General features: G+C 64.6%; 51 protein-coding genes, 1 tRNA gene and 2 pseudogenes (2 of these 54 running past the window's edge). 36 read left to right on the forward strand and 18 right to left on the reverse strand.

What is annotated here, in order from left to right:
- The 13 genes from BLW02_RS01095 to BLW02_RS01155 all read left to right on the forward strand — a co-directional run.
- A protein-coding gene (locus BLW02_RS01095) for an acetate and sugar kinases/Hsc70/actin family protein (protein ID WP_202900055.1) crosses the window boundary here: on the forward strand, positions 1–123 show its 3' end. Its footprint begins 447 nt before the window's first position; the window shows 123 of its 570 coding nt (coding positions 448–570); its start codon lies beyond the left edge, outside the window; the stop codon is at positions 121–123.
- 94 nt (positions 124–217) lie between these two features.
- Complete coding sequence (locus BLW02_RS01100; RefSeq protein WP_092696613.1) at positions 218–988, forward strand: c-type cytochrome; 771 nt, start codon at positions 218–220, stop codon at positions 986–988.
- A 12-nt stretch (positions 989–1,000) separates the two neighbouring features.
- The gene (locus BLW02_RS01105) at positions 1,001–2,278 is read left to right on the forward strand and encodes a cytochrome c (RefSeq protein ID WP_092696614.1); all 1,278 of its coding nucleotides are present in this window, start codon (positions 1,001–1,003) and stop codon (positions 2,276–2,278) included.
- A gap of 14 nt (positions 2,279–2,292) precedes the next feature.
- Positions 2,293–2,679, forward strand: coding sequence for a thioredoxin family protein (locus tag BLW02_RS01110; protein WP_092696615.1), 387 nt, complete (start codon positions 2,293–2,295; stop codon positions 2,677–2,679).
- A 195-nt stretch (positions 2,680–2,874) separates the two neighbouring features.
- Positions 2,875–6,234, forward strand: a complete 3,360-nt coding sequence (locus BLW02_RS01115) for a DEAD/DEAH box helicase (RefSeq protein ID WP_092696740.1) — start codon at positions 2,875–2,877, stop codon at positions 6,232–6,234.
- A gap of 362 nt (positions 6,235–6,596) precedes the next feature.
- Entirely contained in the window at positions 6,597–7,190 is a 594-nt protein-coding gene (rimP, locus tag BLW02_RS01120) for a ribosome maturation factor RimP (RefSeq protein ID WP_092696616.1), read from the forward strand.
- Between the two features lie 77 nt (positions 7,191–7,267).
- Positions 7,268–8,752 (forward strand): transcription termination factor NusA, encoded by a 1,485-nt coding sequence (nusA, locus tag BLW02_RS01125; RefSeq protein ID WP_092696617.1) that lies wholly within the window; start codon positions 7,268–7,270, stop codon positions 8,750–8,752.
- Between the two features lie 23 nt (positions 8,753–8,775).
- Positions 8,776–11,643 (forward strand): translation initiation factor IF-2, encoded by a 2,868-nt coding sequence (infB, locus tag BLW02_RS01130; RefSeq protein ID WP_092696618.1) that lies wholly within the window; start codon positions 8,776–8,778, stop codon positions 11,641–11,643.
- Between the two features lie 15 nt (positions 11,644–11,658).
- On the forward strand, positions 11,659–12,030 hold the full coding sequence (rbfA, locus tag BLW02_RS01135) for a 30S ribosome-binding factor RbfA (protein WP_092696619.1): 372 nt from the start codon (positions 11,659–11,661) through the stop codon (positions 12,028–12,030).
- Positions 12,031–12,032: 2 nt separating this feature from the next.
- Complete coding sequence (gene truB, locus BLW02_RS01140) at positions 12,033–13,034, forward strand: tRNA pseudouridine(55) synthase TruB (protein WP_092696620.1); 1,002 nt, start codon at positions 12,033–12,035, stop codon at positions 13,032–13,034.
- Positions 13,031–14,854: a translational GTPase TypA gene (gene typA, locus BLW02_RS01145; RefSeq protein ID WP_092696621.1), complete on the forward strand. Its 1,824-nt coding sequence runs from the start codon at positions 13,031–13,033 to the stop codon at positions 14,852–14,854. The genes truB and typA overlap by 4 nt, the downstream gene beginning before the upstream one ends.
- 107 nt (positions 14,855–14,961) lie before the next feature.
- Positions 14,962–15,834: a DMT family transporter gene (locus BLW02_RS01150; RefSeq protein WP_092696741.1), complete on the forward strand. Its 873-nt coding sequence runs from the start codon at positions 14,962–14,964 to the stop codon at positions 15,832–15,834.
- Complete coding sequence (locus tag BLW02_RS01155) at positions 15,831–16,934, forward strand: enoyl-CoA hydratase/isomerase family protein (protein WP_092696622.1); 1,104 nt, start codon at positions 15,831–15,833, stop codon at positions 16,932–16,934. Before BLW02_RS01150 ends, BLW02_RS01155 begins: the two co-directional genes overlap by 4 nt.
- Positions 16,935–16,981: 47 nt before the next feature.
- On the opposite strand, the gene BLW02_RS01160 is transcribed toward BLW02_RS01155, so the two are convergent.
- The 4 genes from BLW02_RS01160 to smpB form a co-directional block, all read right to left on the reverse strand.
- Entirely contained in the window at positions 16,982–17,806 is an 825-nt protein-coding gene (locus tag BLW02_RS01160; RefSeq protein ID WP_092696623.1) for an anti-sigma factor family protein, read from the reverse strand.
- A gap of 14 nt (positions 17,807–17,820) precedes the next feature.
- Positions 17,821–18,333, reverse strand: a complete 513-nt coding sequence (locus tag BLW02_RS01165; RefSeq protein WP_092696624.1) for a sigma-70 family RNA polymerase sigma factor — start codon at positions 18,331–18,333, stop codon at positions 17,821–17,823.
- Between the two features lie 29 nt (positions 18,334–18,362).
- Positions 18,363–18,728 (reverse strand): COG4315 family predicted lipoprotein, encoded by a 366-nt coding sequence (locus BLW02_RS01170; protein ID WP_092696625.1) that lies wholly within the window; start codon positions 18,726–18,728, stop codon positions 18,363–18,365.
- A 99-nt stretch (positions 18,729–18,827) separates the two neighbouring features.
- Positions 18,828–19,301 carry an SsrA-binding protein SmpB gene (gene smpB, locus BLW02_RS01175; RefSeq protein WP_026437053.1) on the reverse strand — a complete coding sequence of 158 codons (474 nt, stop codon included), beginning with the start codon at positions 19,299–19,301 and terminating at the stop codon, positions 18,828–18,830.
- Positions 19,302–19,434: 133 nt separating this feature from the next.
- Here smpB and BLW02_RS01180 point away from each other — a divergent pair, with 133 nt between their 5' ends.
- Together BLW02_RS01180 and BLW02_RS01185 are read left to right on the forward strand one after the other, a co-directional pair.
- Positions 19,435–19,875 carry a type II toxin-antitoxin system RatA family toxin gene (locus BLW02_RS01180; RefSeq protein ID WP_092696626.1) on the forward strand — a complete coding sequence of 147 codons (441 nt, stop codon included), beginning with the start codon at positions 19,435–19,437 and terminating at the stop codon, positions 19,873–19,875.
- The gene (locus BLW02_RS01185) at positions 19,868–20,215 is read left to right on the forward strand and encodes an RnfH family protein (RefSeq protein WP_092696627.1); all 348 of its coding nucleotides are present in this window, start codon (positions 19,868–19,870) and stop codon (positions 20,213–20,215) included. The genes BLW02_RS01180 and BLW02_RS01185 overlap by 8 nt, the downstream gene beginning before the upstream one ends.
- 31 nt (positions 20,216–20,246) lie before the next feature.
- Here the strand turns inward: BLW02_RS01185 and BLW02_RS01190 are convergent, their stop codons facing one another.
- A complete protein-coding gene (locus BLW02_RS01190; protein ID WP_092696628.1) occupies positions 20,247–20,762 on the reverse strand; it encodes a DUF4124 domain-containing protein in 516 nt (171 codons plus the stop codon).
- Positions 20,763–20,869: 107 nt separating this feature from the next.
- Between BLW02_RS01190 and guaB the strand changes: the two genes are divergently transcribed.
- The 4 genes from guaB to BLW02_RS01210 all read left to right on the forward strand — a co-directional run bounded on the left by guaB (position 20,870) and on the right by BLW02_RS01210 (position 26,084).
- Complete coding sequence (gene guaB / locus BLW02_RS01195; protein ID WP_092696629.1) at positions 20,870–22,339, forward strand: IMP dehydrogenase; 1,470 nt, start codon at positions 20,870–20,872, stop codon at positions 22,337–22,339.
- Between the two features lie 71 nt (positions 22,340–22,410).
- On the forward strand, positions 22,411–24,051 hold the full coding sequence (gene guaA / locus BLW02_RS01200; protein WP_092696630.1) for a glutamine-hydrolyzing GMP synthase: 1,641 nt from the start codon (positions 22,411–22,413) through the stop codon (positions 24,049–24,051).
- Between the two features lie 129 nt (positions 24,052–24,180).
- Positions 24,181–24,798: a 2'-5' RNA ligase family protein gene (locus BLW02_RS01205; protein ID WP_092696631.1), complete on the forward strand. Its 618-nt coding sequence runs from the start codon at positions 24,181–24,183 to the stop codon at positions 24,796–24,798.
- Between the two features lie 215 nt (positions 24,799–25,013).
- A complete protein-coding gene (locus BLW02_RS01210) occupies positions 25,014–26,084 on the forward strand; it encodes a DUF6352 family protein (RefSeq protein WP_092696632.1) in 1,071 nt (356 codons plus the stop codon).
- 102 nt (positions 26,085–26,186) lie between these two features.
- On the opposite strand, the gene putA is transcribed toward BLW02_RS01210, so the two are convergent.
- Complete coding sequence (putA, locus tag BLW02_RS01215; protein ID WP_092696633.1) at positions 26,187–29,945, reverse strand: trifunctional transcriptional regulator/proline dehydrogenase/L-glutamate gamma-semialdehyde dehydrogenase; 3,759 nt, start codon at positions 29,943–29,945, stop codon at positions 26,187–26,189.
- A gap of 120 nt (positions 29,946–30,065) precedes the next feature.
- Between putA and BLW02_RS01220 the strand changes: the two genes are divergently transcribed.
- The 3 genes from BLW02_RS01220 (at position 30,066) to rlmD (ending at position 32,452) form a co-directional block, all read left to right on the forward strand.
- A complete protein-coding gene (locus BLW02_RS01220; RefSeq protein WP_092696634.1) occupies positions 30,066–30,545 on the forward strand; it encodes an Lrp/AsnC ligand binding domain-containing protein in 480 nt (159 codons plus the stop codon).
- A 90-nt stretch (positions 30,546–30,635) separates the two neighbouring features.
- Positions 30,636–30,929, forward strand: a complete 294-nt coding sequence (locus BLW02_RS01225) for a hypothetical protein (protein ID WP_092696742.1) — start codon at positions 30,636–30,638, stop codon at positions 30,927–30,929.
- Between the two features lie 59 nt (positions 30,930–30,988).
- Positions 30,989–32,452, forward strand: coding sequence for a 23S rRNA (uracil(1939)-C(5))-methyltransferase RlmD (rlmD, locus tag BLW02_RS01230; RefSeq protein WP_092696635.1), 1,464 nt, complete (start codon positions 30,989–30,991; stop codon positions 32,450–32,452).
- 296 nt (positions 32,453–32,748) lie between these two features.
- Here rlmD and BLW02_RS01235 read toward each other — a convergent pair whose 3' ends face one another.
- On the reverse strand, positions 32,749–33,444 hold the full coding sequence (locus BLW02_RS01235; protein ID WP_092696636.1) for a Bax inhibitor-1/YccA family protein: 696 nt from the start codon (positions 33,442–33,444) through the stop codon (positions 32,749–32,751).
- Positions 33,445–33,661: 217 nt separating this feature from the next.
- Here BLW02_RS01235 and BLW02_RS01240 point away from each other — a divergent pair, with 217 nt between their 5' ends.
- Positions 33,662–34,069, forward strand: coding sequence for a GlcG/HbpS family heme-binding protein (locus BLW02_RS01240; protein WP_026436152.1), 408 nt, complete (start codon positions 33,662–33,664; stop codon positions 34,067–34,069).
- Positions 34,070–34,360: 291 nt separating this feature from the next.
- Here BLW02_RS01240 and hemP read toward each other — a convergent pair whose 3' ends face one another.
- From hemP to BLW02_RS01275, 8 genes and pseudogenes are all read right to left on the reverse strand, one after another.
- Entirely contained in the window at positions 34,361–34,576 is a 216-nt protein-coding gene (hemP, locus tag BLW02_RS01245) for a hemin uptake protein HemP (protein ID WP_092696637.1), read from the reverse strand.
- Positions 34,577–34,779: 203 nt separating this feature from the next.
- Positions 34,780–35,190 carry an ExbD/TolR family protein gene (locus BLW02_RS01250; RefSeq protein ID WP_092696638.1) on the reverse strand — a complete coding sequence of 137 codons (411 nt, stop codon included), beginning with the start codon at positions 35,188–35,190 and terminating at the stop codon, positions 34,780–34,782.
- Positions 35,191–35,193: 3 nt separating this feature from the next.
- Entirely contained in the window at positions 35,194–35,910 is a 717-nt protein-coding gene (locus BLW02_RS01255) for a MotA/TolQ/ExbB proton channel family protein (protein WP_092696639.1), read from the reverse strand.
- Positions 35,911–35,935: 25 nt separating this feature from the next.
- Positions 35,936–36,622: an energy transducer TonB gene (locus BLW02_RS01260; protein WP_092696640.1), complete on the reverse strand. Its 687-nt coding sequence runs from the start codon at positions 36,620–36,622 to the stop codon at positions 35,936–35,938.
- Between the two features lie 100 nt (positions 36,623–36,722).
- On the reverse strand, positions 36,723–36,995 hold the full coding sequence (locus BLW02_RS01265; RefSeq protein ID WP_092696641.1) for a (2Fe-2S)-binding protein: 273 nt from the start codon (positions 36,993–36,995) through the stop codon (positions 36,723–36,725).
- A 111-nt stretch (positions 36,996–37,106) separates the two neighbouring features.
- A pseudogene (locus BLW02_RS01270) lies at positions 37,107–38,203 on the reverse strand (alpha-hydroxy acid oxidase).
- Positions 38,186–38,302, reverse strand: a pseudogene (locus BLW02_RS20135) (Fe2+-dependent dioxygenase); the annotation flags it as partial. The pseudogenes BLW02_RS20135 and BLW02_RS01270, both read right to left, overlap by 18 nt.
- Before the next feature lie 164 nt (positions 38,303–38,466).
- Entirely contained in the window at positions 38,467–38,799 is a 333-nt protein-coding gene (locus BLW02_RS01275; RefSeq protein ID WP_086912608.1) for an SWIB/MDM2 domain-containing protein, read from the reverse strand.
- Positions 38,800–39,084: 285 nt separating this feature from the next.
- On the opposite strand from BLW02_RS01275, the gene rraA reads away from it, so the two are divergent.
- Positions 39,085–39,597, forward strand: coding sequence for a ribonuclease E activity regulator RraA (gene rraA / locus BLW02_RS01280; RefSeq protein WP_092696642.1), 513 nt, complete (start codon positions 39,085–39,087; stop codon positions 39,595–39,597).
- Here rraA and BLW02_RS01285 read toward each other — a convergent pair.
- On the reverse strand, positions 39,583–40,545 hold the full coding sequence (locus tag BLW02_RS01285) for a DMT family transporter (protein ID WP_092696643.1): 963 nt from the start codon (positions 40,543–40,545) through the stop codon (positions 39,583–39,585). The genes rraA and BLW02_RS01285 overlap by 15 nt on opposite strands.
- Positions 40,546–41,028: 483 nt before the next feature.
- Between BLW02_RS01285 and aceA the strand changes: the two genes are divergently transcribed.
- From aceA to BLW02_RS01340, 11 genes are all read left to right on the forward strand, one after another.
- Complete coding sequence (gene aceA, locus BLW02_RS01290) at positions 41,029–42,360, forward strand: isocitrate lyase (RefSeq protein ID WP_092696644.1); 1,332 nt, start codon at positions 41,029–41,031, stop codon at positions 42,358–42,360.
- A 280-nt stretch (positions 42,361–42,640) separates the two neighbouring features.
- On the forward strand, positions 42,641–44,560 hold the full coding sequence (gene thrS / locus BLW02_RS01295; RefSeq protein WP_092696645.1) for a threonine--tRNA ligase: 1,920 nt from the start codon (positions 42,641–42,643) through the stop codon (positions 44,558–44,560).
- Between the two features lie 80 nt (positions 44,561–44,640).
- On the forward strand, positions 44,641–45,246 hold the full coding sequence (gene infC / locus BLW02_RS01300) for a translation initiation factor IF-3 (RefSeq protein ID WP_092696646.1): 606 nt from the start codon (positions 44,641–44,643) through the stop codon (positions 45,244–45,246).
- A 172-nt stretch (positions 45,247–45,418) separates the two neighbouring features.
- On the forward strand, positions 45,419–45,622 hold the full coding sequence (rpmI, locus tag BLW02_RS01305) for a 50S ribosomal protein L35 (RefSeq protein ID WP_055402683.1): 204 nt from the start codon (positions 45,419–45,421) through the stop codon (positions 45,620–45,622).
- Positions 45,623–45,647: 25 nt separating this feature from the next.
- Complete coding sequence (gene rplT, locus BLW02_RS01310) at positions 45,648–46,007, forward strand: 50S ribosomal protein L20 (RefSeq protein WP_005795139.1); 360 nt, start codon at positions 45,648–45,650, stop codon at positions 46,005–46,007.
- A 198-nt stretch (positions 46,008–46,205) separates the two neighbouring features.
- Positions 46,206–47,258 carry a phenylalanine--tRNA ligase subunit alpha gene (gene pheS / locus BLW02_RS01315; RefSeq protein ID WP_092696647.1) on the forward strand — a complete coding sequence of 351 codons (1,053 nt, stop codon included), beginning with the start codon at positions 46,206–46,208 and terminating at the stop codon, positions 47,256–47,258.
- Positions 47,259–47,382: 124 nt separating this feature from the next.
- On the forward strand, positions 47,383–49,830 hold the full coding sequence (gene pheT, locus BLW02_RS01320) for a phenylalanine--tRNA ligase subunit beta (RefSeq protein WP_092696648.1): 2,448 nt from the start codon (positions 47,383–47,385) through the stop codon (positions 49,828–49,830).
- 21 nt (positions 49,831–49,851) lie between these two features.
- Entirely contained in the window at positions 49,852–50,184 is a 333-nt protein-coding gene (locus BLW02_RS01325) for an integration host factor subunit alpha (RefSeq protein ID WP_034712216.1), read from the forward strand.
- Between the two features lie 92 nt (positions 50,185–50,276).
- A complete protein-coding gene (locus BLW02_RS01330; protein WP_092696649.1) occupies positions 50,277–50,708 on the forward strand; it encodes a MerR family transcriptional regulator in 432 nt (143 codons plus the stop codon).
- A 27-nt stretch (positions 50,709–50,735) separates the two neighbouring features.
- Positions 50,736–50,812, forward strand: a tRNA-Pro gene (locus tag BLW02_RS01335).
- 105 nt (positions 50,813–50,917) lie between these two features.
- Positions 50,918–51,235 carry a single-stranded DNA-binding protein gene (locus tag BLW02_RS01340; protein WP_092696650.1) on the forward strand — a complete coding sequence of 106 codons (318 nt, stop codon included), beginning with the start codon at positions 50,918–50,920 and terminating at the stop codon, positions 51,233–51,235.
- Between the two features lie 161 nt (positions 51,236–51,396).
- Here the strand turns inward: BLW02_RS01340 and BLW02_RS01345 are convergent, their stop codons facing one another.
- Together BLW02_RS01345 and map are read right to left on the reverse strand one after the other, a co-directional pair.
- Complete coding sequence (locus tag BLW02_RS01345) at positions 51,397–53,988, reverse strand: [protein-PII] uridylyltransferase (protein WP_092696651.1); 2,592 nt, start codon at positions 53,986–53,988, stop codon at positions 51,397–51,399.
- Between the two features lie 72 nt (positions 53,989–54,060).
- A complete protein-coding gene (gene map / locus BLW02_RS01350) occupies positions 54,061–54,876 on the reverse strand; it encodes a type I methionyl aminopeptidase (RefSeq protein WP_092696652.1) in 816 nt (271 codons plus the stop codon).
- 202 nt (positions 54,877–55,078) lie between these two features.
- On the opposite strand from map, the gene purL reads away from it, so the two are divergent.
- Positions 55,079–56,855, forward strand: partial view of a phosphoribosylformylglycinamidine synthase gene (purL, locus tag BLW02_RS01355; protein WP_092696653.1) — the start only. 2,231 nt of this gene lie beyond the right edge of the window; only the first 1,777 of its 4,008 coding nucleotides appear in the window; it begins with the start codon at positions 55,079–55,081; the stop codon falls past the right edge of the window.

A 56,855-nucleotide genomic window follows, 5' to 3' on the forward strand; every position in this document is an offset into this window, starting at 1 on the left:
GCCGAAGGGCGCCCGGCCGTGCGCGAGGGTTTGCCGCAAGGCACCGATTTCGCCGCTGCGCTGCTGATCCTGCGCGAGTTCATGCACCACCTGCGGTTTGGGGCGATCACCGTGGTGGCGTGACGACGGCACGGGGTCTTTCGATCCATGGGGTCTGGTGGCCGGGGTAGAGTCGCACGTCCGTATGTGTTCCTTTTGTTTCCGCCAGAGCCTGCCCATGATGAATTGCCCGCGCCGCCCCCTGCGCACCCTGTTGTCGCTACTGTGGGGGGCCACCCTGGGCGCATGTGCCCTCGTTGCCGCGCCAGCCGGCGCTGCGCCCGAAATCCCCGCCACAGATGCCAGCGCCATGGCGCCCCGCGTGCTGGCCTGCACCACCTGCCATGGCAAGCAAGGCCGCGCCACGCAAGACGGCTACTTTCCGCGCATCGCGGGCAAGCCGGAGGGCTACCTCTACAACCAGCTGGTCAATTTCCGGGACGGGCGGCGCAGCTACCCGCAGATGACTTACCTCATCGAGCACCTCACGGACGGCTATCTGCGCGAGATCGCCACCCACTTCGCCGCGCTGGAGGTGCCCTATGCGCCGCCCCCCGCGCCCCAGGCTGCGCCGCAGGTGCTGGAGCGCGGGCGCCTGCTGGTGCAGCAGGGCGATGCGGCGCGCCAGTTGCCTGCCTGCGTGCAGTGCCACGGCCCGGCGCTGACGGGGCTCAGCCCGTCGATTCCCGGCTTGCTGGGCCTGCCGCGTGACTACCTCAACAGCCAGCTCGGGGCCTGGCAGACCGGCCAGCGCCGCGCGCAGGCCCCCGATTGCATGGCGGCCATTGCCCGCCAGCTTTCACCGGAAGAGGTGAGTGCCGTATCGGCCTGGCTGGCGGCCCAGCCGGTGCCCGGCGGCGGCAAGCCGGCCGAGCGGCTGACAGGGGCCATGCCCGTGCGCTGCGGCGGGGTGGATGGTGTGCCGGTGGCTGGCGCGGCGGCGCGCTGAAGGGGGCATGGCATGAAACGCATCCTCTGGACCATCTCTTCCACCATGGCCGCCCTGGGCCTGGGTGCCGCCGCACTGGTGGCGCTGAATTTGCGTGGCGAAGAACCGTTGACCACCAACGAAACCGTGCAAAGCACGCCGGAGCTGGTAAAGCGCGGCGCATACCTGGCCCGCGCCGGCAACTGCATGGCCTGCCACACCGTGCAGGGTGGCGCACCCTATGCGGGCGGGCGCGGCATCGATACGCCGTTTGGCGTCATCCACACGTCCAACCTCACGCCCGATAAGGCTACGGGCATCGGCAATTGGTCGGCCGCCGAGTTCTGGCGCGCGCTGCACAACGGCCGCTCCAGGGACGGGCGCCTGCTGTACCCGGCGTTTCCCTATACCAGCTACACGCAGGTGACGCGCGAGGATTCCGACGCCATCTACGCCTATCTGCAAAGCCTGCCTGCCGTGGCGCAGGCCAACCGGCCGCATGCGCTGCGCTTTCCGTACAACACGCAGGCCGCGCTGGGTGTGTGGCGCGCCCTGTTCTTCGTGCCCGGTGCGCCACCGGCTGAATCCACGCAAACGGCTGAGTACAACCGGGGCGCCTACCTGGTCAATGGCCTGGGCCATTGCGCTGCCTGCCACACGCCGCGCAATGCGCTGGGCGCCAGCAGCCAGGCGCAGGCCTTCAGCGGGGGGCTGATTCCGGTGCAGAACTGGTATGCCCCGGCCCTCAATGCCGCCGCCGAGGCGGGCGTGGCGCAGTGGCCGGTGGCGGACGTGGTGGCGCTGCTGAAAACCGGTGTGGCGCCGCAAGGCTCGGTCACCGGGCCCATGGCCGAGGTGGTGTTTCGCAGCACCCAGTACCTGAGCGATGCCGATGCCCAGGCGATCGCCGTGTACCTGCGGGCGCTGCCGCAGCAGGCCCCCGCTGCCCCGGCGGTGGTAAAGCCCTCGGCCGCCACGCTGGCGCGCGGGGGCAAGGTGTATGAGCAGCACTGCGCGCAATGCCATGGCGACAGCGGCGAGGGTCAGCCGGGGGCATTCCCGGCGCTGGCGGGCAACCGTGCCGTGGTGCTGCAAGACCCCACCAATCTGGTCCGCGTGGTGTTGCAGGGCGGCTATCTGCCGGCCACGGCGGGCAACCCGCGCCCGCATGGCATGCCGCCCTTCATGCAGGTGCTGGGCGACGAGGATGTGGCGGCCGTGAGCACCTTCGTGCGCAATGCCTGGGGCAACCAGGCCGGCGCAGTGGGTACCATCGGCGTCTACCGTGCCCGGGAGCGGCGCGGGTCTTGAAGGAGAACCCCCCGATGCACAGCCCGGCCGCGTTGCCCGAATCCCCCCCCGTGGCCCCTGGCAGCGGCTGGTGGGCGGTGTGCCTGTGCGCCAACTGGTGCGGCACCTGCCGCGACTACCGGCCCCTGTTCGACGAACTGGCCAGGGCGCACCCGCAAATGCGCTTTGAGTGGGTGGACATCGAGGACGAGGCCGACCTGGCCGGGGATCTGGATGTGGAGACCTTTCCCACCTTGCTGATCGCCGATGGCGCGACGGCGCGCTTCCTGGGCCCGCTGCTGCCGCAGGCCCCCGTGCTGGCGCGCCTGCTGGCCAGCCTGCAGGCCGCCACACCTGGGGGCGGGGCAGGCGCTGAAGCGCAGGCAGTGTTCGAGCGTGTGCGCGCAGCGCGCAGCGCCTAGTTGCCTGGATCTGGGGCAACCGGGGCTCTTGCGGGCCCACCAGTGCGGATCGTTTATTCCTGTTTTGATAGCTGTCAGCGCCTATTTTTAAAGCGCTAGAGGCAGTTTTCGTTTGATTTTCCTATGGCACACCCACTGTGGTTCCACCTTCCATCGCTGCAGGCCCAGTGCGACAAGGGCGCCTGGTCGCGCGGCATGGATCTCCATTGCCGGGCGGGCGTGGTCCGCATCGACAGCGAACCCGATGGGGAGGGCCGCTGGCGGATCGAGGGCGAGGTGCAGGGCAGCCTGTCCATGCCTTATCAGGTGTCGGCAGAGCTGGCCATTGCGCCCAATGGGCAGGTCACGCAGTGGTCGGGCGACTGCACTTGCCCCGTGGGCGTGGATTGCAAGCATGCCATCGCGTTGACTCTGCGGGCCGCGCAGGACAACCCGGCGCAAGGTCAGATTTCAGTCCCCGCCGTCGATGCCCTGAAAGCGCTGCAGGAGCGCAAGCAGGCCTCGGCGCGCGCCGAGGCCGACGCGCGGCTGGTGCGCTGGCTGCAGGACTGGGACCGTGCTGCAGGCGAACCTGATTCGTCCATCCCGGGCGCACGGCCGGATCGGCCCGAAAACTACCTGTACCTGGCCTCCATCGTGGGGCTGCCGTGCGCGGCCTCGAAGGCCCTGCCGCAGATGCAGCTGGAGGCGGTGGTGTCCTACCCCAAGCTCACCGGCGGCTGGGCCAAGCCCCGACAAATCCGCACCCAGCCCGGCCCCGGGCAGGCGGTCTATGACCGCGCCAGCGACGCCGATCGCCAGGTGCTGCAACTGCTGCGCGCCATGCCGCGCGGCATGGCTTACTACTCGGCCTACAGCGCAGCGCCGGTGGCGGTGCTGGAAGGAACTGTGGGCGTGCTGGCGCTGCAGCAGGCGGCCAGCACCGGCCGCCTGTTTGCCGATGCAGGGGGCTCCACCGTGGGTGCCCCGCTGCGCTGGGGTGACCCTTTGCCCATCACCTGGGCATGGCGCGAGGTCACGCCTGCCGCCGGGGGCGAAAGTTCCTGGGCCCTGGGCGCCAGCCTGCCAGGCGCTTCGGCCATGCTGTGCAGCAACAGCCCCCCGCTGTACCTCGACGCCGCTCTCGGTGTGTGTGGCACGGTGCAGGCCGATGGCCTGAGCGCAGCCCAGCTGGCCCTGCTGCTCAAGGCACCGGCGCTGGACGCCGCAGCGCTGCAAAAGCACCGGGCCGAGCTTGCCAGCCGCCTGGGCGGTGTGCTGCCGTTGCCGCCGGTGCTGGGCCCGCTCACCCGCGTGCAGGGCATTGCGCCCGTGGCGCGCCTGCACCTGGCGCCCGTGCCGGCGGGTGAAGTGCCAGACCTGGGCCTCATCACCGCCCGGCTGCGCTTCGACTACCAGGGCCATGTGGGCTGGTGGGCCGGGCAGGCGCTGGACATGCTGGTGACAGCGGAGGACGGCGGCCAGGTGCTGCTGCAGCGCGATCCCAGGGCCGAGCTCGGCGCCATCGAGCGGCTGATGGCGCTGGGCTTGCTGGCCACCGACGACGGCCTGTTCGGCATCCCCGGCGAACGCCCGCAGCACGACTGGATGCACTGGGCCGACAACGGTTTCGGGGTGCTGCGAGACGCGGGCTTCGCCGTCACATTGGATGCGGCGCTGACCGGCTGGATCACGCATGCCGACACGCTGGATGTGGCGCTGCAGCCCGACGGCGGGGAGGAGGCCACCTCGCCCTGGTTTGCGCTGTCGCTGGGCATGGAGATCGATGGTGTGCGCCACAACATCCTGCCGTGGCTGCCCGACCTGATTGCCGCTGCAGCGGCCCAGCCGCCGGACCCCGCCACCGGCCTGCCCCAGCTGCCGCCGCATGTGTATCTGCCGGCACAGGGGGGGACCGGTTTTGTGCGCCTGCCCACCGATGCGTTGCGGCCCTGGCTGGCTGCGCTGCTCGACCTGGTGGGTGACCGGGCCCATGATTTCAATGGCGACCACCTCCGGCTTGCGCGCATGGACGTCCTGCGCACCAGTGCCGCGCTGGGCGAGGGGGCGGTGTGGGAGGGGGCGGACACCTTGCGCGCCATGGTGGCGCAGCTGCGGGGTGCCATGGCGTTGCCCGAAGTGCCATTGCCCGCCAGCGTGCACGCCACGCTGCGGCCCTACCAGCAGCAGGGCCTGAACTGGCTGCAGTTCCTGCGCGCCCACGGCCTGGCCGGTGTGCTGGCCGACGACATGGGCCTGGGCAAAACCTTGCAGGCCCTGGCGCATATCCAGGTGGAAAAAGAGGCGGGGCGCCTGATGCACCCCGCACTCATCATTGCGCCCGTGAGCCTGCTGGGCAACTGGCAGCGCGAGGCGGCGCGGTTTTGCCCGGACCTGCGCAGCCTGGTGCTGCATGGCGCGGGCCGGCATGGGACGGCCGATGCGGTGGCCGAGCACGATCTGGTCATCGCGCCGTATTCGCTGCTGCAGCGCGACCGCGAGCGCTGGCTGGCGCAGCCCTGGCACCTGGTGGTGCTCGACGAGGCGCAGAACATCAAGAATGCCAGCACGCAGGCCGCGCAGGTGGTCAGCCAGTTGAATGCGCGCCACCGGCTGTGCCTGTCCGGCACGCCCCTGGAAAACCACCTGGGCGAGGTCTGGAGCCTGTTTCACTTTCTGATGCCCGGTTTTCTGGGCAGCCAGCAGCGCTTCAGGGAGCTGTTTCGCAATCCCATTGAAAAACTGGGTGACAGCGCCCGCATGGCACAGCTGCGTGCGCGCATCACACCGTTCCTGCTGCGCCGCACCAAGGCGCTGGTGGCCGGCGAGTTGCCGCCCAAGATCGAGACCGTGATGCCGGTGGAACTGACCGGCGCGCAGGCCGATCTGTACGAAACCATCCGCCTGGGCATGGAGAAGACCGTGCGGGAAGCCTTGCAGTCCAAGGGGCTGGCCAAGTCGCAGATCACCATCCTCGATGCGCTGCTCAAGCTGCGCCAGGTCTGCTGCGACCCGCAGCTGCTGCCGCTGGATGCCGCCAGGAAGGTCAAGACCTCGGCCAAGCTGGAGCAGTTGATGGCGCTGCTGCCTGAAATGCTGGCCGAGGGGCGGCGCATTTTGCTGTTCTCGCAATTCACCAGCATGCTCACCCTGATCGAGGCCGAGTTGAAAAAGCGCAAGCTGCCCTGGGTCAAGCTCACGGGGCAGAGCCAAAAGCGCGATGCCATCATTGAGCAGTTCACCAGCGGGCAGGTGCCGTTGTTCCTGGTCAGCCTGAAAGCAGGCGGGGTGGGGCTGAACCTGCCGCAGGCCGACACGGTGATCCACTTCGACCCCTGGTGGAACCCTGCCGTTGAAGCCCAGGCCACCGACCGTGCCCACCGCATCGGCCAGACGCAGAGCGTGTGGGTGATCAAGCTGGTGGCGCAGGGCACCATAGAGGAGCGGATTTTGGCGCTGCAAGAACGCAAGGCCCAACTGGCGGGCAGCCTCTACAGCGGGTCTGCGGCGCGCAGGGAGCCGCTGTTCACCGAGACCGACCTGGCGGAGTTGCTGCAACCGCTATCACTGTCATAGCTGCCTGCACTGATTGTGCTTGCGCTGAGCACATTTTTTGTGGCAAAACCGTGAGCGGTTGGCATGCGCAGGCTGTGGCGAATCGCAGGCAACAGTTTTGGCCCGATTCGTCTTTGCAAATCAATGCTTTACGCGCTACAATATGAATCTCACGACCAAACGGGCGGGTACCTACCGCCCGTTTTTTTTGGTCGAATGCTTTTGGAGCTCGAAGCTGTCGGGGAGGGTCTCCGGGGGTTATCGGGTTTTTTGTTTTGGACTTACGCAAACAAGGATGCGCCCAGGGTGCTTCCATGGGGCAGGCGATTGGCTTGTTCCTCATTGCGTAAGTCGTGTTGTTTTTCCGGGATTGAACTGAACACGTGGCACTACAGCAAGTCGTTGAACAAATTGTGACGGGTCTGGGCTATGACCTGGTGGAGATCGAGCGCTCTGCCGGTGGTTTGCTGCGTGTCACCATCGACTTGCCTTGGGTGCAGCCGGCCGCCGATGCGCCGGAGCCCGCAGTGGATCAGTTTGTCACGGTCGAAGACTGCGAGAAAGTCACCCGCCAGCTGCAGTTTGCGCTGGAGGTGGATGGGGTCGAATACAAGCGGCTGGAGGTCTCCTCGCCCGGCATTGATCGCCCGTTGCGCCATGAGCAGGATTTCGTGCGTTTTGCAGGCGCGGTCATTGACCTCACCCTGAAAGCCCCCATTGGCGCTGCGGCAGCCGGGCAGGTCAACGCCACCCGCAAGAAATTTCGCGGCACCCTGGAGCGTGCCGAATCGGGCGGATGGCAGATCGTCTGGAGTGATGAGCCAGCTGCCAAGCCTGGTCAGAAAATCAGCAAAAAGCGTGTGCCAGCCCCGTTGCAGGCGCTGGGTTTTACGCTGGATGAGCTCAGGGATGCCCGGTTGGCGCCCATTGTGGATTTCAAGGGGCGGGGGGCGAAGGCTGGTCAGGTACCGGGCTGAGTCGCTGGATGGTTTGGAGTGGGTGGGCGCTGTTGGCAGCTGCCGCCTGCGGGTGATAGAAACAGGAGAGTCGTCGCATGAATCGCGAATTGTTGATGTTGGTTGAGGCCATTTCGCGCGAGAAGAACGTGGAGCGCGATGTGGTCTTGGGCGCCGTGGAATCGGCCCTGGCCCAGGCTACCAAGAAGCTGTACCAGGGCGAGGTGGACATTCGCGTGTCCGTCGATCGCGACAGCGGCAACTATGAGACTTTCCGTCGCTGGCTGGTCGTGCCGGACGAGGCGGGTCTGCAGAACCCCGAAGCCGAAGAGCTGCTGATGGACGCCAGGGAGCGCATCGCGGACATCGAGGTCGGGGAATACATCGAAGAAGGTGTCGAGTCGGTGCCGATCGGCCGCATTGGCGCCATGGCCGCCAAGCAGGTCATCCTGCAGAAGATCCGCGACGCCGAGCGCGAGATGCTGCTCAACGACTTCATGTCGCGCGGCGAGCGCATCTTCACCGGCACGGTCAAGCGCATGGACAAGGGCGACCTCATTGTCGAATCCGGTCGCGTGGAAGGCCGCCTGCGCCGCGGCGAGATGATCCCCAAGGAAAACCTGCGCAGCGGTGACCGCGTGCGCGCCATGATCATGGAAGTGGACCTGACCCTGCGCGGCGCCCCCATCATCCTGTCGCGTTCGGCCCCCGAGTTCATGATCGAACTCTTTCGCCAGGAGGTGCCCGAGATCGAACAGGGCCTGCTGGAGATCAAGTCCTGCGCCCGTGACCCCGGCTCGCGCGCCAAGATTGCCGTGCTGAGCCACGACAAGCGCGTGGACCCCATCGGCACCTGCGTCGGCGTGCGTGGCACGCGCGTCAATGCCGTGACCAACGAGCTCGCTGGCGAGCGCGTGGACATCGTGCTGTGGTCCGAGGACCCCGCCCAGTTCGTGATCGGTGCACTGGCCCCGGCCAACGTGTCCTCCATCGTGGTCGATGAGGAAAAGCACGCCATGGATGTGGTGGTGGACGAGGAAAACCTTGCCATCGCCATTGGCCGTGGTGGTCAGAACGTGCGTCTGGCCTCCGATCTGACCGGCTGGAAGATCAACATCATGGACGCCGCCGAGTCGGCCCAGAAGCAGGCCAACGAGTCCGACACGGCCCGCCGCCTGTTCATGGAAAAGCTCGATGTGGACGAGGAAATCGCCGACATCCTGATCTCCGAAGGTTTCAACAGCCTGGAAGAAGTGGCCTATGTGCCGCTGCAGGAAATGCTGGAAATCGAAAGCTTCGACGAAGACACGGTGAACGAATTGCGTGCACGCGCCAAGGATGCGCTGCTCACCATGGAAATCGCCCGCGAGGAAAGCGTTGGCGAGGTCTCGCAGGATCTGCGCGACCTTGAGGGCCTCACACCCGAGCTGATTGCCAAGCTGGCAGAAAACGGTGTGCACACGCGTGACGACCTGGCCGATCTGGCCATTGATGAACTGACCGACCTGACCGGACAGTCCGCAGAAGATGCCAAAGCCCTGATCATGAAGGCACGCGAACACTGGTTCGCAGGGCAAGAGTAAGGTCAGGGAGGCACGAACCACATATGTCCAGTAATACTGTCGCCGAGTTTGCAACCGAACTCAAGAAATCACCTGAAATCCTGCTTGATCAGCTCAAGGCTGCGGGCGTGGGCAAGGCTGCCCCTTCCGACGCATTGACCGAGTCGGACAAGCAAAAGCTGCTGGCCTATCTGCAGGCCAGCCATGGCACGGCCTCGGCCGATCGCAAGAAGATCACGCTGGTGAAGAAGTCCACCAGCGAGATCAAGCAGGCCGACGCCACCGGCAAGGCACGCACGATCCAGGTGGAAGTGCGCAAGAAGCGCACGTTCATCCAGCGTGATGAAGGTGTCGAGGCGGCTGCCGAGTCCACAGAATCCATGGCAGAAGCAACGGCTGCGGCCGTGTCCAGCGAAGACATTGAACTGGCCCGCCGTGAGGAAGAGGCCAGCCGCCAGGCCGAGCTGATTCGCCGCCAGGAGGCCGAACTGGCCGCAAAGCGCGCCGAGCGCGAAGCCCGTGAACAGCGCGAGCGCGAAGCCGAAGAGCGCGCCGCCGCATACGCCGCCCAGGAGGCCAGCAAGAAGGCCCAGGCCTCGGCCGTCAAGCAGGAGGCTACCCGCGAGCAGGCTGCTGAAGCGGCTGCGCGCATTGCGGCACAGAACGAAGCACGCGAGAAGGCGGCTGCGGAATCTAAAGCCCGCTCTGACGAGGAAGCGGCCCGCGCTGCGGATCTCGATGCACGTCGCCGCAAGGCCGAAGCAGAAGCTGCTGCCATCCGCTCCATGATGGCCACGCCCAAGAAGGCGGTCATGGTGGCCAAGAAACCGGAAGAGCCCAAGCCCGTTGCCAAGCCTGCGGCCGTGGGGGACGCCAAGAAAGGCACGCTGCACAAGCCTGCCGTGGGGGCTGGTGCGGGCGCGCGTCCGGGCACGCCTGCTGCTCCGGGGGCTGCCGCCGGCAAGGAAGTCAAGTCGGCCAAGCTGTCTTCCAGCTGGGCCAATGACACGGCCAAGAAAAAGGAAATCAAGACCCGCGGCGACAGCAGCGGCGGTGTCGGTCGCAACAACTGGCGTGGTGGCCCGCGTGGCCGCCGTGGCGACAGCCGCGATCACCGCGACGACAACCACCAGCAGTCCGCTCCGGTGGAAGCGCGCACCATTGAAGTGCATGTGCCTGAAACCATCACGGTGGCCGAACTGGCGCACAAGATGTCCATCAAGGCTTCCGAGGTCATCAAGGCGCTGATGAAGATGGGCCAGATGGTCACCATGAACCAGCCGCTGGACCAGGACACCGCCATGATCGTGGTGGAAGAAATGGGCCACAAGGCCGTGGTGGCGGCGCTGGACGATCCGGAAGCCTTCACCGACGAGGATTCGGCGCAGCAGGACGTGGCCGTTCTGCCGCGCGCGCCGGTCGTCACCGTGATGGGTCACGTCGATCACGGCAAGACCTCGCTGCTGGACTACATCCGCCGTGCCAAGGTCGCCTCGGGCGAGGCGGGCGGCATCACGCAGCACATCGGCGCCTACCACGTGGAAACGCCACGCGGCATGATTTCGTTCCTCGATACCCCGGGTCACGAGGCTTTCACGGCCATGCGTGCCCGTGGCGCCCAGGCCACCGACATCGTGATCCTGGTGGTGGCGGCCGACGACGGCGTCATGCCCCAGACCAAGGAAGCCATCAAGCACGCCAAGGCGGCGGGCGTTCCTATCGTGGTGGCGATCACCAAGGCCGACAAGCCCGATGCCAACCCCGACCGCGTCAAGCAGGAGCTCGTGGTGGAAGAGGTGGTTCCCGAGGAGTACGGTGGCGATTCGCCTTTCGTGCCGGTGTCTTCCAAGACCGGCATGGGCATCGACACGCTGCTGGAACAGGTGCTGCTGCAAGCCGAAGTGCTGGAACTCAAGGCCCCCGTCGATTCGCTGGCCAAGGGCCTGGTGATCGAGGCCAAGCTCGACAAGGGCCGCGGCCCTGTGGCGACCGTGCTGGTGCAGTCCGGTACCCTGAAGGTGGGCGACGTGGTGCTGGCGGGCCAGACCTATGGCCGTGTGCGCGCCATGCTCGATGAGAGCGGCAGGGTCGCCAAGACGGCGGGTCCGTCGATCCCGGTTGAAATCCAGGGTCTGACCGAAGTGCCGCAGGCTGGTGACGATTTCATGGTGCTGACCGATGAGCGCCGTGCGCGCGAAGTCGCCACCTACCGCGCCGGCAAGTTCCGCAACACCAAGCTGGCCAAGCAGCAGGCGGCCAAGCTGGAGAACATGTTTGCCGACATGACGGCGGGCGAAGTGAAGATGCTGCCCATCATCGTCAAGGCCGATGTGCAGGGTTCGCAGGAGGCGCTGGCCCAGTCGCTGCTCAAGCTGTCGACGGATGAAGTCAAGGTGCAGCTGGTGTATGCCGCCGTGGGCGCCATCAGCGAGTCCGATATCAACCTGGCGATTGCTTCCAAGGCCATCGTGATCGGCTTCAACGTGCGTGCCGATGCCGGTGCGCGCAAGCTCGCCGAGAGCAATGGTGTGGATCTGCACTACTACAGCATCATCTATGACGCCGTCGATGAGCTGAAGGTGGCGATGTCCGGCATGCTGGCCCCCGAGCAGCGCGAGGAAATCATCGGCACGGCCGAGATCCGCACCGTGTTCGTGGCGTCCAAGATCGGTACCGTTGCGGGTTCGTACATCACGTCCGGCATGGTGCACCGCAACGCCAAGTTCCGCCTGTTGCGCGACAACGTGGTGGTCTACACCGGCGACGTCGATTCGGTCAAGCGTCTCAAGGACGATGTCAAGGAAGTCAAGGAAGGTTTTGAGTGCGGTATCAAGCTCAAGAACTACAACGACATCAAGGAAGGTGATCACCTCGAATTCTTTGATATCAAGGAAATCGCGCGGACGCTGTAAGGCTACGACGACTCTATGGCAGCGAAGAAATCCTCCACCCCCAACCGCGCCTTCAAGGTGGCCGATCAGATCCAGCGCGATCTGACGGAGCTGATCGCGCGCGAGTTGAAAGACCCGCGCGTGGGCATGGTGACGCTGCAGGGCGTGGAGGTCACCCCCGATTACGCCCACGCCAAGGTGTTCTTCAGCCTGCTGACGGGTGACCCTGTGGAAACGCAGGCAGCGCTCAACCAGGCGGCAGGTTTCCTGCGCAATGGGCTGTTCAAGCGCCTGCACATCCACACGGTGCCCACGCTGCATTTTGTGTTTGACCGCACTTCCGAGCGTGCCGCCGACATGAATGCCTTGATTGCCAAGGCCGTTTCCTCGCGCGCCAAGGACGACTGACCATGAACGCGCCACGCACCAGGGTGCAGCGGCGCCCTGTGCATGGGGTGTTGCTGCTCGATAAACCGCTCGGCCTGTCGAGCAACGACGCCTTGCAAAAGGTGAAGTGGCTGCTGCGTGCGGAAAAGGCGGGCCATACCGGCACGCTGGATCCTCTGGCCACCGGTGTATTGCCGCTGTGCTTTGGCGCCGCCACCAAGTTCAGCCAGCTGCAGCTGGATGCCCCCAAAACCTATGAAGCCGTGGCGCTGCTGGGTGCCACGACGACCACCGGCGACGCCGAGGGTGACGTGGTCGAGCGGTGTGAGGTGCTGCCGGAGCAGGTGACGCCAGAGCGCTTGGCGGCTGTGCAGCAGCAGTTCACCGGCCCCATCCGCCAGGTGCCGCCGATGCACAGCGCGCTCAAGAAGGACGGCAAGGCGCTGTACGAATATGCACGCGCCGGTGTCACGCTGGAGCGTGAAGCGCGCGATGTGGTGATCCATGCACTCAAGCTGACGCTGGTGCAGACGGATCAAGCGCATCTAGCTATCAAAATAATAGTAACCTGCAGCAAAGGCACGTACATCCGTACCCTGGGTGAAGACATCGGTGCGGCACTGGGCTGCGGTGCGCACCTGACCTTTCTGCGCCGCATCGACACCGGCGGGCTGGGGTTGGAGCGCTGCGTCACGCTGGCGCAGCTCGAAGCCATGCCCGAGGCAGAACGCCTGGCCAGCCTGGAGGCGCCCGAGTCGCTGCTGGCACAACACATGCGTGTCACGCTGGACGGTGAGAATGCAGCCCGATTCCTGTCGGGCGTGCGTCGCCGTGGCAACTGGCCCGATGCCAGTGCCGTGGCGGTGTTTGGCGAGAGTCCCCCGGCGCTGCTGGGGGTGGGCCACATCGTGGGCGGGGAGCTGGTGCCGGACAGGCTCCTGAGTCCGCTGGAAATTCAACAAATCTTGGAAAGCACGCCGCGTTCCGCGTCCATGGCGCACAGCGGCATATTGGAAAAACTATGACGAAACAAATCCGCAACATCGCCATCATCGCCCACGTTGACCATGGCAAAACCACCATGGTCGACCAGCTGCTGCGCCAGTCCGGCACCTTTGCCGACCACGAAAAGGTCGTCGATACCGTGATGGACAACAACGCCATTGAAAAAGAGCGTGGCATCACCATCCTGGCCAAGAACTGCGCCGTGAGCTGGAAAGGCACGCACATCAACATCGTGGACACCCCCGGCCACGCGGACTTTGGCGGTGAAGTGGAGCGTGCCCTGTCCATGGTGGACAGCGTGGTGCTGCTGATCGACGCGCAGGAAGGCCCCATGCCCCAGACGCGTTTCGTGACCAAGAAGGCCCTGGCCCTGGGCCTGCGCCCCATCCTGGTGGTGAACAAGGTGGACAAGCCCGGTGCCAACCCCGACAAGGTGGTGAACGCTGCGTTCGACCTGTTCGACAAGCTGGGCGCTACCGATGAGCAGCTGGACTTCCCCGTGGTGTACGCCTCGGGCATCAACGGCTGGTCGTCGCTGGAAGAAGGCGCGCCCGGCGAGCAGTGGGGTCCCGACATGTCGGCCCTGTTCGACACCATCCTGAAGCACGTGCCACCGAACACGGGCAACCCAGACGCTCCGCTGCAACTGCAGATCTCGGCACTCGATTTCTCCACCTTCGTGGGCCGCATCGGCGTGGGCCGCATCAGCCAGGGCACCTTGAAACCCATGATGGACGTGGTCGTCATGGAAGGCCCAGGCGGCAAGGCTGTCAAGGGCCGTGTCAACCAGGTGCTGACCTTCCAGGGGCTGGACCGCATGCAGACGCCGGTGGCAGGCCCTGGCGACATCGTGCTGATCAACGGCATCGAGGACATCGGCATCGGCGTGACCGTGACCGACCCCGCCAACCCCGCGCCCCTGCCCATGCTGAAGGTGGACGAGCCCACGCTGACCATGAACTTCTGCGTGAACACCTCGCCACTGGCAGGCCGTGAAGGCAAGTTCGTGACCAGCCGCCAGATCTGGGACCGCCTGCAAAAGGAACTGCAGCACAACGTGGCCCTGCGCGTGAACGAGACCGCCGAGGAAGGCATCTTCGAAGTGATGGGCCGTGGTGAACTGCACCTGACCATCCTCTTGGAGAACATGCGCCGCGAAGGCTACGAGCTGGCTGTGTCCAAGCCCCGCGTGGTGTTCAAGGACATCGACGGCGTCAAGCACGAGCCTATCGAACTGGTGACGGCCGACATCGAAGAAGGCCACCAGGGTGGCGTGATGCAGGCCCTGGGTGAGCGCAAGGGCGAGCTGGTGAACATGGAGTCCGACGGCCGTGGCCGCGTGCGCCTGGAGTACCGCATCCCGGCCCGTGGCCTGATCGGTTTCACCAACGAATTCCTGAACCTGACGCGTGGCTCGGGCCTCATCAGCAACATCTTCGACAGCTATGAGCCGCACAAGGGCGATATCGGCGGCCGCAAGAACGGCGTGCTGATCTCCATGGACGACGGTGAAATCTTCACCTATGCCCTGGGCAAGCTGGACGATCGTGGCCGCATGTTCGTGAAGGCCAACGACCCGGTGTACGAAGGCATGATCGTCGGCATCCACAGCCGCGACAACGACCTGGTGGTGAACGCCACGCGCACCAAGCAGCTGACCAACTTCCGCGTGAGCGGCAAGGAAGACGCGATCAAGATCACGCCTCCGATCGACCTCACGCTGGAATACGGTGTGGAGTTCATCGAGGATGACGAGCTGGTCGAGATCACGCCCAAGTCCGTGCGCCTGCGCAAGCGCTACCTGACCGAGAACGAGCGCAAGCGCGCTGGCCGCAGCTGATCTGCCATTCCCGGGGCCTGGGGCCTTGAAGGCGGCAGGTTCCGAGGGGCCACTGCAATGCAGTGGCCTTTTTGTCGTTTGAAGGTTTTCCGTTCAGCGCAATTTTCATGAAACTCACGCATTCCCGGGCTGTCGTGTTGATGCTTCTGGTCACGCTGCTGTGGTCCATGGCTGGCGTGGTGACGCGCCACCTGGAGCATGCGCGCAGCTTTGAAGTGACCTTCTGGCGCAGCTTTTTCACCGTGATCTCGCTGCTGGTGATCCTGCCTGCGGCGCAGGGGCGCGGTGTGTTGTCGGCCATGCGCCGCGGCGGCGCTGCACTGTGGCTCTCCGGCCTGTGCTGGGGCGTGATGTTCACCACCTTCATGGTCGCCATGATGCTCATACCGGTGGCGAATGTGCTGGTGACCATGGCGGCGGGGCCTCTGCTCACGGCCCTGTTTGCGCGCATCTTCATCGGGCACCGGATTGTGCTGCGCACCTGGGTGGCCATTGGCCTTGCCGGTGTGGGCATGGCGTGGATGTATGGCGCGCAGATGGCCGGGCTGCCGCTGGTGGGCACCCTGGTGGCCTTGTGCATACCGGTGGCGGCCGCTGCCAACTGGACCGTGGTCCAGTCCTCGCAGCAGCACGGCCACGCCGTGGACCTGGTGCCGGCGGTTCTGGTGGGTGCCGTGTTTTCGGCGCTGGCCACCTTGCCGCTGGCGTGGCCGTTTCAGGCCACGGGCCACGATATCCTGCTGCTGGCGTTGCTCGGGCTGTTTCAGCTGGCCATTCCGTGCGTGCTGGCGGTGCGCTGCGCACGCGTGCTCAAGGCGCCCGAAATGGCCTTGCTGGGCCTGCTGGAGGTTATCTTCGGCATCTTGCTGGCCTGGGCCGGTGCCGGGGAGCGCCCCGGTTCGGCCGTGCTGACCGGGGGGCTGCTGGTGGTTGGCGCCCTGGTGCTCAACGAGTTTTTAGCTTGGAAGGAACAAAAATGACGGAGATGACAATGCAGATGTCGAGTGAGGTGCTGAGCGAGGTGCGGGGCCAGGTGGGCTTCATTACATTGAACCGCCCGCGGGCGCTCAACGCGCTGTCCTTGGGCATGGTGCGGGATCTCATGGCCACCCTGCTGGCCTGGAAGGACGACGCGCGCGTGCTGGCCGTGGCCATCCGTGGCAGCAACAAGGAGGGCCCGTTCGGGGCCTTTTGCGCGGGCGGCGACATCCGTTTTCTGCACCAGGCGGGCAGCCAGGGCAATCCGCTGCTCGAAGACTTCTTCACCGAGGAATATGCGCTCAACCACCTGATCCACAACTACGGCAAGCCCTACATCGCCTTCATGGATGGGATCGTCATGGGCGGCGGCATGGGCATCAGCCAGGGCGCAGCCCTGCGCGTGGTGACCGAGCGCACCAAGATGGCCATGCCCGAGACGGCGATTGGCCTGTTTCCCGACGTGGGTGGTGGCTATTTCCTGAGCCGCTGCCCTGGCCGCGTGGGCGAGTGGCTGGCCCTGACCGGCGACACCATTGGCGCCGGTGACGCCATCGCCTTCGGCCTGGCTGACGGCTGCCTGCCGCTGGATGCACAGGCCACGGTCTGGGATGCCCTGGGCGCGCAGACCTTTGCCGACGGTGCCGCCGTGAAGGCCTTTGTTGCTTCTAAAACGGTAGCTGCTGACGAAAAACTGGCGGGCGTCAGAGGCCAGATCGATCAGTATTTTTCGCTGGGCAGCGTGGCCGCCATCACGGCCGCCCTGGACGCTGCAGACAGCGAATGGGCGCGCAGCACGGCGGCCACGCTGCGCAAGCGCTCGCCGCTGATGCTGCATGTGGTGCTGGAGCAGATCCGCCGTGCGCGCGGCATGGGCCTGGCCGATGATCTGCGCATGGAGCGCGACATGGTGCGCCACTGCTTTTTCCTGCGCGCCGGCCAGAGCGAGACGGTGGAAGGCATCCGTGCCCTGGCGGTGGACAAGGACCACGCACCCCAATGGAATCCTGCGCGCATCGAAGACGTGACGCCGGAGATGGTGGCCCCGTTCTTTGCCAGCCCCTGGCCTGTCCACGCGCATCCCCTGGCCGCGCTGCGCTGACGGGCGCGCGGCGCTGGGTGCGCTTTTGCCAAGGCGGGCGCCTCGCTTCAGAGCTGCTGGTGCACCGCAGTGGCCAGCGCCTGCAGTGCGGGGCGGGGAATCTGCCCACTGAGCGCATAGCCAAAGCCCTGATCCGTCCAGTAAAAACCGGAGACAGTGCCTTCCTGGGTGAAGCGAAAGGCGGTCTCGGAATGCGTGGGTTGGGTCGCTGGCGCCAGCGCACCCAGGTACAGCGTGACGCGTTCGCCTGCGCTGTTCTGGTACATGAATTGCGCGCGTGCGCCGGTATCACCGGGCAGCAGCCGCCCCCCCACCAGATCGTAGCCCTGTGCCGTCAGCACCGGCACTTTCAGGGGGCGCCCCAAGCGCTTGGAAAGCCATTGCACCAGATGCTCCTGCTGGGCGGCCGGCACCTCCACGGGATGGCGCTGCTCGGGCTGGTACACGGCATGGGCCATGGCGGCCTGCACCGCAAATCGCTGCTGGGGTGTGCCTGCATTCAGGGCCAGAAGGCCATTGGGTGCCGCCGCCGGCCACTGGCTGCGGCCTGCCCATCCCAGTGCAAACGCCACCAGCACCGAGGCCGCCATGCCGCCCCAGCGCCACCATTGGCGATGCCGCTCGGCCCTGCGCGCCGTGGCTTGCGCAAGCGTCTGCAGCAGCGCATCCGGCACGGGCGTATCCAGCATGTCCTGGTGCAGGGCGCGCAACTGCCGGCGCTGGGCCTGCCATTGTGCGACAGTGGCTTGTGCCGGGGCATCGGCGGCCAGTTGCTGCTGCAGCGCCCGGGCGTCGGCGGGGGGCAGCCGGCCATCCACCAGTGCGTGCCACGCAGGGTCAGGGCCGGCAGGGAAGGGGGTGGTGTGGTCCATGGCAGAGGCCGGAATCATTTGAGGCGGCGCAGCACGGGTGGTTGGCCTGGCACGGGCGCGGGTGTGCGTTCCATGAGCGCGCGCAGGCGGCTACGTGCGCGTGACAGCCGCGACATGACGGTACCCATCGGAATGTCCAGAATGCGGGCAGTGTCCTCGTAGCTGAGGTCTTCCAGCGTCACCAGCAGCAGCACGGCGCGCTGCTCAGCAGGCAGGCGCTGCAGGCAGCGCTCCAGATCGAGCGCATCGTCCGACGGGCGTGCACTGGCCTGCAGGGTGTCCTGAACATCCTCCAGCTCCAGCCGCTGCAAGGAGGGCATGGCGCGGCGCTGGTTGAGGTACAGGTTGTGCATCAGGGTGAACAGCCAGGCGCGCAAATCACTGCCGCTGCGCCACAGCCGCCATTTGCTGCAGGCCCGCTCCAGCGTGTCCTGCACGAGATCGTCGGCCGCCCAGGAGTCGCCCGTCAGCACCCGGGCATAGCGGCGCAGGCCGGGAAGTTGCTCGACAACCTGGGTGCGGTCCATGGCGCGATGTCAGCGGCAGGGGGAAGGTTTCAGGGGCGCGCAGCGTGCCAGACCTGGTTGAAGCCGTCGCCGGTCTTGTCGCCGGGTTTCGCGTCCTTGGACCAGTAGTACAGCGGTTTTCCCTTGTAAGCCAGCTGGGTTTTTCCGTCGTCGCGGGTGATGACGCTGTAGTCGCCGCTGGCTTGCGCGGGGGCCGCCATCAGGGGTGGCCAGTTGGTGGCACAGGGGCCGTTGCAGACGGACTTTCCGCTGCCCGCGGTGTCGCGGTCAAAGGTGTAGAGCGTCATGTTGCCTGCACCGACCAGCACGCCATCCATGGGTTTGACGGGTGACTGGGCCATGGAGGAGCAGGCGGCAAGCGCAAAGAGCGCGGTGATGGGCAAGAGCTTTTTCATGGGTTTCTCCGGACAAGGGGGCAGGCGAGTGCGAAATGCGGCCTGCATGCGGACAAACACATGGGGGCGGTGATTTATTCCCGCCGCCCTTCAGGATCGCTAGCGGTTACGGCTTTTCATGGCGCGTTCGACTTCGCGCTTGCCTTCGCGGTCCTTGATGGTGTCGCGCTTGTCATGTTCCGCCTTGCCCTTGGCCAGGGCAATCTCGCATTTCACAAAACCATTTTTCCAATGCAGGTTGATGGGCACCAGGGTGTAGCCTTTTTGCTCGACCTTCCCGATCAGGCGTTTGATGTCATCCTTCTTGAGCAGCAATTTCTTGGTGCGTGCTGCCTCGGGGTTGACGTGGGTGGAGGCGGTCTTGAGGGGATTGATGAGGCAGCCCAGCAGGTACAACTCGCCATCACGGATGAGCACATAGCCATCGGTCAGCTGCACCTTGCCTTCGCGCAGCGCCTTGACTTCCCAGCCATACAGCACCATGCCGGCCTCGTGGCGTTCTTCGAAAAAGTAGTTGAAGGCCGCCTTCTTGTTGTCGGCAATGCGGGACGTGGGATCGGGTTTTTTGGCCATGAGAGATTAGATGCGGCGCAAACGGGGAGGTAAAAGGCCTCCCTACAATGGTTGGGTCTCGCTAGAGCGATTCTAAATTCCCCCGGATCCCCTGGCTGATTCCGTCGCTCCGTGGCGCCGAAGCCGTATCTGCATGAAAACCGTCCACAAATCCGTCCTTATCTGGTACAGCCCCGAAGAAATGTTTTCCCTCGTGACGGGGGTGGAGCACTACCCCCAGTTCCTGCCCTGGTGCGACCGCTCGGCGGTGCTGGAACGCGATGATGACGGGATGACGGCCGAGGTGGGCATCGCGATGGCCGGTTTGCGCCAGACCTTTGTCACCCGCAACATCCATGAGGCGGGCCGGCGCGTGCAGATGCACCTGGTCAAGGGCCCGTTCTCCCGCCTGGAGGGCGATTGGCATTTCCACCCGGTGGCCGATGGCAGTCAGCGCGCCTGCAAGGTCGAGCTGTTGCTGCACTACGGGTTTGACAGCGCCACCCTTGCGGCATTGGTGGGCCCCATTTTTGACCGCATCGCCGCCAGCATGGTGGACGCCTTTGTCAAGCGCGCGGAGCAGGTGTATGGGTGACGACCAGGGGTTGCTGCACATCACCGTGGTGGTTTGCGCGGCACCGCGCAGTGCGGCCGAGTGGGCATTGCAGCTGCCGCAGGGGGCCACGGTGGCCGATGCGCTGAACGCGTGCGCGGCACTGCAACCGTTGCCTGCAGATGTGACTTCTTCCGCTGTCGGTGTCTGGGGTCGTCAGGTGGCACCAGACTGCATGCTCGCCTCAGGGGATCGGGTGGAGGTGTATCGCCCGTTGAAGGTGGACCCCAAGGTGGCCCGGCGCGAGCGCTTTGCGCGCCAGGGCGCCCGAACCACCGGCCTGTTTGCGCGGCAGCGTCCTGGCGGAAAATCGGGCTACTGAAGTCTGGACAACGGCGGCAGCTGCCCGACCATCACCGCGCGCAATCGGATGCAATGACGCTGTCGATGCGCTGGGATTCCGAGGCGCGGGTTGCTTCATCAAGGTAAACCCGTTCGCCCTGGGCATTCGTATGCATCATGGGCCGGCCGGAGTCGAGTGTGGCCTTGGCCTGGCGGGCGCGGGTGCAGTTGTCCGCCTTGGTTTTTGCGATCTTCTCTTCTTCGGATTTTTTCTTGGCTGCTTCTGCAGCCTCTGCTTGCGCCTTTCTCTCTTCAAGTTCCTTGTCCTTGCCGCCGGTGGCGCTGCTGGCCGACGGTTTTGGGGCGGATGCGGCGGCAGCGGGTTCTGCTGGTCCAGCCAGCAGGGCGGGCCTTGGATCCATACGGGTTCCCGGCTGCTTCAGGATGCTCTTGTCCGGGATGTCCAGAGGGGGCGCACGGTCGCTGAACACCTTGCGGCCGTCCTTGTCGATCCATTGCCATTGGGCCGAAGCGCCCAGTGACCAGGTGCAGGCGAATGCCAGCAGCACAAGCTTGTGAATTTTCATGGCGGCAAGTTTAGCTGTGCCTCCATGGCGCTGCCAGCAAGTTGCTTTCCGTGGCAGCGTTTTTGCCACAGGCCGCGCGGGTACAATCCATTTTTTGGAGCTTTCTCATGCGCCTTCTTGGAAAAGCGCTCACCTTCGACGATGTGTTGCTGGTGCCAGCGTACTCCCAGGTCCTGCCCAAGGACACGTCCCTTGCGACGAAACTCTCCCGCAACATCCAGCTGAACCTGCCGCTGGTGTCCGCCGCCATGGACACCGTGACCGAGGCGCGCCTGGCCATCGCCATCGCCCAGGAGGGCGGCATCGGCATCGTGCACAAGAACCTCACGCCCCAGGAACAGGCCGCCCACGTGGCCAAGGTCAAGCGGTACGAGTCGGGCGTGGTGCGCGATCCGGTCGTCATCACCCCCGAGCACACCGTGCTCCAGGTGCTGGAGTTGTCGGAGCAGCTGGGTATTTCGGGCTTTCCGGTGTGCGATGGTGGCAAGGTGGTGGGTATCGTCACCAGCCGCGATCTGCGCTTTGAAACCCGTTACGACGTCAAGGTGCACCAGATCATGACGCCCCGTGAAAAGCTCATCACGGTCAAGGAGGGCGCCACGGCCAGCGAGGCCAAGGCCCTGCTGAACAAATACAAGCTGGAGCGGCTGCTGGTCATCAACGATGATTTTGTGCTCAAGGGCCTGATCACGGTGAAAGACATCACCAAGCAGACCAGCTTTCCCAATGCCGCACGCGACAGCAACGGCCGCCTGCGCGTGGGTGCGGCGGTGGGCGTGGGCGAGGGCACGGAAGAGCGTGTCGAGGCCCTGGTGAAGGCCGGCGTGGACGCCATCGTGGTGGACACGGCCCATGGCCACAGCAAGGGCGTCATCGACCGTGTGCGCTGGGTCAAGCAGAATTACCCGCAAGTCGATGTGATTGGCGGCAACATCGCCACTGGCGCGGCTGCGCTGGCGCTGGTCGAGGCAGGTGCCGACGCTGTCAAGGTCGGCATTGGCCCTGGCTCCATCTGCACGACGCGCATCGTGGCCGGTGTGGGCGTGCCGCAGATCATGGCCATCGACAGCGTGGCCACGGCGCTGCGCGGTACGGGCGTGCCGCTGATTGCCGACGGCGGCGTGCGCTACAGCGGCGACATTGCCAAGGCCCTGGCCGCGGGTGCCAGCACCATCATGATGGGTGGCATGTTTGCCGGCACGGAAGAAGCGCCGGGTGAGGTGATCCTGTTCCAGGGCCGCAGCTACAAGAGCTACCGCGGCATGGGCTCCATTGGCGCCATGCAGCAGGGCAGTGCCGACCGCTACTTCCAGGAGTCGACCACGGGCAACCCCAATGCCGACAAGCTGGTGCCCGAGGGCATTGAAGGCCGCGTACCCTACAAGGGCTCGATGGTCTCCATCGTGTTCCAGATGGCCGGCGGCGTGCGTGCCGCCATGGGCTACTGCGGCTGTGCCACGATCGAGGACATGAACAACAAGGCTGAATTCGTCGAGATCACCACCGCCGGTATCCGCGAAAGCCATGTCCACGACGTGCAGATCACCAAGGAAGCGCCCAACTACCGCGCGGACTGATTTTTCAGCAACCACAGGCCCGAACCCGATGTCCAGGTGTTCGGGCCTTTGTCTTTTTCCTGTGGCCCACCATGCAACACCAGAAGATCCTCATCCTTGATTTCGGCTCGCAAGTCACCCAGCTCATCGCACGCCGCGTGCGCGAAGCCCATGTGTACTGCGAAGTGCACCCCTGCGACGTGACGGACGAGTGGGTGCGCGACTACGCCAAGGACGGCTCGCTCAAGGGCATCATCCTCTCGGGCAGCCACGCCAGCGTGTATGAGGACACCACCGACAAGGCCCCCGAAGCGGTGTTCCAGCTCGGCGTGCCCGTGCTGGGCATCTGCTACGGCATGCAGACCATGGCGCACCAGCTCGGTGGCAAGGTCGAAGGCGGCCACAAGCGCGAGTTCGGCTTTGCGGCGGTGCGCGCACGCGGCCACACCGCGCTGCTCAAGGACATTGCCGACTTCACCACGCCCGAAGGCCACGGCATGCTCAACGTGTGGATGAGCCACGGCGACAAGGTCACCGAGCTGCCCCCGGGCTTCAAGCTCATGGCCAGCACCGAGAGCTGCCCCATCGCCGGCATGGCCGACGAAGACCGCCGCTTCTATGCCGTGCAGTTCCACCCCGAGGTGACGCACACCGTGCAGGGCAGGGCGCTGCTGGATCGTTTTGTGCTCGGCATCTGCGGCACCTCGCCCGACTGGGTGATGCGCGACCACATCGCCGAGGCGGTGGAGCAGATCCGCCAGCAGGTGGGCGATGAAGAAGTGATCCTGGGCCTGTCGGGCGGCGTGGACTCGTCCGTGGCCGCTGCGCTGATCCACCGCGCCATCGGTGACCAGCTCACCTGCGTGTTCGTGGACCACGGCCTGCTGCGCCTGAACGAGGGCGACATGGTCATGGACATGTTCGTTGGCAAGCTGCACGCCAAGGTCATCCGTGTGGACGCCAGCGACCTGTTCCTGGGCAAGCTGGCAGGAGTCAGCGAGCCCGAACAAAAGCGCAAGATCATCGGCGGCCTGTTCGTCGATGTGTTCAAGCAGGAAGCTGCCAAGCTCAAGGGTGACGGCGCCAAGGGCGAGACCGGAGGTCGCACCGTCAAAGGCGCGACGTGGCTGGCCCAGGGCACCATTTACCCCGACGTCATCGAATCGGGCGGTGCCAAGAGCAAGAAGGCCGTCACCATCAAGAGCCACCACAACGTGGGCGGCCTCCCCGAGCAACTGGGCCTCAAGCTGCTGGAGCCGTTGCGCGACCTGTTCAAGGACGAGGTGCGCGAACTCGGCGTGGCCCTGGGCCTGCCGCCCGAAATGGTCTACCGCCACCCCTTCCCCGGCCCCGGCCTGGGCGTGCGCATCCTGGGCGAGGTCAAGAAGGAATACGCAGACCTGCTGCGCCGTGCCGATGCCATCTTCATCGAAGAGTTGCGCAACCACGTGGATGAAGCCACCGGCAAGACCTGGTACGACCTCACCAGCCAGGCCTTCACCGTCTTCCTGCCCGTCAAGAGCGTGGGCGTGATGGGCGACGGCCGCACCTACGACTACGTGGTCGCCCTGCGCGCCGTGCAGACCAGCGACTTCATGACCGCCGACTGGGCCGAGCTGCCCTACGCGCTGCTCAAGAAAGTGTCGGGGCGCATCATCAACGAAGTACGCGGCATCAACCGCGTGACCTACGACGTCAGCTCCAAACCACCGGCGACGATTGAGTGGGAATGAAGTGACAGTGCCGCGCGGCAGGCGACCTGGCGCCTGCGCGAAGCCTGCGGCCTGACGACAGGGCGGCGGAATCTGGACGGGGCCCGGCTCGCGCGCTAAGGTGCTTGGCTCGTTGAAGGAGGCGGTGACATGCCCGACGACCAGTCCCTGCTGCCCGGTATCGCGTCTGCGCCGGGCCTCCATCACCATGTTTTCTTTGCCGTGCTTGCGGATGCCGACGCAGGGCTAAAAGCAGATCGCCTGTGCGATCAGGAGATGGCTCTGCGCCACCTGGAAGGCAGCAAGGTGCGCAGGGAGCGCTTGCATGTCACGCTGGTGTCCCTGGGGTGGGACGCTGAGTTTCCAGCGCACAAGGTCGGTCTTGCACGCCTGGCAGCTGCGCAGGTGGATGCCCCTGCATTCACCCTGCGGCTGGACCGTTGTCTGAGCTTTCAGCGGCGCAATGCAAGGCGCCCCCTGGTGTTGTGTGGCCATGGCGCGGGTGTGGCCGGTTTTCTGGAACTCCACCGCTCCTTGTACGGCGCGCTGGATAGTTCATTTTCTGGTGGGGCAAGTGCGGTACATGGCATACCTTCCGTGACCCCTCACATGACCCTGATGTACAGCCCCTCTGTGGTGGAGCCACATCCGGTGGAGCCCGTGGAGTGGACGGTGCGGGAGTTCCAGTTGCTCTACAACCTGCGCGGCTCTCCGGGGCCGTACCGGGTGCTGGGACGGTGGACATTGCACGGCCCGCAGTGCATGTAATGCGGCTTGCGCTTTCCTTCGTCCACCACGGATGATTGGCCAAGGTGCCTCAAGAGCCCTTTTGCCATTCTTGTGCTCGCCCATCGGCACAATGGGAGCTTGCTCCTTTTTCGCGCGCCGTGATCGGACCCGAGGGGGCTCTCCGGGGATCGCGCTTTACCTCCTATGAATATTTTTCTTGCCTGCGTACTGGTGCCAGCTGGAGGCGCTGCCATATGAATTCGTCCACAGACTTCTGGCCCCCATGCGGCTTTCACGCGCTCGTGCGAAACGCGCGCGGCTGGCTCGTTCCTACTGAAACGTATTTTCAGTGGATATTGGCAAGGCCCGAGCTTGCCTTGGTGCCCGAGTCGTGCGCTGCCGAAATGGCCCTGCACCAGTCTCTGGCCACATCGCCTTTGCGGCCCGTGGCGCCGCAGGAACTGGCGGTGCTGGCGGACGACGACGCGCGCGAGAACTACGCCGTCTTCCTGCATTTTCGCGATGCGTTGGTGAGCGCAGGCACGCTGGAGGCCTACTACCTGCAGCTCATGCGCGGTGGTGCCATCAACATTCCAGCGGTGTTCATTGACGCCATGGTGCAGGCCATGCTGCGCAACCTGCTGAACGATTGCAACGACGCCGTGGAGGCCCGCGCAGCCGAGATGCTGTTTCGGTCGCAGCGCGTGAGCTTGCAGGATGGGCAGATGCTGGCTGGCGACCGCGCCACGCTGGACATGCTCAACGAAACCGCAGGCCTGGGCGATGTAGGGCGGCTGCTGCTGGAAAGCGGCGCACTGCAGCCGCACGTCGAACTGCAAGTGCTCGGTGCCGACAACGCGGCGGCGTATTGGCAGGACAGTGGCCGCTACCGGTTTTTGCTCGACCTGACCCATGAACTGACGCAGGACCTGAGCCATGGTCTGACCTTCAAGATGACGCGAGCGCGCTCCGGGTTGAAGGCGCTGGCCCGCGTGCTGGAACGCTGGGTGCAGCACTTCCTGGGCGTGCAGGTGCGCGTCGAGCCTGTGCACCAGGTCACCGACAGCGCCTGGCGCTGGCATGTGGGGCTGGATGTGGAGTCCACCGCCATCCTCAACGACCTGTACCAGGGCCACCCGGTCGAGGCCGACCGCATGGCGCGCCTGGTGAGCCTGTTCACGCTGACCTTCGCCAACCCCGCCGAGATGCGCGCCGATGTGGCGGGCAAGCCGGTGTACCTGGGGCTGGCCACCAACGCCGAGGGTGTGGTACGCATCAAGCCGCAGAACCTGCTGCTCAATTTGCCACTGGCGTCTTCATCTTGAAATGCTATTGAATAAAGAGCTTCAAGCGCTTTATACATAAGCGATATCAGCTCATTTGATTCAAATTCTCTTGCCGATGGGTAGCTGCGCAGTGCCTGGCGTTCAGCCAATCGTCATCAGGCTCGCATTGCCCCCTGCTGCTGCCGTGTTCACGCTGAGGGATCGTTCGATCAGCAGGCGCTCCAGCGGGATGTCTGCGGCACCGGGCTGCAGCGCGGTCACGCCCACGATGGGCCCGGGGCGGCGAGCGAGGGCCTTGCACACGGCTTGCAGCGATGGGGCGTCGCCATGGTGCAGCACGGCGTCCAGCTCCAGCGTGCCGTCGTTCAGCGTGTTGTCCTGCAGCATGACCTGCGCTTGTACCAGCGTGGGCAGCCGTGCGCGCAGGGCGGCTTGCGCACAGGGCCAGAGGGCCGTGCCGCCGCTGGCGAGCACTGCCGCGGTCTGCGCCAGCAGGTCGTCTGCGCTCTGCGCCAGGCACAGCACCCGGGCGCGCGGGGCCAGCGTATAGACGTTGCGCTCGCCCGTGGGGCCGGGCAGGGTGCGGGCGGTGCCGCTTGGGGTTTGCTGTGCAAAGCGCTGGCAGTGGCCTGCCAGGGCCAGGTTACCCTGGTGGTGCGCCCATTGCTGCAAGCTGGCCAGGGGCGCCAGCAGGCGTTCGCGCACCGCATCGTCGGGCGGTGTGGCGCGGTCAGCCTCGGCAAACGTGCGGGCCAGGGCATCGGCCGGGCGCTGCGACAGCAGGCGCAGCAGGTACAGCGGCCCGCCCGCCTTGGGCCCCGTGCCCGAGAGGCCTTCGCCACCAAAGGGCTGCACGCCCACCACGGCGCCCACCATGTTGCGGTTCACGTAGACGTTGCCCGCATGGGCGCGGTTCACCACGCGGGCGATGGTTTCGTCGATGCGGGTGTGCACGCCCTGCGTCAGGCCGTAGCCGGTGGCGTTGATCTGGTCGAGCAGACCGTCCAGGTCGTTGCGCGCATAGCGCACCAGGTGCAGCACGGGGCCGAAGACTTCGCGCTGCAATTCGTCGATGTGGCTCAGCTCGATCAAGGTGGGGGGCACAAAGGTGCCCTGCGCTCCGGCTGCCGACACATGGTTGGCATGCTGGAACACGCGATGGCCCTTGGCCTTGAGGGTCTCGATGTGCCGGGTGATGCCTGCCTGCGCTTCGGCGTCGATCACCGGGCCTACGTCCACGCGCAATTCGCCAGGATTGCCCACGCGCAGCTCTCCCATGGCGCCTTGCAGCATCTCGACCACGCGGTCGGCGGCTTCTTCCTGCACGCACAGCACGCGCAGGGCGGAGCAGCGCTGGCCCGCGCTGTCAAAGGCGGACGACACGGCATCGCCCACCACCTGCTCGACCAGGGCGGAAGAGTCCACGATCATGGCGTTCTGCCCGCCGGTTTCGGCAATCAGCGGGATGGGGCGGCCTGCGGCATCGAGCCGACCCGCCACGGTGCGCTGCAGGATGCGGGCGACCTCGGTGGAGCCGGTGAACATCACGCCCATCACGCGGGCATCGCCAATCAGGCGGGCGCCCACGGTCTCGCCCTGGCCGGGCAGCAGCTGCACGGCGGCACGGGGCACGCCGGCCTGCCACAGCAGGCGCACGGCCTCGGCAGCGATGAGCGGGGTTTGCTCGGCGGGCTTGGCCAGCACGGGGTTGCCCGCAGCCAGCGCGGCCGCCACCTGGCCCATGAAGATGGCGAGCGGAAAGTTCCAGGGGCTGATGCAGGCCACGGGGCCCAGCGGGATGTGGGTGGCGTTGTCGAAGGTGCTCTGCACCTGGGCCGCGTAGTAGCGCAGAAAGTCCACGGCCTCGCGCACTTCGGCCACGGCGTTGCTGGCGCTCTTGCCCGCTTCGCGCATCAGCAGGCCCAGCAGGGGCTGCATGCGCGCTTCCAGCAGGTCGGCGGTGCGCAGCAGCGCGGCAGCGCGCTCGGCGGGCGGCGTGGCGGCCCAGGGGGCGGCGGCGGCCTGGGCGTGGGCCAGGGCCTGGTCCACGTCGGTGGTGGTGGCTTCTTGCACCTGGCCCACCACGTCGCTGTGGACGGCCGGGTTGCGCACGGGCTGGGTGGGGCCTGCGGGCACGTCAGCGGCCAGCAGGGGCGCTGCCGTCCAGGCGTGGGCGGCCGTGGCTTGCAGCGTGGCAGCCAGCTCGGTCAGCGTGTTGTCGTTCGACAAGTCCAGCCCGCGCGAGTTGGTGCGGTGCGCGCCATACAAGCCCCGGGGTGTGGCAATGCGGGGGTGGGGCAGGCCAGCGGCACCTTCCACGGCCGCTTGCTGGTCCGCCACCTGCACGGGGCTTTTCACCAGTTCATGGAGCGCAATGGTCTCGTCGGCAATGCGGTTCACAAACGAGGTGTTGGCGCCGTTTTCCAGCAGGCGGCGCACCAGGTAGGCCAGCAGGGTTTCGTGCGTGCCCACGGGGGCGTAGATGCGGCACGGGCGGCCGAGCTTGCCCGCAGTGATGGCGCCCACCACCTGTTCATACAGCGGCTCGCCCATGCCGTGCAGGCACTGGAACTCGTATTGCCCCGCGTCGTAGTTGCTGCCCGCCAGTTGGTAGAGGGTGGCCACCGTCTCGGCGTTGTGCGTGGCGAACTGGGGGTACACGGCCTCGGGTGCCGCCAGCAGCTTCTTGGCGCAGGCGATGTACGAAATGTCGGTGTGCACCTTGCGGGTGTAGACGGGGTAGTCCTCCAGGCCATCGACCTGGGCGCGCTTGATCTCGCTGTCCCAGTAGGCGCCCTTGACCAGGCGCACCATCAGGCGGCGCTGGGTGCGGCGGGCCAGGTCCACCACGTAGTCGATGACGAAGGGGCAGCGCTTCTGGTAGGCCTGGATGACGAAGCCGATGCCGTTCCAGCCCGCCAGTGTGGGCTCGTGGCACAGGCGCTCCAGCAGGTCCAGCGACAGCTCCAGGCGGTCGGTTTCTTCGGCGTCGACGTTCAGGCCGATGTCGTACTGCTTGGCCAGGGCCGTTAGGCGCAGCACCAGCGGGTACAGCTCGTCCATCACCCGGCCAAACTGTGCGCGGCTGTAGCGGGGGTGCAGAGCGGAGAGCTTGATGGAAATGCCTGGGCCTTCGTAGATGCCGCGCCCGGCGGATGCCTTGCCAATCGCGTGGATGGCTTGCTCATACGAGGCGTAGTAGCGCTTGGCGTCTGCGCTGGTCAGCGCGGCCTCGCCCAGCATGTCGTAGGAATAGCGAAAGCCCTCGGCCTCCATGGTGCGGGCGTTGCGCAGCGCTTCGTCAATCGTTTCACCGGTCACAAACTGCTCGCCCATCATGCGCATGGCCATGTCCACGCCCTTGCGGATCAGGGGCTCGCCGCCCTTGCCGATCAGGCGGCTGAGCGAGTTGCCCAGGCTGCTCTCGCTGTGCGTGGCCACCAGCTTGCCGGTGATGAGCAGGCCCCAGGTGGCGGCGTTGACGAAGAGCGAGGGGCTCTTGCCCAGGTGCGAATCCCATTGGCCGTGGCTGATCTTGTCGCGGATGAGCGCGTCGCGTGTGGCTTTGTCGGGGATGCGCAGCAGCGCCTCGGCCAGGCACATCAGCGCCACGCCTTCTTGCGACGACAGCGAAAACTCTTGCAGCAGCCCTTGCACGATGCCCGCGCGCCCGGCGCTGGCCTTGCGTTCACGCAGCGCCTTGGCAATGCGCAGCGCCAGTTGTTCTGCCGCTGCGGCTTGATCCGCGGGCAGGCGGGCCTGGGCCAGCAGCGGGGCCAGGGCCTCGGGCTCGGGGCGGCGGGTGGCGGCGGTGATGGCGGCGTGCAGCGGGTTGCTCAGCGGGGGGCGGGGGGCGAAGTCGGCGAACGGCGCGGAAGGCTGGGCGGTGGGCTGCGTCATGGTGAAGTCTTTCGGTGGTTGTGCGGGTCCGACACGGGTTGGGTGTGTTGTTGGCAATGATCCTTGGGCTTTGGATGAATGAATGTTCAAAGAATGAGGTATCTTCAGAATAATTCACTAATGTCTGCCGCCATGGAAACCGATCTGGACCGCATTGACCGCAAGATCCTGTCAATCCTGCAGGAAGACGGCCGCATTGCCAACCTCAAGCTGGCCGAGGCCGTGGCTCTCTCGCCCACGGCCGTGCTGGCGCGCGTGCAGCGCCTCACGCGCGATGGCTTCATCCTGGGCTACGAAGCGCGGCTCAATCCCATCAAACTCGGTGCGGGCATGCTGGTGTTTGTGGAGGTGTTGCTCGACCGCACCACGCTCAATGTGTTCGACCAGTTCAAGGCCGCCGTGCAGGTGCACCCCGAGATCATGGAATGCCACCTGGTGGCGGGCGGCTTCGACTACCTGCTCAAGACCCGCGCGGCCGACATGAATGCCTACCGCGTGTTTGCCGGCAATGTGCTGTGGCAACTGCCTGGCGTGCGCGAGACGCGCACTTATGCGGTGATGGAGGAGGTCAAACACAGCAACCATCTGCATTTGCGGTAATGGTGTCTGGCTGCGCGGCAACGGGCTTGGGGTGCGTGCTGTCCTCACCGCATAATGAATGACCATTTCAACCAGATCGAGGAGAAGACCATGTCCGCATTTCCGTGCGCTGCTGTTGCACTGGTAGCCGCCTTTGCCAGTCAGTCGGCCGCAGCCGCCTGCTATCTGGTGTATGCGCCCGATCAGGAGATTGTTTACCGGGCGTCCGTGCCTCCGGTGGACATGTCGCGTGACATCCATGAAACCCTTCCCCAGGTGGCCCCGGGCGCAACGCTGGTGTTCTCGCTGAACGACCAGGGCTGCGAGCTCACGATCAACAAGCTGCCGCTGGCATCCACCGCGGGGCCGGTCGGCATGCGCCCTGCGCGCGCAGATCGGGGCTGAACCCAGCCACATCTCCGGGGCCGGGGCAAGCGCAGCCCCGGGCCTGAGACAATCGGGGGATGAGCGAACCGAAAGAACTATCCCCCTCGTTTGAACCCACCGCGCAGAATTCCCAGAGCGATCTGCCCGAAGGCTGGCTGCAGGTCCAGTCCATGGACCTGGATGCCCAGGGCGTCGCCCGCAAGCCCGACGGCAAGGTCGTCTTCATCGATGGTGCCCTGCCGTTCGAACTGGTCACCGCCAACACCCACCGCAAGAAGAACAACTGGGAGCAGGCCAGCCTGGTGGCGATTCACCGCGAATCGTCGCAGCGTGTGCGCCCCGGCTGCCCGCATTTCGGCCTGCACGCCGGCGCTTGCGGCGGCTGCAAGATGCAGCATCTGCACATCGGCGCCCAGGTGGCCGTGAAGCAACGGGTGCTGGAGGACAACCTCTGGCACCTGGGCAAGGTGAAGGCCCAGACCATGCTGCGTCCCATCGAGGGCCCGGCCTGGGGCTACCGTTACCGGGCGCGGCTGTCGGTGCGCCATGTGATCAAGAAGGGCCAGGTGCTGATCGGCTTTCATGAGCGCAAGAGCCGCTATGTGGCCGACATGCAGCAATGCCCCGTGCTGCCGCCGCATGTGGACGCCATGCTGATGCCCTTGCGGGCGCTGATTGCCGGCATGGACGCGCGCGACACCTGCCCGCAGATCGAACTGGCCTGTGGCGACAGCGTGACCGCACTGGTGCTGCGCCACCTGGAGCCGCTGAGCGCGGATGACCTCGCCCGGCTGCGCGCCTTTGCGGCCGAACACCAGGTGCAATGGTGGCTGCAGCCCAAGGGGCCGGACACCGTGAAGCTGCTCGATGAAGGCGGCGAACCGTTGTCGTATGCGCTGCCCGACTTCGGCATCACCATGCCGTTCAAGCCCACGGATTTCACCCAGGTGAACCCGCACATCAACCGCGTGCTGGTATCGCGCGCGCTGCGCCTGCTGGATGTGCAGAAAGACGAGCGCGTGATCGACTGGTTCTGCGGCCTGGGCAACTTCACGCTGCCCCTGGCCACCCAGGCGCGCGAAGTGCTGGGCATTGAGGGCAGCGAGGCCCTGGTGGCGCGTTCGCGCGAAAACTATGCATCGAATCAGGCTGCGGCGCAGGACCATAAAGCGCTGGCAGCTACTGATTTCGTCGCCCGCAACCTGTTCGAGATGACCCCCGGGATGCTGGTGGCCGACGGTGTGGCCGACAAGTGGCTGGTCGATCCCCCGCGCGAGGGTGCCTTCGCGCTGGCCAAGGCACTGGCTGACATCGAGCAGGCACGCATCGGCGCCGACGGTGCAGGGCCGCTGCCCGCGGGGGCCGAGGGCTGGACGCCGCCCCAGCGCATCGTCTATGTGAGCTGCAACCCCGCCACGCTGGCGCGCGACGCAGGGCTGTTGGTGCACCTGGCGGGCTACCGATGCACGGCGGCGGGCATGGTGAACATGTTCCCGCACACGGCCCATGTCGAGAGCATGGCGGTGTTTGAACGGGTGTGAGCCCGAACGGGTGGGGTGGGGGCAGCCTCTAGACCGGCGCTGCGCTCGCCGGCCCGTCAGCTGCGGTTGTGGCCGTCGCGCGGTTCGGGTTCGATGTCGGCGTTGCGGTTCCTGCGCTCGGGCCTGTCCCTCTTGCCCAGCAGCGCAGGCCTGCCCTTGATCTTGTGCTCGCGCATGTCGCCGTCTGCATCATCGGCAGGCCCGCCGCGCTCTTGAGGCCTGATCGGGGGAAGGCCGAAATGAACAAGGCTCCCGAAGGAGCCTTGTGGGCAGTCGTCAAGATGCGCGCGGTGAAATCAGTCGCGCTCGCCGCCCATGATGCCGAGCAGGGCCAGCAGGCTCTGGAACACATTGAAGATGTCCAGGTACAGGGCCAGGGTGGCGCTGATGTAGTTGGTTTCGCCGCCATCCAGGATCTGCTTGAGGTCATACAGCATGTAGGCGCTGAAGATGCCGATGGCGGCCACCGAGATCGCCATCATGCCGGCCGACGAGCCCACGAACACGTTGACGACCGCGCCCACCATCAGCACCAGTGCGCCCACCATGAGCCACTTGCCCATGCCCGAGAGGTCGCGCTTGATCACGCTGGCCAGGCTGGCCATGACAAAGAACACGCCCGCCGTGCCGGCAAAGGCCGTCATGATGAGGTCGGTGCCGTTCTTGAAGCCCAGCACCATGCCGATCAGGCGTGACAGCATCAGGCCCATGAAGAAGGTGAAACCCAGCAGCACCGGCACGCCCGCCGCCGAGTTCTTGGTCTTTTCGATGGCGAACATGAAGCCAAAGGCGCCGCCCATGAAAACAATCAGGCCCACGCCGCCGCGCAGCGACTGGGTGATGCCGGTGGCCACGCCAATCCAGGCGCCCAGCACGGTGGGCAGCAGGCTCAGGGCCAGCAGCCAGTAGGTGTTGCGCAGCACCTTGTGGCGCTGCTCCTGCGAGATGCCATAGCCCGCAGAGTGGCCCAGGGTGGTGACTTGGTCATTCATCTTGTGTCTCTCCTAGTTGGCCTGCACGGTGCAGACCGCTGGATTCTATGTGGCGATGACTTGACGAAAAGCAATAACCGCATCCGGTCAGACACTTTAAGTCATTATTCTTTCACCCCATGCAGGGGTTTGCCGGGCGCCGGCTGCCGCTATGCTTGCCGTTTCCATTCGGGTGGCCTGGTCACTGATCACCAGCCCCCTCAACTGCGATGCAACCATGAAAACCAAACACGTACTCGAACTGGCCGATGTCAAGAAGATCGCGGCGGCGGCCGAAGCCGAAGCGCTGAAGAACCAATGGGCCGTGACCATCGCCATCGTGGACGATGGCGGCCACCTGCTGTGGCTGCAGCGCCTGGATGGCGCGGCGGCGGTGTCGTCGCACATCGCGCCGGCCAAGGCCCACACGGCCGCACTGGGCCGCCGCGAGAGCAAGGTGTATGAAGACATCGTCAATGGCGGCCGCACGGCGTTTCTCAGCGCGCCTGCCATCGAGGGTCTGCTCGAAGGCGGCGTGCCCATCCTGAAAGACGGGCAATGTCTGGGGGCCGTGGGCGTGAGCGGCGTGAAATCCTCCGAGGATGCGCAGGTTGCACGCGCAGGCATTGCGGCGCTGGGCCTCTGATGGGCGATGGGATGCTATGGGGTGGATAGCCGCTTGCGCTCTGCCATCAAGCGCTGCAGGCGGAAAACGCTCCAAATCAAAAAACCGGTCTCAAGGACCGGTTTTTTGATGCCGCCAAAGTTTCTGCCAGCGGGGGCTGGAAAAAAAGCCTGGCTACGCGGGCACGCCCGTTGGCTGGCAAAAAAGACCCTGTCGGGCTTGTGACAAGCCCGGGAGTCTCCCCACGATGAAACCCTGAAAAGACGCCAGCTGCGAGGTGGCGCGTGCGAGCGCGCTGGCTGGCGGTCCGATTTATTTGGTGAGAATCAGTTTGCCCAGCTTGGTGGCCTGCAGGCGGTACACCGATCCGTTGTGGTGGATGGCCACGGTTTTGTGGCCCTGCAAGAGCGTGCTGCTATCCACTGCTGCTGTATCAGCCAGCTGTGAACTGGGCACGGCTGGTGGAGAGGCCACCGACCCGGAACTGGCGAAACACAGCGAGGAAGCTTTGGTCAAAGTGGCTTGCATGAGAGGTTCAGGTGCATTGCGATTCGGTTTGCTAATGATAACGATTCGCAATTACAAGTCAAGTGATTTCTGTTGAAAAGGGATAAAAAGGGGCCGGGCGGATATCGCACTGCCCCGGTACTGCCAAGTGGAAGCCCTTGTTTGCCCAAGCGGCCTGGCGTTCGGGCGAACCGTGGAGTGGTCGCTGCCCCGTGGTGCCTGGTTTACGGCTGCGGCTCGGTGACAAAGCCGATCTTGCGCACGCCCGCGCGCTGTGCTGCCGCCATGGCCTGGGCCACGCGTTCGTAGCGCACCGCTCTGTCGCCCCGGATGTGCAGGTCGGGCTGCGGCGTTTTGCTGGCTTCTGCCTGCAGGCGGGTGGACAGTTCTTCGTCGGCCACGGGCGCGCCGTTCCAGAAATACTGGCCGTCGGCGGCCACCGACAGGCGCACGGTTTCGGGTTGAATGAGCTCGGGCTGGTTGGTGGCGCGGGGCAGGTCCACGTTCACCGAATGCTTCATCACCGGCACGGTGATGATGAAGATGATGAGCAGCACCAGCATGACGTCCACCAGCGGCGTCATGTTGATCTCGTTCATCACCTCGTCGGAGTCGTCCTGGGTTCCGAAGGCCATGGCTTAGCTGCCTTTCTTCATGGGCAGCACCTTGGCTGGTTCGCCGGCATTCACCCGGGCACCGGTGACGAAGTAGGCATGCAGGTCGTGCGCAAAGCTGTTGAGGCCGGTCAGGATGGACTTGTTGCCGCGCACCAGCGCGTTGTAGCCCAGCACGGCAGGGATGGCCACCGCCAGGCCCAGCGCCGTCATGATCAGCGCTTCGCCGATGGGGCCGGCCACCTTGTCGATGGTGGACTGGCCCGACGTACCGATGGCCAGCAGTGCGTGGTAGATGCCCCACACGGTGCCGAACAGGCCGATGAAGGGAGCCGTCGAGCCCACCGAGGCCAGGATGGCCAGGCCGGACTGGATGCGTGCCGTGAACTCGTCGATGCAGTTGCGCAGGCAGCGTGTGACCCAGTCGCTCACGTCCAGCGTGTCGTGCAGATGGACCTTGGTGTTGCGGTGGTGGGCCGTTGCCTCGCGGCCTTCCAGCGCCAGGTGGCGAAACGGGTTGGCGGGGTCATTGCCCAGCTTGGTCAGTCCGGCGGCAAAGTCTTCGCTGTGCCAGAAGTCCTGCGCGGAGCGGGCGTGCTTCTTGAACCGGACGATGTCCAGCGCCTTGATGAGAATCACGATCCATGAGGCCAGCGACATGGCCAGCAGCAGGATGGCGACGGCGCGGGTGACGAAGTCGCCCTGTGTCCATACGTTGGCGATGCCGAATTGCGATTCCATGAAAACTCCCTGCAAAGTGATGTGTTTATTCGAGAACAAAATTGATCGGCACCAGATTCCACATGGTCTCGGGCACGCCATTGCGCTTGCCAGGCACGAAGCGCCAGCGCATCACGGCGTCCTGGGCCTGGCGGTCCAGACGGTCGTAGCCGCTGGATTGGCTGATTTCCACCTTCTGCGGCAGGCCGTCGGTGCCGATGAGCACGCGCAGCACCACCTTGCCCTGCTCGCCCATGCGTTTGCTGATGGCCGGATAGCTGGGCTTGGGATTGTTGAGGTAGGCGGCATCGCTGGAAGGCATCTCGATGCGGGCCGGAGCGGGTGGTGCCGGTGGCGCGGGCGGTGCCGGGGGCGCCACCGGGGCTTCGATGGGAGGTGCCGGTGGCTGGGGCGTGGTGACGCCAACGGGGGCATTCGGGGCCGGCGTGGGGTCGGCAATGGCCACGGGCATGGGCGCCGGGCGTGGGGCCTGTACCTTGGGCGCTGCCTTGGGCGGCGGTGGGGCAGGTGGTGCCGGTGGGGCCAGCTTGGGGGCTGGCGGGGCGATGAATTCGCTCAGCAGTTCCGCAGGGACGATGACCTCTGCAGCCTTGCGCAGCAGCCCGGACTGCAGGGCCCACAGGCCCGCCACATGCAACAGCACCACCGAACCCACGATCACGGCATTGCGGCTCACGCCCCCGGCGGGGGCAAAACGGTCTGGTTGGGGCATATAAAAATGATAGCTTCAAGCGCTTTATGGATAAGCGCCACCGCCAAAAAACACTTGAATTATTGACGGAGGACCCACCAGGCCGAACCGGCCACAAGGATCAGGCTGCCTGCGAGTGTAGAGAGGAGTTCCATGCCTTGCTTTCCCGAATGGAGTTGGCAAGCTGGACCGGTTGCGCCGTGACCTCATTGTGCAGGGCGGCCACCGGACGGGTTGCGCTGCATTGCGCCACCACATCGCGGGCGCAGCTTTCGCAGCATCCGCATTGGGTGGCCACGCCCAGCTCGAACTGGATCTCGTCGAAACTCATGCCTGCACGCGCATGGCGGGCAATGTCACGGTCGGAAATTCGGCGGCAAACACAGACGATCATGGCGGCAGGCAGTTTGGCTGGCTGTTGTGGATGACTGGATTATAAATGCGAATCTATCGTATTTGCACTAAACCAATTTCGCCAGAAGGGAGAAAGAGGGAGAAAGTTTTTTCAACCCCTGCTGTCGGCGATGGCATCGGCATCCAGCAGTGCCGGTGATGCCTCCGCCAGCGTGGCGCAGCCCGTGAGCGCCATGGCAATCTCCAGCTCATCGCGCAAAAGGCGCAGCACATGGGCCACGCCAGCAGCGCCCGCATGGGCCAGGCCCCACACGGCGGGGCGCCCCACCAGTACGGCCGACGCGCCCAGCGCCATGGCCTTCAGGATGTCGGTGCCGCGCCGGATGCCACCATCCACCAGCACGGGCATGGCGCCACCTGCGGCCTGCACCACGCGCGGCAGGGCGCTGGCAGTGGCGGGGGCCGTGTCGAGCGTGCGCCCGCCGTGGTTGGAAACGATCAGGCCCGCCGCACCCACTGCCACCGCCTGGCGCGCATCGGAGGGGTGCAGCACCCCCTTGAGCAGCACGGGCAGGCGGGTGATGGACTGCAGCCAGGCAATGTCGTCCCAGGTGGGGGCGTGGTGCAGCAGGGCATCGAACAGCACGCTCTGGCCGGGCTGCAGTGGGGGGATGGCGGGCGCCTGCCGTCCCGTCAGGTTGACCGGACCCACGCCGGGCGGCAGCCGAAAGCCCGCGCGCCGTTCGCGGTCGCGCACGCCGCTCGATGGCGCGTCCACCGTCAGCACCAGGGCTTCGTAGCCGGCGGCTTCGGCGTTGCATCAGCGCCTGGGTGAAGCCCCGGTCTGGCTGCAGGTAGAGCTGAAACCACAGCGGGCCGCGCCCCGGGTCGGGCCGCACGGCGTCGGCAATGGCTTCCAGCGACACGCTGGCCTGGGTGCTGAGCACCACGCCCGCGCCCTGCGCAGCCGCCGCGTAGGCCATGGCCAGATCGCCATCGGGGTGGGCCAGGCGCTGGAAGGCAATGGGCGCCAGCAAGATGGGATGCGCCAGGGTGCGGCCCAGCAGCTGCACTCGGGTGTGGCCGCCCGCCAGTGGCTGCAGCACGCGCGGCCACTGGGGCGGGGGCGTCCCAGGCGCTGCGGTTGGCACGCAAGGTGATCTCGTCGGCGGCACCACCGCTGAAGTAGGCCCAGGCGTTGTCGTCCAGATGCTGGCGCGGCTCCATTCCGCGCACCATGCTCTCCATCCAGAAAAAGCTGCTGATGCGGTGCTCGCGTGTGACGGGCAATACCTGGTGCAACGTGCTGCTGGAGTACAGGATCATGTCGCCCGCGGGCAGGCGAGAGGCAGTGGCCAGGTGAACATGGCTGTGCGTCGTCGTGCTTCTTTATGTTGCATCAAATGCGGGTCATTCTCATTTGCCTTGATGTTGACGCACGACACTTTCCTGGCATCCGGACGAAAAAAAACCGGCCAAGCCGGTTTTTTTGCAGCAAGAGGGAAAGCTTCTTACTTGACGTGCTTTCCGATCAGGCCGGCCAGTTCGAACATCGAGACTTGCGGTTTGCCAAACAGCTCCTTGAGCTTGGCGTCTGCATTGATGTTGCGCTTGTTGGCGGCATCCTGCAGGTTGTGGGCCTTGATGTACACCCACAGCTTGCTGATGATCTCCGTGCGCGGCAGCGGTGCCGAGCCCACCACGGCGGCCAGCGCGGGGCTGGGCGTCAGCGCCTTCATGAAGGCAGCATTGGGGGTGCGCTTCTTGGCGGGCGCGGCGGCCTTGGTGGCGGGCGCCTTGGCTGCGGGAGCGGCTTTTGCCGGAGCTTTTTTTGCAGTTGCCATGTCGGGTTGTCCTTGTTGGAAGTAAATTTTCACCAGCGAAAGCGAGACTTTCCCACTGGCACGGTGATGCTACTGGGAAAAAAACACGTTTCCAAGCGGGCCAAGCCTTTTTTTACCTCGATTTGTTGCGGTGGAGCACTGTGCAGGGGCCGCAGAGGGCGCTTGGGAATGCCTCATGCATGCCCCGGCTTCCGGTGCTTTCCCGCGCGGCGCGACAATCTGCCGACGCCATGACGGCGCCGCGCCTTCTACTCCTGCAACTTCCCGCGTGAAAGGTTTCCCGACATGACCGCCCCTTCTTCCACGGCATTCAGCACCTGTGATCTCTGTGACGCGCACAAGGGCGACGACAGCGGTGCATTTCGCGTACTGCCGCCCGTATTCCACAGCTACGGCGGCGTGGCGGCCTTTGCCGGCACGGTGGCAACGGTGAAGTGCTTTGAGGACAACACCCTGGTCAAGGTCGCGGTGGATTCTCCCGGTCTGGGTCGCGTGCTCGTGGTGGATGGCGGGGGCTCTTTGCGGCGCGCCCTGGTGGGCGGCAACCTGGCCGCCGCCGCTGCCCGCAATGGCTGGGCCGGCCTGGTGGTGGATGGCTGTGCGCGCGATGTTGCCGAACTGAATGCAGCCGCCGTGGGCATCCGCGCCCTGGGCCTGATGCCCCTGCCCACCGAAAAGCGCAACGAGGGCCAGCGCGATGTGGCCGTGCAGATCCAGGGCGTGTGGGTGCGTCCGGGCGACTGGCTCTGCGCGGACGCCGACGGCATCGTTGTCAGCGCCCGGTCACTTGTGGCTTGAGTCGACCCGGAGGCCCACGCGCAGCGCCGCACGCGTGGGCAGGGTGGCCAGCAGCACGCTGGCCAGCGCAATGCCAAAGGCCAGCAACTGCAGGCCCGAAAAGGATTCGCCCAGCACCAGCACACCCACCAGCGCGGCGCTGACAGGCAACAGCACGGTGAATATGCCGCTTTGTGCCGCCGGCACGGCTTTCAGGCCCGTCATCCACAGCCACACGGTCCACATGCAGGCTGCCAGTGCATAAAACACCAGGAGCAGCCAGGTGTTCCAGCCCACCGCTGCAAAGTCGAATCCCCAGGCCATGTAAAGGCCCAGCGGGGTGGACAGCGCAAACCCCCACAGGTTGATCAGCGAGGTGATGCGTTTGGGGCCGATCGCCCCCGTGAGTTTCTTGCCGATGACCGAATACGCCGCTTCGCAAACCACGGCGCCCACCAGCAGCAATTGCCCGAGCCAGACAAGGTTTGGGGTGTTTTTGCCATCCAGTGCATGCCCTGCATTTGCTGGCAGCTCTGATTTTGACAGTGATAAAAGCGCAACACCCGCCACGGCACAGGCCACCGCCACCCAGGTGCGCGGCGCCACACGCTCGCGCAGGAACAGCCAGCTCATCACGGCCACAGCCGCCGGGATGGTGGCCATGATCACGCCTGCGGACACGGCGCTGGTCAGGCTTACGCCATAGATCATGCAGAGGGTGAACAGGAAATTGCCGAGGAAGGACTCCAGAAACAGCAGCCGCCGCACCTGGGGTGTCAGGGGTGGTTCGTCGGCGGGTTTCTTCAGCCAGTGCACCATGGCCAGCCCGCCGATGCCAAAGCGCATCCAGGCCAGCAGAAACACCGGCAACGCCGCCGCCAGCGGCTTGGACAGTGCCACGTAGCTGCCTACCAGGGCCATGCTCAGTGCCAGACACAGGTAGGCGATGGGGCGGCTGGGGGCATTCATGCGTCTTGGCGGCTGGAAAATCAGGACTGCGCATCATGCCCGACGAAGCGCCTCCCCATTCTGGTCAGCGATGCTTTGTGCCGGGGCGTGAGCGAGCAGGGTGCCGATGCAATGGGGAGTCTCTGGTGAAGGGCGGATGTTGCCGTGTCTCACGGATGAAACCATACCGGCCTAGATTGGGGCGCCGCCCACTGCATGGAAGTTGCCGACAGGTTCTCTGAGGTGTTGCGCGACTTATCACAATACAAAATTGTGATTTCACAATTCAAAATTTGAACGAAATGCAGCGTTGAGAGTTTTCTCGATATGAGAAAACAATTCTCATATTGAGAAATTTTGTATTTAACCTGTTGTTTTTTAATGGAAAAATTTATATCTTATATAAGACATAAGAGCTTGTGTAGGTCTTATAGAAGACTTAAAGTACTTCCCATGGGCTGGCAAATGCAGCCCGGTTTTTTTCAACAACCCCTGGAGTGACCCATGCCCCAATCCTTCAATGAACAACTGAGCCGCGAACAGCAAATTGCCGCCCTGGAAAAAGACTGGGCCCAAAACCCCCGCTGGAAGGGTGTCAAGCGGGGCTATACCGCTGCTGATGTGGTGCGCCTGCGCGGCTCGCTGCCCATCGAGCACACGCTGGCCAAGCGCGGCGCGGAAAAGCTGTGGGAAAAGGTCAACGGCGGTGCCAAGAAGGGCTATGTGAACGCCTTTGGCGCGATCTCCGCCGGCCAGGCCATGCAGCAGGCCAAGGCAGGCCTCGAAGCCGTGTACCTGTCGGGCTGGCAAGTCGCTGCGGACGGCAACACGTCGGAAACCATGTACCCCGACCAGTCGCTGTACGCCTACGACTCGGTGCCTACCATGGTGCGCCGCATCAACAACACCTTCAAGCGTGCTGACGAAATCCAGTGGGGCCGTGGCATCAACCCCGGCGACAAGGAATTCATCGACTACTTCCTGCCCATCGTGGCCGATGCGGAAGCCGGCTTTGGCGGCGTGCTGAACGCTTTCGAGCTGATGAAGAACATGATCGCCGCCGGTGCTGCCGGCGTGCACTTCGAAGACCAGCTGGCCGCCGTGAAGAAGTGCGGCCACATGGGTGGCAAGGTGCTGGTGCCTACGCAGGAAGCCTGCGAGAAGCTGATCTCGGCCCGCTTCGCCGCCGACGTGATGGGCGTGCCCACCATCATCCTGGCCCGCACCGACGCGGAAGCCGCCAACCTGATCACCTCGGACCACGACGCCAACGACAAGCCCTTCCTGACCGGCGAGCGCACGCAGGAAGGCTTCTATCGCGTCAAGAACGGCCTGGAGCAAGCCATCAGCCGTGGCATTGCCTACGCTCCCTATGCCGACCTGGTGTGGTGCGAGACCGGCGTGCCCGACATCGGCTTCGCCCGTGAATTCGCCCAGGCCGTGCTGGCCGCCAACCCTGGCAAGCTGCTGTCGTACAACTGCTCGCCATCGTTCAACTGGAAGAAGAACCTCAGCGACTCGCAGATCGCCTCTTTCCAGGAAGAGCTGTCGGCCCTGGGTTACAAGTACCAGTTCATCACGCTGGCAGGCATCCATATCAACTGGTACAACACCTTCCAGTTCGCCCACGCATACGCCCGCGGCGAAGGCATGAAGCACTACGTGAACATGGTGCAGGAGCCTGAGTTCGCCGCCCGCGAAAAGGGTTACACCTTCGTGTCGCACCAGCAGGAAGTGGGCGCAGGCTACTTCGACGATGTGACCACGGTGATCCAGGGCGGTTCGTCTTCCGTGAAGGCCCTGACGGGTTCCACCGAAGAAGAGCAGTTCCACTGATCCCTGGCGCCACAGCGCACAAGCCCGAAGCGGCCGCTTCGGGCTTTTTTATTGGCAGAGGGTAAAATGCGCCACCGATCAATGCAACAAGGGCGAGAAAGGCATGCTGGTTATGACACCGCGAACTACATCGGAGATGTTCACCGGCCGTTGAGGCCGGCCGTTCGCGCCTGCTCGGGATTCACCTTTCCCCTTTCCAAAGCGCGGACCTGTACCGCGCTTTTTTGCGTTCTGGGCCAGGCAAGCGCATCCCACCTGAAAAGATTTGACAAGGATTTCCATGATTCACATCACGCTCCCCGATGGTTCTCAGCGCGAATACCCCGGCCCCGTCACCGTGGCCGAGGTGGCTGCTTCGATTGGTTCTGGCCTGGCAAAGGCTGCGCTGGCTGGCAAGATCGGAGACAAGGTGGTCGATACCAGCCACCAGATCACCCAGGACAGCCCGCTCTCCATCGTGACGGCCAAGGATGCCGACGGCCTGGAGGTGATTCGCCATTCCACCGCCCACCTGCTGGCCTATGCGGTCAAGGAGCTGTTTCCTGACGCGCAGGTCACGATTGGCCCGGTGATCGAGAACGGGTTTTTCTACGATTTTTCGTACAAACGGCCCTTCACCCCTGAAGACCTTGTCGCCATTGAAAAGCGCATGACCGAGCTTGCTGCCAGGGATGAGCCCGTGGTGCGGCGCGTACTGCCACGCGATGAGGCCGTGGCGTACTTCAAGGGCCTGGGTGAGCACTACAAGGCCGAGATCATTGCCAGCATTCCCAGCAACGAAGATGTGAGCCTGTACCGCGAAGGCAACTTCGAAGACCTGTGCCGGGGTCCGCATGTGCCCAGTACCGGCAAGCTCAAGTTCTTCAAACTCATGAAAGTGGCGGGTGCCTACTGGCGCGGTGACCATCGCAACGAAATGCTGCAGCGGGTTTATGGCACGGCCTGGGCCACGAAGGACGAACTGCAGCAGTACCTCACCATGCTGGAAGAGGCCGAAAAGCGCGACCACCGCAAGCTGGGCCGTGAGCTCGACCTGTTCCACATCGACGACCATGCGCCGGGCGTCGTTTTCTGGCACCCCAAGGGCTGGGCCGTGTGGCAGGAAGTGGAGCAGTACATGCGCCGCGTTTACCGTGACAACGGCTACCAGGAAGTCAAGGGCCCGCAGCTGCTCGACAAGACGCTGTGGGAAAAGACCGGTCACTGGGACAAATACCGCGACAACATGTTCACGACCGAATCGGAGAAGCGCGACTATGCGCTCAAGCCGATGAACTGTCCCGGCCACATCCTGATCTTCAAGCAGGGCATCAAGAGCTACCGCGACCTCCCGCTGCGCTACGGCGAGTTCGGCCAATGCCACCGCAACGAGCCCACGGGCGGGTTGCACGGCATCATGCGTGTGCGCGGCTTCACGCAGGACGACGGGCACATCTTCTGCACCGAAGACCATATCCTGCCCGAGTGCACGGCCTATACGGCTTTGCTGCAGAAGGTCTACAAGGACTTTGGCTTCGAGAACATCATCTACAAGGTGGCTACGCGCCCCGATGCGCGCATTGGTTCCGACGAGAGCTGGGACAAGGCCGAGCACGCACTGATGGAGAGCCTGCGGGCCTCGGGCTGCGAGTTCGAGATTGCGCCGGGCGATGGTGCCTTCTACGGCCCCAAGATCGAATACACGCTCAAGGATGCGATCGGCCGGCAATGGCAATGCGGCACCATGCAGGTGGACTTTTCCATGCCTGAGCGCCTTGACGCCGAATATGTGGGCGAGGACGGTGCGCGCCACCGGCCCGTGATGCTGCACCGCGCCATCGTCGGCAGCCTGGAGCGCTTCATCGGCATTCTGATCGAGCAGCACGCGGGAGCATTGCCGACATGGCTGGCACCGGTGCAGGTTGCGGTGCTCAACATCACCGATGCACAGGCCGACTACTGTCGCGAAATTGCCGCGAAACTGCAAAAATCGCTGCCCCATCAAGACCTTAGGGTGGCGCTCGATCTGCGCAACGAGAAGATTACGTATAAAATACGCGAGCATTCGTTGCAAAAGCTGCCTTATATACTCGTCGCTGGTGACAAGGAGAAGGCAGCAGGTGCCGTCGCAGTGCGCGCCCGGGGCAATCGAGACCTCGGTGTGATGTCCGTTAAAGCGTTCGCAGAGCTGATCGCCCAGGACATCGCTTCCAAAGTGTGATTTTGAATGAAAACATGCTCTGGCGTGCGCCCGTTGTGCGGTGTTAGCTACTTATTTTGTAGCATTTTGATTCAAGGAAGATAGCCATCGCTACTGAATTTCGTGATCGCCGCCACCGTGAAGAGCGCAAGCACCGCCTGAACCGTGAAATCATGGCCCCGGAAGTTCGTCTTTCCGGTCCTGAGAATGAGCCTTTGGGTGTGGTCAGTCTCATGGAGGCTCTGCGCATGGCCGGTGAATTGGATGTGGATCTGGTGGAGATTGCCGCCACCGCCAATCCGCCGGTGTGCCGCCTCATGGACTACGGCAAGTTCAAGTATCAAGAGCAAAAGCGTGCTGCGGAAGCCAAGGCCAAGCAGACGGTCATCGAGATCAAGGAAGTCAAGTTCCGTCCGGGTACGGACGATGGCGACTACAACATCAAGATGCGCAACATCCGCCGCTTTCTGGCGGACGGCGACAAGTGCAAGATCACGCTGCGGTTCCGTGGCCGTGAAATCACGCACCAGGAATTGGGCTTGGCCTTGCTGAACCGCATCCGCGACGAGCTGGCAGATTCCATCATCATCGAGCAGTTTCCCAAACTGGAAGGCCGCCAGATGATCATGATGATCGCCCCGGGCAAGAAGAAGCCTGCGGCCAAGCCGGTGGCGGAAGCTGCTCCGGCGTCTGGCACTTCGGCCTGAATGGATTGGAGAATTTGAGCGCTGCAACCGCAAGGGGGCAGCGTTCAATCAGGTGGTGCTTTGGCACTGCCGAACGAGAGGCGAAAGCCTTTCGATAAAAGTGGCTCGGGGCCAACAAGTTTGCAGATCGGTTTGCAAACGCCTCACGAGCACAACGAAAAGGAGCATTCACATGCCCAAAATGAAGACCAAGAGCAGCGCGAAAAAACGTTTCCGCGTTCGTCCCGGTGGCACCGTCAAGCGCGGTCAAGCCTTCAAGCGTCACATCCTGACCAAGAAGACCACCAAGAACAAGCGCCACCTGCGTGGTGCAGTTGCTGTGCATGAGACCAACATGGGCTCGATCGCACAAATGCTGCCCAGTGCTGGCCTTTAATAACTGACGAACAAGGAGTACATACATGCCTCGCGTCAAACGTGGTGTAACGGCCCGTGCCCGTCACAAGAAAGTTCTCGCCCTTGCCAAGGGTTTCCGTGGTCGCCGCGGTAATGTCTTCCGTATCGCCAAACAGGCGGTAATGAAGGCTGGGCAATATGCCTACCGTGACCGCCGCACCAAGAAGCGCGTGTTCCGCCAGTTGTGGATCGCCCGTATCAACGCCGCTGCCCGTGAACTGGGCCTGACCTACAGCCAGTTCGCCAACGGCCTGAAGAAGGCATCCATCGAGATCGACCGCAAGATGCTGGCCGACCTCGCCGTGCACGACAAGGCTGCCTTTGGCAGCATCGTGGAGCAAGTCAAGGCCAAGCTGGCTGCTTGAGTTCACGATGAGCGGCTATCGTCCTGATAGCTGCTTGCGCAATAACAGCAAGGGCTAGGGCTTGAAAAGGCACTAGCCCTTGTTCATTTTCACGAGTCGATAAAGAACGACTTACGCAAAACGGGCTGAGGCAAGACGCTTGCCATATGGAAATGTCGCTTGTGCATCCTTGTTTGCGTAAGTCATGAAAGAGTCGGTATGAACGAGTTGGATTCCCTGGTAGAGAGCGCGACGCAACTGTTTGCCCAAAGCGCCACTCCCGCAGATCTGGAAAACGCCAAGGCGCAGTTTCTGGGCAAGTCGGGCCGCGTGACCGAGCTCATGAAGGGCATGGCGCAGCTTTCCGTCGAGGAAAAAAAATCTCGCGGCGCCGCCATCAATGTCGCCAAGCAGGCCATCGAGGCGGCCCTCACGGCGCGCCGCCAGGCGCTGGCCGACGCGGAGCTGCAGGTGCAGCTCAAGGCCGAGGCGCTGGATGTGAGCCTGCCGGGCCGCCAGCGCGGGCAGGGCGGTTTGCATCCGGTATCGCTCACGCTCGAACGCATCCAGGGCATCTTCGGCTCCATGGGCTTTGACGTGGCCGAAGGCCCCGAGATCGAGACCGACTGGTTCAATTTCACTGCACTGAACACGCCCGAGGACCATCCCGCGCGGTCCATGCATGACACCTTTTATGTGGAGGGCGGCGCTCCCGGCGCGCCCAACCTGCTGCGCACGCACACCAGTCCGGTGCAGGTGCGCCATGCCGTGCAGCATGTCAAGAAGCACCGCGCACTGCTGGACGCGGGCCAGCCGATGCCCGAGATTCGCGTCATCGTGCCGGGCCGTACCTACCGCGTGGACAGTGATGCCACGCATTCGCCCATGTTCCACCAGTGCGAAGGCCTGTGGATTGGCGAGAACGTGAGCTTCAAGGACCTGAAGGTCATCTTCACGGCTTTCTGCCGCACTTTCTTCGAAAGCGATGACCTGGTGCTGCGCTTTCGGCCCAGCTTCTTCCCGTTCACCGAGCCCAGCGCCGAGATCGATATCCAGTTCCAGTCAGGCCCGCTGGCCGGCCGCTGGCTGGAGGTGGCGGGCTCAGGCCAGGTGCACCCCAATGTGGTGCGCAACATGGGACTCGACCCCGAAAAGTACATCGGTTTCGCCTTCGGCATGGGGCCTGACCGCCTGACGATGCTGCGCTACGGTGTCAACGATCTGCGTTTGTTCTTTGATGGCGACATCCGTTTCCTGTCGCAGTTTCAATAACGCAAAAAAGTGAGCTGCCAGCGCCTGTCTTCATTGGATTTGAATGCATCTTTGTCTATTGGAATCTATTGTTGACAAGCGCAACCAGCTATATTTTTAAGAGCTAACGCCAAAGAATCTCCCTATGCAATTCCCCGAGTCCTGGTTGCGCGAATTCTGCAATCCACCGCTGACAACCCAAGAACTGGCCGACACGCTGACCATGGCCGGCCTGGAGGTCGAAGAGCTGCGCCCCGTCGCGCCGCCGTTCACCCACATCGTCGTGGGCGAGATCAAGGAGGCCGTGCAGCACCCTGACGCCGACCGCCTGCGTGTGTGCCAGGTGGACGTGGGGCAGGGCGCCTTGCTCAACATCGTGTGCGGCGCTCCCAATGCCCGCGTGGGCATCAAGGTGCCTTGCGCGCTGGTGGGTGCCGAGTTGCCGCCCGGCGACGATGGCAAGCCGTTCCTCATCAAGGTAGGCAAGCTGCGCGGCGTGGAGAGCCAGGGCATGCTGTGCTCGGCGCGCGAGCTCAAGCTGTCGGAAGACCACGGCGGCCTGCTGGAGCTGGATGCTTCGGCGCCCGTGGGCCAGGACATCCGCGCGCACCTGAATCTGGATGACACGCTGTTCACCCTCAAGCTCACACCCAATCTGGCGCATTGCCTGAGCGTCTATGGCATTGCGCGCGAAGTGTCGGCACTCACGGGCACGCCGCTGCAGCAACCGTCGTTTCCGGTGGTGAGCGCAAAGCTGTCCGACAAGCTGCCCGTGAAGGTGAGCGCCCCCGATCTGTGCGGCCGCTTCTCGGGCCGCATCGTGCGCAACGTCAACACGCGCGCCGCCACCCCGCAGTGGATGCTGGACCGCCTGGCGCGTTGCGGCCAGCGCGGCGTGTCGCCGCTGGTGGACATTTCCAACTACGTGATGTTCGAGCTGGGCCGCCCCTCGCACATTTTCGACCTGGACAAGATCCACGGCGGTCTCGATGTGCGCTGGGGCAAGCCGGGCGAGCAGCTCAAGCTGCTCAATGGCAACACCATCACGGTGGACGACAAGGTGGGCGTGATCGCCGACGACAACCAGGTCGAATCGCTGGCCGGCATCATGGGCGGTGATGCCACGGCGGTGTCCGACGACACCAGGCACATCTATATCGAGGCCGCCTTCTGGTGGCCAAAGGCGGTGGCAGGCCGCTCGCGTCGCTTCAATTTCTCGACCGATGCGGGGCACCGCTTCGAGCGCGGCGTGGATCCGAGCCTGACGGTGGAGCACATCGAGCGCATCACGCAGCTGGTCATCGACATCTGCGGCACGTCCGACACCCTGTGCGGCCCCATGGACGACCAGGCGGTGAACCTGCCGACCCCCAAGCCTGTCACGTTGCGCGTGGCGCGTGCGGCCAAGGTTATCGGCATGCCGCTCACGCAGGTGCAGTGTGCCGATGCATTGCAGCGCCTGGGGCTGCCGGTGGTGCAGGGCGACGGCACCGTCACCGTCACGCCGCCGTCGTTCCGTTTCGACATCGCGATCGAGGAAGATCTGATCGAGGAAGTGGCGCGCATGGTGGGCTACAACCACCTGCCCACCACACCGCCGCTGGCGCCCATCACGCCCAAGCTTTCACCCGAGGCCACGCGCAGTCCGTTCGCGGTGCGCCGCTCCCTGGCAGGGCTGGGTTATCAGGAAACGATCAATTTCAGCTTTGTGGAAGAGCGCTGGGAACTGGAGTTGGCTGGCAATGCGCAACCCATCCGGCTGCTCAACCCGATTGCAAGCCACATGAGCGTCATGCGTTCCAGTTTGCTGGGTTCTTTGCTGCAGGTTTTGAAATTCAACCTGGACCGCAAGGCCGAGCGCGTGCGCGTGTTCGAGCTGGGCCGGGTGTTCCTGCGCGACGCTGGCGTGCGCAACACGGACACCACGGTGGAAGGCTTCCATCAGCCCATGCGCGTGTCCGGCCTGGCCTATGGCCCGAACGATGCATTGCAATGGGGCCGCAAGGAACAGGCCATCGACTTCTTTGATGTGAAGGGCGATGTGGAGGCCTTGCTGGCGCCGCTGCGCGCCACCTTCGAGCCGGGCACCCATCCCGCCATGCACCCCGGGCGCTGTGCCCGCGTGCTGGTGAATGGACGCGCCAGCGGCTTTGTGGGCGAACTGCATCCGCAGTGGCGCCAGTCGTGGGACCTGCCCCAGGCGCCGGTGATGTTCGAGCTGGAGCTGGATGCCGTGCTGCAGTGCGTGGTGCCCGAGTTCAAGGCGGTGGCCAAGCACCAGGCGGTCGAGCGCGATCTGGCCGTGGTGGTGGCCGAGCGGGTGACGCATGCGCAGGTGATGGATGCCATCACGGCGGCCATCCCCGGCGGCATGTTGCGTTCTGCCGTGCTGTTTGACGTGTACCGTCCCAAGCCTTTGCGCGCTGGTGAAACGGCTCCCGCAGGCGGCCTGGCTGCCGGCGAAAAAAGCCTGGCGGTGCGCCTCACGCTGGGACGCGACGAAGCCACGCTGACCGAAGCCGAGATCGAGGCCGCGGTGCAAGCGGTGGTGGCCCGATGGGTAGCCGACACTGGTGGACGGTTGCGTGTTTGATCTGGAATCGGGAGCGCCTGCGTGATTGAATTTGCGGTAGACAGTATCGAAACCCCTGCGCTGACCAAGGCGCAGCTGGCCGATCTCCTGTTCGATCAGATCGGACTGAACAAGCGCGAGTCCAAGGACATGATCGACGCTTTCTTCGACCTCATCGCCCAACGCCTGGTGGATGGCAAGGACGTCAAACTCTCTGGTTTTGGAAATTTCCAGATCCGGACCAAGGCGCCACGGCCGGGGCGCAACCCGCGCACGGGTGAGGCCATCCCCATCCAGGCACGCCGGGTGGTGACCTTCCATGCCAGCAGCAAGCTCAAGGAGCAGATCCAGTCTGCTGCTTCGGTGGCTGGGTGAAGCGTGAACAGTTTGACTCCATTGTTGTTTCATTCTGGCGTTTGCAGCCTGTCTGCAGTACGCTAGCCAGCTTTCCGTCCGAACCAGCATCTATGGGCACCCAGCTTCCTTCGATTCCCGCCAAGCGGTACTTCACGATTGGTGAGGTTGCGGAGCTGTGCGGTGTCAAGCCACATGTGTTGCGCTATTGGGAGCAGGAATTCACCCAGCTGCGGCCCATGAAGCGTCGTGGCAACCGCCGGTATTACCAGCACCACGAGGTGCTCATGATCCGGCGCATCCGTGATCTGCTGTACGACCAGGGCTTCACCATCAGCGGGGCACGCAATCGCTTGCAGGAACCGGCGCCTTTTGGGCACGATGAAGCGCCGCCGCTGGCGCTGGTGCCGGAATCGGTGCACGGTGTCGTGACCGACGATGCCATGGAAGGCCTGTGCGCCGATTCCGCCAGCGTCTGGCTCGACAGCCATGGGGTGCGCCAGGAATTATTTGAAATTCGTGCACTGCTTTCCCGGGACGGATGAATTATCTGTATATAATCTAAGTCTTGTCGGCGTGTAGCGCAGCCTGGTAGCGCACTTGCATGGGGTGCAAGGGGTCGCGAGTTCGAATCCCGCCACGCCGACCATTGATAGCAAAAGCCCAGAGCCGTAAGGTTCTGGGCTTTTTTGCTATGTGCAGGCCGGGGCACGCGGGTCCTGGCTTGTCCTTATCCTCTCCTACCGGAAATCCCATGATCAGTGGACTCGTCGCAGGCAAGCTTTTTGGTTCGGTAGAACTGCGCACCGACAAGGCGGGCAAGCCCTTTGCCGTGGCCAAGGTGCTGGCTACCAGTGGCGAGGGTGAAACGCTGATCGTGAATGTGATCGGCTTCGAGCCTGCCTTGTGCGCTGCCTTGCAGGCGCTGGGTGAGGGCGAGCCCGTTGCCCTGGCCGGCGGCCTTACGCCCCGGGTATGGACAGACAAGCAGGGCAACACCCGGCCCGCGCTGGACATGGTGGCACACCGTGTGCTGACGGCTGGCGACGCAGGCGACGGCCGCAGGGCGTGATCGCCTGGAGGCGGCGGGGGAATCGACCGCCGCCACTCATGCGGTTTTGCCTTCAAACGTAAACGATAGTTGGTTCGCCTTGCCGTGCTGGAGCACTGTCTGCGGCTTCCCGCCTGTTTATCCGCTTGAATGCAAGACCGTATCAGGCCATGGACCGCCACTCAGGCCGAAAGGGCTTGCAGCAACTCGGTCTCGATCTCGATCTGCCGGGCGTTGCTTTGCAGTTCCGGGCCCTGGATCAGGAAGGTGTCCTCGACGCGTTCGCCCAGCGTGCTCACCTTGGCCAGCTGCACGCTCAACTGGTGGCGGGCCAGGATACGAGCCACCAGGTAGAGCAAGCCGGCGCGATCGCTCGCCGAGATGGCCAGCAGCCAGCGCTGTGCTTTTTCGTCCGGGCGCAGCGTGACGCGGGGCGCCACCGGAAAGCTCTTGACACGGCGTGACACGCGCCGGGCGGCGGGGTCGGGCAGCGGGCCCCCGGTTTCGATGGCGCGCACCAGATCGTTTTCGACCATGTGCGTGAGTTCGCGGTAGTGGCCCGGCTGGTTGGAGGCAACGACCTGGAAGGTGTCGAGTGCGTGGCCATTGTTGGCCGTGTGCACGCGCGCATCCAGAATGCTGAATCCCGCACGATCGAAGTAGCCGCAGATGCGGGCAAAAAGGTCGGCCCGGTCGGGTGCGTAAACCATGACCTGCAACCCTTCGCCCGCGAGCGACTGGCGTGCGCGCACCACCGGGTGGGCCGCACCCACATGGCGCGACAGGTGGCGGGTGTGCCAGGCGATGTCGGCGGCCTCGTGGCGCATGAAGTAGCTGACATCCAGCGTGGCCCACAGCGCCTTGTGGGCCTCGAAGGGCAGGGCGTTGAGTGCCAGCAGCACCAGCGCCTCGCGCTTGCGGGCCTCGATTTCGGCCGCTGCGTCGGGCGCGCGCCCGCCCAGGGTGCGCAAGGTGGCGCGGTACAGGTCTTCGAGCAGCTTGCCTTTCCAGGCGTTCCAGACCTTGGGGCTGGTGCCGCGGATGTCGGCCACGGTGAGCAGGTACATGGCCGTGAGCTTGCGCTCGTCACCCACGCGCTGCGCAAAGGCGGCGATCACGTCGGGGTCGCTCAGGTCCTGCTTTTGCGCCACGGTGCTCATGGTGAGGTGCTCGCGCACCAGGAACTCGATGAGCCGGGCGTCTTGCCGGGCCACACCATGCTGGCGGCAAAAGCGGCGCACTTCCGTGGCGCCTATCAGCGAATGGTCACCACCGCGGCCCTTGCCGATGTCATGGAACAGCGCGGCGATGTACAGGATCCAGGGCTTGTCCCAGCCTGCGGCGAGCTGCGAGCAGAACGGGTATTCATGCGCGTGCTCGGCCATGAAGAAGCGGCGCATGTTGCGCAGCACCATCAGGATGTGCTGGTCCACGGTATAGACGTGGAACAGGTCATGCTGCATCTGCCCCACGATGCCGCGAAACGCCCACAGGTAGCGCCCCAGCACCGAGGTCTGGTTCATGAGCCGCATGGCATGCGTGATGCCCGAGGGCTGCTGCAGGATGCGCATGAAGGCGGCGCGGTTGACCGGGTCACGCCGAAAGGCGCCGTCCATCACGCCGCGTGCGTTGTACAGCGCGCGCAGCGTGCGCACCGAGAGATCCTTGAGTCCCACCGTGGTCTGGTAGAGCAGGAAGGTCTCCAGAATCGCGTGCGGGTCGCGCTCGTACAGGTCATCGCTGGCCACTTCGATGAGCCCGGCTTTCTCGAAAAAGCGCGCGTTGATCGGCCGCGGTTCATGGGTCGATGGACTCAGGCGCTCTTCGATGTTGAGCAGCAGGATCTGGCTGAGCTGCGACACGGCCTTGGCCGCCCAGTAATAGCGGCGCATCAGGGTTTCACTGGCGCGCATGGGCAGGCGTGTGCCATCGGGCGCTTGCGACCGGTAGCCAAACGATTCGGCCACGGCCGTCTGCAGGTCGAAAACCAGCCGGTCCTCGTGCCGGCCGGCGGCGGCGTGCAGGCGGGCACGGATCAGGCACAGCAGGGCCTCGTTGCGTTCGATCTGGCGCACCTCGAACGCCGTGGCCAGGCCGCTGGCCGCCAGCTCCTTCCAGGTGCTGCCCAGGCCTGCGGCGCGCGCCACCCACAGGATCATCTGCAGGTCGCGCAGCCCTCCGGGCGACTCCTTGCAGTTGGGTTCCAGCGCGTAGGGCGTGTTTTCGTATTTGGTATGCCGCTGGCGCATTTCCAGCGTCTTGGCCACCAGAAAGGCCTGCGCGTCCATCTGGGCGCCGTATTGCTGGCGGAACTGCGCAAACAGGGCCGGGTTGCCACAGACCAGGCGCGACTCCAGCAACGAGGTCTGCACCGTCACATCCAGCGCCGCCTCGGCCAGGCACTCTGCCACCGTGCGCACGCTGGAGCCGATTTCCAGGCCCGCATCCCAGCAACTGCCAATGAAGCTTTCCAGCCGGGTGCGCAGTTCGCATCCTGCCTCTGGCGTGCTGCCTTCGGGCAGCAGCACCAGCACATCGACGTCGGAAAAGGGAAAAAGCTGGTCCCGTCCAAAACCGCCCACCGCCACCAGGGCCAGGTCAGGTGGAAGCTGGGCGCGTTGCCACAAGGTCTGCAGCAAGCCGCCCGCCAGGGTGGAGAGCTTGCGCAGCATCACGCGGATGCCACGGGTTGAGGCGCCTGTGGCCTGCATGCTGGCCAGCAGGGCTGCCTTGTCGAGGCGGTAGGCGTCCCGCAGGGCGTGGATTTCGGTCATGGGCAAGGGAATGGAAGAAAGCGATGGGCCATGACCTGGGCAAGCAAGAGTCGTGCTCGCGGCAGGCGCACCTCAGGTGGCCGTGGCGGTCACAAAGGCGGGCAGCGGGGGCGAACCGGCCGACAAAGTCATCACCTCGTAGCCGGTCTCGGTGACCAGCACCGTGTGTTCCCACTGCGCCGACAGGCTGTGGTCCTTGGTGACGATGGTCCAGCCATCGTTGCCGAACTCCTTGATCTCGCGCCGGCCGGCGTTGATCATGGGCTCGATGGTGAACACCATGCCGGGCCTGAGTTCTTCGAGCGTGCCGGGGCGGCCGTAGTGCAGTACCTGGGGCTCCTCGTGGAACACCTTGCCGATGCCGTGGCCGCAAAACTCGCGCACCACCGAGAAGCCATGCCCTTCGGCAAATTTCTGGATGGCGTGACCGATGTCGCCCAGGTGCGCGCCGGGCCGCACCTGCTGGATGCCCAGCCACATGGCGTCGTAGGTCAGGGCGGACAGTCGCTTGGCGGCAATCGAGCATTCGCCAATCAGGTACATGCGGCTGTTGTCGCCATACCAGCCATCCTTGGTGATGACGGTGACGTCCACATTGACGATGTCGCCCTTCTTCAAGGGCTTGTCATTGGGGATGCCGTGGCACACCACATGGTTGACCGAGGTGCACAGTGCACCGGGATAGGGTGGGTAGCCCGGTGGCTGGTAGCCCACGGTGGCCGAGATGGTGCCTTGCTGGGCCATGCATTCGGCGCCCAGGCGGTCGATTTCCTTGGTGGTGATGCCGGGTTTGATGTGCGGCGCGATGTAGTCCAGCACTTCAGAGGCCAGGCGGCAGGCGAGGCGCATGCCGGCGATGTCCTCCGCGGTTTTGATGGTGATACTCATGCCGCAATTATCCCATCGCACCTCAAGCCTTGCCGGGCAGGGGCATGGGCGGTGGGCTGCTCCCGGTAAAATGGCGGGCTGCGCCAAAAGCATCCCTTGCGTCATCTGACCGGGCAGTGGCCGCCTCTGCGGGGTGGCCGCACCCGGTGACGCAGGAGGCCCGTCGCACCTTATCCCCTCTCATTTCGAACAGGCCGCTACCGTGACCTTGCACATGACCACGCTGGCGGGCGGCAACGCCCTCAGCTCCTTTCGCGCCCAGCAACTTCAACCCGCTCTGGAGGCCATTCACCCCCGGATCAGCGGCATTGCGGCACGCTTCGTGCACCTGATCGCTACCGATGCGGCCCCCACGCCCTCCGAAAAAGAGCGCCTGGCAGCGCTGCTGACCTACGGCGATCCGTATGCTGGCCCTGCCGACGGTACCGTCCTCATCGTCACACCGCGCCTGGGCACGCTCTCGCCCTGGGCTTCCAAGGCCACCGACATCGCGCGCAATTGCGGCCTGGCCATTCGCCGGGTCGAGCGCATCACCGAATACCATGTCAGTCTCAAGGCCAGCCTGCTGGGCAAGGCGCCCGAGCTGAGTGCCGAGCAACTGGCCCAGGTGGCCGCCCTGCTGCACGACCGCATGACCGAATCGGTGGTGGCCGACCGCAGCGCCGCTGCCGCGCTGTTCACCGAGCTGCAACCCGTGCCCATGGAGCATGTGGACGTGCTGGCCGGTGGCCGCGCTGCGCTGGAAGCCGCCAACACCCGCTTTGGCCTGGCGCTGGCCGATGATGAAATCGACTACCTCGTGACCGCCTTCACGGGCCTGAAGCGCAACCCCACCGATGTGGAGCTGATGATGTTCGCGCAGGCCAACAGCGAACACTGCCGCCACAAAATCTTCAACGCCGAGTTCACCATCGACGGCGTGGCGCAGGACAAGAGCCTGTTCGGCATGATCCGCAACACGCACCAGCTGGCGCCCCAGCACACGGTGATCGCGTATTCGGACAACGCCTCGGTGATGGAAGGCCATCAGGTGGAGCGTTTTGTGGCAAAGATGGCCGTAAGCGCCCGTGAATCAATTGCCAATAGCTATCAAAAGAGCAGCGTTAGCCAGCATGTGCTGATGAAGGTGGAGACGCACAACCACCCCACGGCCATCTCGCCGTTCCCGGGCGCATCCACCGGCGCGGGTGGCGAGATCCGCGACGAAGGCGCTACCGGCCGGGGCTCCAAGCCCAAGGCCGGTTTGACCGGGTTTACCGTCTCCAAGCTGTGGGGCAGCACCGTGGGCAAGCCCGAGCACATTGCCAGCCCGCTGCAGATCATGGTCGAAGGCCCTCTGGGTGGCGCGGCGTTCAACAACGAATTCGGCCGCCCCAATCTGAACGGCTACTTCCGCGAGTACGAGCAAAACGTCGGTGGCGTTCAGCGCGGCTACCACAAGCCCATCATGATCGCGGGCGGCGTGGGCGTGATCGATGCCGAGCTGACGAAGAAGATCGAATTCCCTGCCGGCTCGCTGCTCATCCAGCTGGGCGGCCCCGGCATGCGCATCGGCATGGGCGGCAGCGCCGCCAGCTCCATGGCCACCGGCACCAATGCGGTCGAGCTGGACTTCGACTCTGTGCAGCGTGGCAACCCCGAGATCGAGCGCCGTGCGCAAGAGGTCATCAACCACTGTTGGGCGCAGGGCGCGGCCAACCCCATCCTCGCCATCCACGACGTGGGTGCGGGTGGTTTGTCGAATGCGTTCCCCGAGTTGACCAACGATGCAGGCCGTGGCGCACGCTTCGATTTGCGTGCCGTGCAGCTCGAAGAATCGGGCATGGCGCCCAAGGAAATCTGGAGCAACGAGTCGCAAGAGCGCTATGTGCTGGCGATTGCGCCCGAATCCCTGCCGCTGTTCCAGGCCTTTTGCGAACGCGAGCGCTGCCCGTTTGCCGTGATCGGCACGGCCACCGAAGAGCGCCAGCTGGTGCTGC

The organism is Acidovorax soli (genome assembly GCF_900107605.1).
Classification (GTDB): domain Bacteria; phylum Pseudomonadota; class Gammaproteobacteria; order Burkholderiales; family Burkholderiaceae_C; genus Acidovorax; species Acidovorax soli.

Bases quoted from the DNA above. Each gene is read 5' to 3' on its own strand.
- nusA (WP_092696617.1), top strand. From the start codon at position 7,268: ATGAATCGCGAATTGTTGATGTTGGTTGAGGCCATTTCGCGCGAGAAG.
- aceA (WP_092696644.1), top strand. From the start codon at position 41,029: ATGCCCCAATCCTTCAATGAACAACTGAGCCGCGAACAGCAAATTGCC.
- BLW02_RS01275 (WP_086912608.1), bottom strand. From the start codon at position 38,799: ATGGCAACTGCAAAAAAAGCTCCGGCAAAAGCCGCTCCCGCAGCCAAG.
- BLW02_RS01285 (WP_092696643.1), bottom strand. From the start codon at position 40,545: ATGAATGCCCCCAGCCGCCCCATCGCCTACCTGTGTCTGGCACTGAGC.
- rpmI (WP_055402683.1), top strand. From the start codon at position 45,419: ATGCCCAAAATGAAGACCAAGAGCAGCGCGAAAAAACGTTTCCGCGTT.
- BLW02_RS01110 (WP_092696615.1), top strand. From the start codon at position 2,293: ATGCACAGCCCGGCCGCGTTGCCCGAATCCCCCCCCGTGGCCCCTGGC.
- pheT (WP_092696648.1), top strand. From the start codon at position 47,383: ATGCAATTCCCCGAGTCCTGGTTGCGCGAATTCTGCAATCCACCGCTG.
- thrS (WP_092696645.1), top strand. From the start codon at position 42,641: ATGATTCACATCACGCTCCCCGATGGTTCTCAGCGCGAATACCCCGGC.
- BLW02_RS01185 (WP_092696627.1), top strand. From the start codon at position 19,868: ATGGGTGACGACCAGGGGTTGCTGCACATCACCGTGGTGGTTTGCGCG.
- BLW02_RS01330 (WP_092696649.1), top strand. From the start codon at position 50,277: ATGGGCACCCAGCTTCCTTCGATTCCCGCCAAGCGGTACTTCACGATT.
- BLW02_RS01250 (WP_092696638.1), bottom strand. From the start codon at position 35,190: ATGGCCTTCGGAACCCAGGACGACTCCGACGAGGTGATGAACGAGATC.
- BLW02_RS01105 (WP_092696614.1), top strand. From the start codon at position 1,001: ATGAAACGCATCCTCTGGACCATCTCTTCCACCATGGCCGCCCTGGGC.
- BLW02_RS01160 (WP_092696623.1), bottom strand. From the start codon at position 17,806: ATGGACCACACCACCCCCTTCCCTGCCGGCCCTGACCCTGCGTGGCAC.
- BLW02_RS01205 (WP_092696631.1), top strand. From the start codon at position 24,181: ATGCCCGACGACCAGTCCCTGCTGCCCGGTATCGCGTCTGCGCCGGGC.
- BLW02_RS01255 (WP_092696639.1), bottom strand. From the start codon at position 35,910: ATGGAATCGCAATTCGGCATCGCCAACGTATGGACACAGGGCGACTTC.
- typA (WP_092696621.1), top strand. From the start codon at position 13,031: ATGACGAAACAAATCCGCAACATCGCCATCATCGCCCACGTTGACCAT.
- BLW02_RS01225 (WP_092696742.1), top strand. From the start codon at position 30,636: ATGTCCGCATTTCCGTGCGCTGCTGTTGCACTGGTAGCCGCCTTTGCC.
- BLW02_RS01165 (WP_092696624.1), bottom strand. From the start codon at position 18,333: ATGGACCGCACCCAGGTTGTCGAGCAACTTCCCGGCCTGCGCCGCTAT.
- BLW02_RS01115 (WP_092696740.1), top strand. From the start codon at position 2,875: ATGGATCTCCATTGCCGGGCGGGCGTGGTCCGCATCGACAGCGAACCC.
- BLW02_RS01220 (WP_092696634.1), top strand. From the start codon at position 30,066: ATGTCTGCCGCCATGGAAACCGATCTGGACCGCATTGACCGCAAGATC.
- BLW02_RS01150 (WP_092696741.1), top strand. From the start codon at position 14,962: ATGAAACTCACGCATTCCCGGGCTGTCGTGTTGATGCTTCTGGTCACG.
- hemP (WP_092696637.1), bottom strand. From the start codon at position 34,576: ATGCAAGCCACTTTGACCAAAGCTTCCTCGCTGTGTTTCGCCAGTTCC.
- guaB (WP_092696629.1), top strand. From the start codon at position 20,870: ATGCGCCTTCTTGGAAAAGCGCTCACCTTCGACGATGTGTTGCTGGTG.
- truB (WP_092696620.1), top strand. From the start codon at position 12,033: ATGAACGCGCCACGCACCAGGGTGCAGCGGCGCCCTGTGCATGGGGTG.
- putA (WP_092696633.1), bottom strand. From the start codon at position 29,945: ATGACGCAGCCCACCGCCCAGCCTTCCGCGCCGTTCGCCGACTTCGCC.
- BLW02_RS01260 (WP_092696640.1), bottom strand. From the start codon at position 36,622: ATGCCCCAACCAGACCGTTTTGCCCCCGCCGGGGGCGTGAGCCGCAAT.
- smpB (WP_026437053.1), bottom strand. From the start codon at position 19,301: ATGGCCAAAAAACCCGATCCCACGTCCCGCATTGCCGACAACAAGAAG.
- map (WP_092696652.1), bottom strand. From the start codon at position 54,876: ATGAGTATCACCATCAAAACCGCGGAGGACATCGCCGGCATGCGCCTC.
- rraA (WP_092696642.1), top strand. From the start codon at position 39,085: ATGACCGCCCCTTCTTCCACGGCATTCAGCACCTGTGATCTCTGTGAC.
- BLW02_RS01100 (WP_092696613.1), top strand. From the start codon at position 218: ATGATGAATTGCCCGCGCCGCCCCCTGCGCACCCTGTTGTCGCTACTG.
- BLW02_RS01155 (WP_092696622.1), top strand. From the start codon at position 15,831: ATGACGGAGATGACAATGCAGATGTCGAGTGAGGTGCTGAGCGAGGTG.
- pheS (WP_092696647.1), top strand. From the start codon at position 46,206: ATGAACGAGTTGGATTCCCTGGTAGAGAGCGCGACGCAACTGTTTGCC.
- BLW02_RS01170 (WP_092696625.1), bottom strand. From the start codon at position 18,728: ATGAAAAAGCTCTTGCCCATCACCGCGCTCTTTGCGCTTGCCGCCTGC.
- rplT (WP_005795139.1), top strand. From the start codon at position 45,648: ATGCCTCGCGTCAAACGTGGTGTAACGGCCCGTGCCCGTCACAAGAAA.
- infB (WP_092696618.1), top strand. From the start codon at position 8,776: ATGTCCAGTAATACTGTCGCCGAGTTTGCAACCGAACTCAAGAAATCA.
- BLW02_RS01210 (WP_092696632.1), top strand. From the start codon at position 25,014: ATGAATTCGTCCACAGACTTCTGGCCCCCATGCGGCTTTCACGCGCTC.
- guaA (WP_092696630.1), top strand. From the start codon at position 22,411: ATGCAACACCAGAAGATCCTCATCCTTGATTTCGGCTCGCAAGTCACC.
- BLW02_RS01190 (WP_092696628.1), bottom strand. From the start codon at position 20,762: ATGAAAATTCACAAGCTTGTGCTGCTGGCATTCGCCTGCACCTGGTCA.
- rbfA (WP_092696619.1), top strand. From the start codon at position 11,659: ATGGCAGCGAAGAAATCCTCCACCCCCAACCGCGCCTTCAAGGTGGCC.
- BLW02_RS01345 (WP_092696651.1), bottom strand. From the start codon at position 53,988: ATGACCGAAATCCACGCCCTGCGGGACGCCTACCGCCTCGACAAGGCA.
- BLW02_RS01240 (WP_026436152.1), top strand. From the start codon at position 33,662: ATGAAAACCAAACACGTACTCGAACTGGCCGATGTCAAGAAGATCGCG.
- BLW02_RS01180 (WP_092696626.1), top strand. From the start codon at position 19,435: ATGAAAACCGTCCACAAATCCGTCCTTATCTGGTACAGCCCCGAAGAA.
- BLW02_RS01235 (WP_092696636.1), bottom strand. From the start codon at position 33,444: ATGAATGACCAAGTCACCACCCTGGGCCACTCTGCGGGCTATGGCATC.
- BLW02_RS01265 (WP_092696641.1), bottom strand. From the start codon at position 36,995: ATGATCGTCTGTGTTTGCCGCCGAATTTCCGACCGTGACATTGCCCGC.
- BLW02_RS01340 (WP_092696650.1), top strand. From the start codon at position 50,918: ATGATCAGTGGACTCGTCGCAGGCAAGCTTTTTGGTTCGGTAGAACTG.
- rlmD (WP_092696635.1), top strand. From the start codon at position 30,989: ATGAGCGAACCGAAAGAACTATCCCCCTCGTTTGAACCCACCGCGCAG.